Source organism: Mucilaginibacter glaciei, from assembly GCF_014773245.1.
In the GTDB taxonomy this organism is placed as follows: Bacteria; Bacteroidota; Bacteroidia; order Sphingobacteriales; family Sphingobacteriaceae; genus Mucilaginibacter; species Mucilaginibacter glaciei.
This window is the reverse complement of sequence record NZ_JACWMX010000010.1, coordinates 1-57671: the sequence shown is the minus strand read 5'-3', so window position 1 is coordinate 57671 and position 57671 is coordinate 1. Positions and strand designations below refer to the sequence as shown.

The window sequence follows — 57671 nt, the reverse complement described above, 5'->3', positions numbered from 1 at the left end:
CCATTTGATATAGCTGCTTAAATGCGTACATGCCGTCTTGTAACGGGTCAAAGTAGCCGGTGCGAATTCTTGGCCGGTTAAAGCTTTCATCTGCCTGTTGTGCTCCTGGAATGCTTCCAGAATAAAGTGCTTCTTTTCTCCTTTGCCTGTAAGAACGTCTTTAATATTTTCAGCCGTGACTTGCTTACCGTCCTCGACCAGATTTCTTTGTATCTGATGGACCTTGTTGGAAATGGTATCCAGATACCGGTTCAATTCGATGGCCTCTTCGTTGATTTCCGCTGCTCTTCCTGTTTTTGAATTCCATCGGCCGAGAGTCCATTGCCGTTTAATGGATACTTCGCGGCGCTCGCTGGCTACTGTGATACGCAGATATACATACCATCTTTGTTCTTTCTGATTTTTTGCCTGCTTTAAATAATAAAACAAACCGAAGCTTCTTTCTAACATAATAATTTTAAATGTCGCTAAAGCTATAAGCGATATTTTTAAATCAAAATAAATATGTCGTTAAAAAGGGCGCATGTTTAAAGAATACCACCTCATAACTTATTGATTATCAATGGATAATAGATTATTTTATAAAAAGAATGTTAAAAACAATAAACAGTTCATTTTCAACAAGTTATGACGAAAAAAGCGTCTTTTTTCGAAAAAAAAGACGCAATGAAAGACGCAATAGAATTTTGCGATTTCTTGACAATTTCGATAAAGCCAAAGTTTAAAAACAGCTTAATTTCGCAAATTAGGGGGTTTTTGAATTTAAAAGGGTAAGGTTCGTGTCTTTTGCAGACAATAAAAAAGAGCCTGTAAATAGTTGATTTACAGGCTCTTACAAAGAGAAGCGGAATGGACGGGACTCGAACCCGCGACCTCCTGCGTGACAGGCAGGCATTCTAACCAGCTGAACTACCACTCCGTTTGGGACTGCAAATATACGCCTCTTTTTCTTTTACACAAGTCGTTTTAAAAAAAAATTCAAATATTTAGTTTTTGCCATTATTTGAGCTGTTTAACAGCTTTTTCAAAAAATACCTTAAATTCGTTGCCAAACCCCCTGTTATAAACCGGTTGATAATCTTTTAACGTACAAAATATGCTGCTGTTAGGCATTGATATAGGCACTTCATCCGTAAAAGTATGCGTTGTTGACGCTCAAAATCAAGAGGTTATTGCATCTGCGCAATACCCCGAACAAGAGTCGCCCATTATTTCACTGCAAACAGGCTGGGCAGAGCAGTCGCCAGAGATGTGGTGGCAGCAAACCGGACATGCTATCGCTTTATGCCATAAAAAAGGCGGGTACGACCCCAAAAATATTTCGGCAATTGGGATAGCTTATCAAATGCACGGGCTTGTTCTGGTTGATAAAAACCAAAAAGTTTTAAGAAACAGCATTATTTGGTGCGATAGCCGCGCGGTTGAAATTGGTGACAAGGCCTTTGAAGATATCGGCTATGACACCTGTTTATCACACATGTTAAACTCACCGGGTAACTTTACGGCCTCAAAACTGGCCTGGGTAAAGCAAAACGAACCGGAGATATACGACCAGGTAGATAAAATTATGCTGCCCGGCGACTACATTGCCATGAAACTTACCGGCGAGATCACCACATCGGCATCGGCATTATCTGAAGGTATCTTTTTCGATTTTCAGTTTAACGGCTTATCAAAAGACATTACCGACTATTTTGGTTTTGACAATGAGTTGTTCCCAACGGTTAAGCCGGTATTCTCGTCGCATGGGCGTATTACTACCGAGGTGGCTAACGCGCTGCAATTAACTTCAGGCATCCCGGTAACTTACAAAGCCGGCGATCAGCCTAACAACGCCCTCTCTTTAAACGTACTTAACCCCGGCGAAGTTGCCGCTACGGCAGGCACATCTGGCGTGATATACGGCGTGAGCAACCAGCTGGCCTATGATCCGCAATCAAGGGTTAATACCTTTGCGCACGTTAACTATACTAATGAGCGTAAGCGCATGGGAGTGCTGCTTTGTATAAACGGCACAGGCAGTTTATACCGCTGGGTTAAAGATTCTTTCGGAAGCGACCTGAGTTACCAGCAGATGAATGAACTGGCAGCCAAAGCCCCTGCAGGCAGCGATGGTTTACGCACACTGCCCTTCGGCAACGGCGCCGAGCGGATGCTGAACAACCAACAGGTAGGCGCACATCTGCAAAATATCGATCTGAACTTACATACCCGCGGGCATATATTCCGGGCGGCAAACGAGGGCATTGCCTGCGCTTTCAGGTACGGCTTGGATATTATGCGCGAAAACGGGATGTACCCAACCGTTATACGTGCCGGGCGTACCAATATGTTTTTGAGCGAATTATTTGCCGAAACCTTTGTGAATGCCACAGGCGTACCCGTCGAACTTTATAATAATGATGGCAGCAAAGGGGCCGCATTAGGCGCGGGCATCGGTTCGGAATTATTTGCTTCTGCTGCCGAAGCATTTAGCAACAGCAAACCAATAGCTTACATAGAACCTACAGCCACCAAAGCCTTCGATGAAGTTTATCAAAGCTGGAAGGCTGTGCTTGAACAGCATCTTAATCAATAATACATAAATCTACAAACTACCATTATGAGTGTAATCACAGGCGAGAAAGAATTTTTCAAGAACATAGGACAAGTTCAATACGAGGGACAGGGATCAGACAACCCACTGGCATTTCGTTGGTACGATGCCGGTAAGATAGTAGCCGGCAAAACCATGCAAGACCATTTGCGCTTTGCCTGTTCATACTGGCACTCGTTCAATGGCACCGGGGCCGACCCCTTTGGCGGCGGTACCCATGTTTTCCCCTGGGATGCCAAGGCAGATGCCGTAGAACGCGCCAAAGATAAAATGGACGCCGCCTTTGAATTCATCACCAAAATGAATTTACCCTACTACTGCTTCCATGATATCGATGTGGTAGATTATACCAATGACGTAGCCGATAACGAACGCAGACTGCAAACGCTGGTGGAATACGCCAAACAAAAGCAGGCCGCCAGCGGTGTAAAACTGCTGTGGGGTACCGCCAACGTATTTAGCCATACCCGGTACATGAACGGCGCATCCACCAATCCCGACTTTAACGTACTGGCACATGCCGGCGCGCAGGTAAAGGCAGCCATAGATGCTACCATTGCCCTGGGTGGCGAGAATTACGTATTCTGGGGAGGGAGGGAAGGCTACATGACCCTGCTGAACACCAACATGAAACGAGAGCAGGAGCACCTGGCCAAATTCCTGCATACGGCAAAAGATTATGCCCGCAAACAAGGCTTTAAAGGCACGTTCTTTATCGAGCCGAAACCCTGCGAGCCAACCAAGCACCAGTATGATTACGATGCAGCAACAGTATTGGGCTTTTTGCAGAAATACGACCTGCTGGGCGACTTTAAACTAAACCTGGAAGTGAACCATGCCACCCTGGCGGGCCACACCTTTCAGCATGAATTGCAGGTAGCTGCCGATGCAGGTTTGTTAGGATCGATGGATGCCAACCGCGGCGATTACCAGAACGGCTGGGACACCGACCAGTTTCCGAATGACATTACGGAGGTAACCGAATATATGCTGATCATTCTGCAGGCAGGTGGCTTCGCCGGCGGCGGGATCAACTTTGATGCAAAGATCCGCAGGAACTCGACCGACCCTGCCGACCTGTTCTATGCGCATGTAGGCGGTATGGACATATTTGCAAGGGCTTTGATCATTGCAGACAACATCCTGCAAAAGTCCGACTATAAAAAGATTCGCAGCGAGCGTTACGCGTCATTTGACAGTGGCAAGGGCAAAGAATTTGAAGCAGGCAGCCTGTCGTTAGAAGACCTGCGCAATTATGCCGCCACCAACGGCGAACCGGCTACGATCAGCGGCAAACAAGAGTACTTGGAGAATTTGATTAACCGATATATATAATATTCAAACCTAATTATTGCACCAATTTTAATACCTACAAGCTAAATGAGCACCTTATCAAACGGCGATTACGTTGTATTCGTAATTTATTTCATTATCGTATCCTGCTATGGTTTTTGGATCTACAAGCGAAAACATAATGCGGACGCGACCTCGAAAGATTACTTCCTCGCCGAAGGCTCCTTAACCTGGTGGGCTATTGGTGCATCATTGATCGCCTCCAACATCTCTGCCGAGCAATTCATCGGTACCAGCGGTTCGGCGTTTAAAATGGGTTTGGCTATCTCTACTTATGAGTGGATGGCCGCGGCTACCTTAATTATCGTCGCGATTTTTTTCATCCCCATCTATCTTAAAAATAAGATCTTCACTATGCCGCAGTTCCTGCATCAGCGGTATAACGGTACGGTAGCAATGGTCATGGCTATTTTCTGGCTGTTATTGTATATCATCGTTAACTTAATGTCTATCCTTTATCTGGGCGCTTTGGCTATCCACGGGATATCCGGGTTAGATATCAGGCTATGCATCTCGTTGCTGGCTATTTTTGCTGTGGTCATCACCCTTGGTGGTATGAAGGTTATTGGCTATACCGATGTGATACAGGTAGCTGTACTGATATTGGGTGGTTTAGCAGCTACTTACATAGGGTTAGGCGAACTCACAAAAAATGCTTCGGACCATTCCATATTGGCCGGGTTGAAGACACTGCACGCGGAAGCTACAGATCACTTCCATATGATCTTAAAAAAGGATAATAATAGTTACCTCGATCTTCCGGGGATATCAGTATTAATTGGTGGTATGTGGATAGTGAACCTGAATTATTGGGGATGCAACCAGTATATTACCCAGCGCGCTTTAGGTGCCGATTTAAAAACCGCACGCGCGGGTTTGCTATTCGCCGCTTTCTTGAAATTGTTAATGCCTATTATAGTGGTGTTGCCGGGTATAGCGGCTTATGTATTATACCAACGTGGCATGTTCCACCAGGAGATGCTTAGTTCAAAAGGTATCATAGACTATAATAAAGCCTATCCAACGCTTTTAAACCTGTTGCCTACCTATTTAAAGGGTCTTTCATTTGCTGCACTCACAGCGGCAATTGTGGCATCGTTGGCGGGTAAGGCAAATAGTATCGCTACCATTTTTACTTTGGACATTTACAAAAAAGCCATCAACCCACAGGCCACCGATAAAAAACTGGTGACGCTGGGTAAATGGTCGGTTGTTGTGGCCATGGCTTTGGGGGTAATTATGTCACTGCTCATAGGCGAGCAGCTAATGGGCGAGGGTAAGCAGGGTTTCCAATATATCCAGGAGTATACGGGCTTCGTATCGCCGGGTATCTTTGCCATGTTCATCTTAGGCTTTTTCTGGAAAAAGGCTACCTCCAACGCGGCGTTATTCGCTACCATTGGCGGCTTTGTGTTCTCTGTAATATTTAAGTTTTTACCTTATTACGCCAACCTGGCCTTTATGGCACCTTATGGTTTCTCTAAAATGAATGATAAGGGCGTTTACGAAATTCCTTTCATAGACAGGATGGGCTTTGTGTTCCTTATCTGCGTTATCGGCATGTTTATTATATCTAAAATAGACGGTGCTAAAGGTGTTAAGACCAACGGGCTGGAGATCGATTCATCGATGTTTAAAACATCACGCGCGTTTACAGCGGGTGCGTTGTTAGTAGGCGGGATAATCGTAGCATTATATTCTTTCTTCTGGTAACAGAGTAGATGCTGGCGGATAAAGACACATTGCAATAAATAGAAAGAGCGCAGGGTTTTATCTCCCTGCGCTCTTTCTGTATGTATCGGAAAATATCTCTCCTTCGCTTTACCTAATTAAAATAAGTGTTAGATACCCTTTACCGCCAGGCTCTCGTAATAAGCCGTTATTTTCAAAATGGCCTGTTCCGGATCGCCCTTAAATTTGATCTGGTTATTGCTGATGTACTGCATCAGCTCTTTCTTTTTATCCTTAAATACTTCCAGAAGGTCGCCTTGGCTATTAACGTTGGTATAAGTACCGCCTTTTTTTATAAAGATTTCTTTTTTAACACTAAAGTACGCCTGTACAGACGGGTTACTGTCTGATAAGTTAACAATGCTTTTTGAATGCCTGGCCAATATCTGGCATTTGCCATTATAAAGCTCATCATAAAAGCCGGCGTTAATACCTTTGCCTTTGGCTAAAGTATCCGTATCTACATAAACAAAGTGGTGCCCCACCCAGTCAAAGCTTTGTACACGTTTGCTAACCAAGCTTACACCGGCAGATTTATGAGGTAATTGCATTACCACCAAATCCTTATAAACATCATACAGTACGGGCACACTTTTGTAGGTAAAACCATCATATTCAATATTGCCGGGTGCAAAGTCACTTACATTAGCATAATAGGCGTTTCCCTTAATGTTGGCATCATAAAAACGGTATTCGGCCCCGCTGTACAGGCGTGCATCGTCACCGGCGGCTGCAGTTAAGTAAGTAGATATCGTGTTATCAAAAACAACTTGTCGCTGGTCGGTATCTGCTTGCAGGTTTTGCCCCCTGGCTACTAAAGCCGCGCAGGCAAACAACAGGCAAGCCGGCAGCTTTTTAAAAAAAGTACAGTTCATTTATCGGTCAGAAATAATTGGCGGTATAAAAGTAGTTGCTTTTAGTTAAAAATCAAGCATTTAATTCAATATAATAGCTCGTAACCTAACTGATATTTAACCGTTAAACATAATAGGAATATAACCCTGCAACAAACAGTATGGCTTTAACCTTGTTGAATAATAAACAGTTACCATGAATAAGGCTAATGAAAGCATACCCGAGCAAACAGAAGGGCAGCAAATAGATGTTATTGAATTTTTTGATGCGGCAAACACTGCCGAAGCCCATCATGTTTTTTTAGCGGTTAAAAGCAGGTTAAAGGATGTAACAAAATGGCACGAATATGCCGGGCTCTTATCCGCTAACTTTGCGCTTACTGACAGCATGGGTAACGAAGTATACAAATTTGCCGAAGTTGGCGACCTGATACGGATAGATTTGCCGGGGCCAGGTTCTGCAGCCGGGGGCGGCTATGAGTGGGTACGCATTGAAGCAATGGACGATAACACAGATGAATTTACAGAAACGGAATACATCACCATGACCGCAAGGCCGGTAGCCAATCCAAAAAACCCGGACAAGGCCATAGCCCATTTTTTCGGCCACCATTCTACGGTTACGTTTGTGATAGAGCGCTATTTAAATCATATAAGTGCGGCCGCGCGTGGGCGCAACGAGGTTGCCAACACTACTAACACCGGCCTGTTTGATACAGTGCGTAACACCATTATAGCCTTATCTGCCCGGGAAGGCTTGTCGTTACCGCAGTGGAAAGCATTGATGAATGGTTTATTAGGAAAATAAGTTGATTTCACCCGCTTGCAAATCATTGGCTTTATCAACTAAAATATTAACTTGCAATTATATAATTCTCTTGTAAGCAAATGTATGTAGCCGGTCAGCCAAATATTCAGGATAATTACCAAACCGGTTATTGGGAATGGGATATGACAGGGCAGGTGCCTTTCAGCAATCCTGCTTTATTGCGTGCGCTGGGATATTCAGAAACCGAACTCGCTACAGATCCCGATTGGCAGGTGAAAGTGCCCGATAGCGACAAACAGCAATTCCTCATCAGTTTGCAAAACCATGTTAAAAGCCGCGGCCAGGTTGTATTTGCCCAAGAGGTGCGCTTTTTAAACCTGCACGGCAAAACAGAATATTTTTTATTTACCGGAAAGGTGATCAAGTGGAACGTTTATAACGAGCCGCTATCCATGCGGATCATCTACATCAATATAACCGCCCAAAAAGAAGCGGAGAAAGAAATACTCCGGCTAAAGGATTTTTTGGACAAAACTACGCAGGTGGCTATGGTTGGGGGCTGGGAACTGGATATGGCTACCGAACAGGTTACATGGTCGGGTGTTACCCGGCAAATATTTGGTGTGCCGGAAAGTTTTGTGCCTGAACGTACAAGCGCAACAACATTTTTTAAGGAAGGCTTCGATAGGGATAGCCTGAAACAAGCTTTTGTAGAGGCTGTTACGGAGGGTAAAACATATGATTTAGAACTGCGGATAATAAATACCCGCGGCGAGGAGAGATGGACCCGTACAATTGGCCAGCCCGAGTTTAAAAACGGTAAATGCGTACGCCTGAACGGAATCTTTCAGGATATTACCAATCATAAGCAGGATCAGGAACGCCTGGCAACAAAGAACCAGCAACTCGAAAAATTTATAAACGCAGCACCGGTATCAATAGCCATGTTTGACAGGGAAATGCGCTACATGGCGGCCAGCCACATTTGGATGGCCTCCTACAAACTGGATGTAACCACCATCATCGGTAAAAGCCATTACGACGTTTTTTTTGAGATACCCGATGTTTGGCGCGAATACTTGAAACGCGGCCTTGCCGGTGAAGTGATCAAAATAGAAGAGGATAGTTTTATACGCCGCGATGGTAAGCAGGAGTGGCTGCGATGGGAAATTCGCCCGTGGTTTGAAGCCCCCGGCGTTGTTGGTGGCATTATTATGTTTACCGAATTAATTACCGAGCGTAAACTGGTAAAAGAGGAATTGATAAGGGCCCGTGACCTGGCCGAAGAGGCGGTTTTAGCTAAGTCCAGGTTCCTGTCGGTTATGAGCCACGAGATCCGTACGCCGATGAATGCCGTGATAGGTTTTACCAATTTGTTGCTGAACGACCCGCGGCCCGATCAATTAGAATATCTGAAACCGTTAAAATTTTCGGCAGATAACCTGATGGTTATCATCAATGATATTTTAAGCCTGAGCAAAGCCGAGGAAGGCAAAATTGAACTGGAGAACGTGGCTTTTGACCTGGGCGAACTTATTCAGAACATCTATGCTACAAACAAGCCATTCACAAATGATAAGCGGCTTTCATTTATTGTAAACTACGATAGCAGAGTGCCGGGATTGATCATTGGCGACCCGGTACGGCTTGGGCAAATAATTACTAACCTGGTTAATAATGCCATTAAGTTTACTGCCACCGGTAAAATAACTATCGTTGTAAAAGTATTGCGCGAAGATTCGGGAATGGTCGAACTGAACTTTGCTGTTAAGGATAGCGGGATAGGCATTCCCGGGGATAAACAGGCTTATATTTTTCAACTTTTTACCCAGGCCAGTTCAGAAACCACGCGGCAATATGGGGGCACTGGTTTAGGGTTGGCTATTTGCCAGCGCCTTGCCGAGTTAATGGGAGGCAAAATTACAGTACAAAGCGAACCAGGCGAGGGTTCTGTATTTTCTTTCACGCTCATGTTCCCAAAAGGCCGCCCCGCGATGGCCAAAGAAACAGCGGTGGATGCAAAGAAACTGACAGGCACATTAAAGGGACTAAGCATTTTGATAACCGAAGACAACCCCTTAAATGTGATGCTGCTAAAACGTTACTTGCAACAATGGGGAGCCGAGTGCGATGTTGCAGAAAATGGAGAGATAGCCTTAACCATGGTTAAATTAAAAAACTACAACCTGGTATTGATGGATGTACAAATGCCGGTAATGGATGGATATGAAACAACACGGGCTATTCGTAACCTGCCCGAGCAGCGTTACGCCGACATGCCCATTATTGCCCTTACGGCCAACGTACTTGCTGATGTACGAGAAACTATTTTAGCCAGTGGCATGAACGACGGTCTGAGTAAACCTTTCAATGTTAACGAGTTGTATGAAATGATTAACCGGATAAAGAACCGGATCTTCTAAGTGATGCCTCATTAGATGATATATCTAATGCTGATACGCTATTATAGAAAGAGCAGGTTCCTTGTCGGGAGCCTGCTCTTTTTATCTATAATATTAACCTTTTGTTATGGGCGGCCGTGGCCTCTTTTATCGTCTTTACGGTCTTGGCGGTTATCTTTCCTGTCGTCGCGCAGGTCTTTTCTGTCTTGGCGCACTTCTCTCTTGTCATCACGTACTTCCCTGCGGTCGTTACGGATCTCTCTACGGTCGTTACCATTTCCGTTACCAGTCCAGTGGTTACGGTATTTTACATCGCGGCTGTCGCGGATTACGGTTTGACCGGTGCGTCCCTTATAACCGGCATATTTAGTACGGTAAACATTGTTACGTAACCAGGGGCTCCGTTCGTTTACCACTACTTTGTAACCATTATACAGGTTGTAATTACTGTAGCGTGGCGGCAATGACGCCCGGCGTACCCAGTTGTTGTTTTCTAAATATACATACTGATGTGCGGGCACATCATAATAGGTATCTATATCGGGCATGTAATAATAATCTGCATGATCATAACCTACGGGGCCCCAAGCCGGCTGGCTGCCTATATTAAGGCTAAAGCTTATTTGTGCATTGGCCTGTTTAACTGTTAAAAGGCTAACGAATATGGCGGCGGTAATTAATATCTTTTTCATAATTGTGTTGTTTGGTAGGTATGACAATCATTATCGGTTAAAGTTTAACCAAACGCTGGTGTAGCAGTGATGTTACACGTGAAGAGGCACAAATTAAGATGATGAGAATCAGGAAACAAGACCAAGTGGGGATAAAAATAAAAGTCTTCTATATTAACTTTAGTGCCCCTACAAGCTTACTCGTCTGCAGTGTCTTTAGGTTCTTTTTTACCGGCCATTGCCAGTACGGGCTTGCCAATGGTTTTAAAGTTACCTTCACCTTTTAATATCGATGCCAGTTGCGGCTTGTCTTGCATGGTTTTAATAGCCTGGGCAAGCTCTTTATCGTATTTAAAGTTAGTTTCGTAACGCCCTTTTTCATAAAAATAACGCGAAGCTATTTCATTCTCTAAAACCTGTTTTATCTCCTCTTTATGTAGTTGTAGGTCGTTGCGTTTTGTGGCAGCCAGTTTTGTTTTTAATGCGTCATATTCGGCCTGTATCTCGGCATACTGTTTTTCGCGGGTAGCTTCTGTCTTTAAGGTGGTCAGCAGTTTTTCGGTAACGGTGCTATAGGTGTAGTTTTTACCTGCAAGGTATTTTACAAAATCGTTATACTCCGCATCTGTTAGGATTATCTGTTTTGGCTCAATCGGTTTTGGGTGGGTATTGCGGTACTGGGTGGCATAGTCAAATATCAACAGCTTACTTACCAGCGTTTGAGTTACGTTGGCAAAGCGCTCCTGCTTCACAAAAATATCGGGGTATATGCCGCTGCCGTCATAAACCGAACGACCATTTTTGGTTTTGTACTCATGTATCAGCGAATCGGCTACTTTAATAACGCTCCCGTCATCTTTACGGTGCGTATAATCCAGCGCCTGCACACAACGGCCCGACGGCACGTAATATTTGGCAACTGTAATTTTAACCAGGCTATTATAAGGCAGGTTAAAGGTTTGCTGCACCAGCCCCTTGCCATAACTGCGCTGCCCAATAACAATCGCGCGGTCAAGGTCCTGCAATGCACCTGCAACAATCTCTGATGCCGAAGCCGAGCGGCTGTTTACCAACACCACCAATGGCAGGGTAGGTTCTACAGGGGTACTCACCGTGTTATAGGTGAAATTCTTTTCTTTTATTTTACCCTTTTGCGATACAACGGTAACGTCTTTACCTACAAACAGGTTAACAATTTTTACAGCTTCCTGCAAAATACCGCCGCCGTTGGACCGGAGATCCAATATGATCCCGTTGGGGTTATTTTTTTTCAATGCAATAAGCGAATTGGTAACTTCATCGGCCGAGTTTTCTAAAAACTTATTCAGTTTTATGTAACCCATATTGCCATCAACCATGCCCGAGTATACCACATTGGGTTGTTTGATCTCGTCGCGCACCAGGTTCTTCTCTATTGGTGCTTCATTGTCACGCTTCATTAAAAGCTTGATGCCTGCGCCTTTAGATCCCTTTAAAAGGGCACTCACCTGGTCGTTATTTTTACCGGCCAGTTCAATATTGTTTATTTTGACCAATTGATCACCCTGGCGGATATCGGCCTTTTGCGCGGGGAAGCCTGTTGCTACGTCAGAAATAAACACCTTGCCATCTCGGGCAAATATGCTTGCGCCTATTCCGCCGTACTGTGTGCTTACGTAGTGCAGCTTATATTCTTCAATTTCAGATTCGGGTACAAACTCTGTATAAGGGTCAAGTCCGTCAAGCATCGCATCAACCCCTGTTTTGACCAGTTTGGCCGAATTGATATCATCAACGTAGTTAATGTTAACCTCTTTGTAAACCGAGGCGAAAACATCCAGGTTTTTGGATATCTGGAACAGATCGTCGCTAAAACCCCAGGTAACGGTAGCCAATACCAGCATGCCTGCAACTATAGCCGGTTTCCTGTAATTCTTACCAATCTTGCTATCCTTTAACATCCTTACACCCATTGAATTATAAAACTACAAAAAGCCTTTAAGCTTTTATAGTCTTTAAACTGATTTTAAAGGCGGTTATTATCTATATTAACCAAAGCTTTTTTAAGGGTAAACACCACGTATTCGCGGTTACGGTTCACCAGCTCCATTATCCGGGCAATCAGGTTATCTTCCTGCCCTTCGGTATATTGTAGCTGTTCATCGGTAAGATGGTTATATTTACGCTGAACCTTAATTTTTATACGCTCCCAATCTTTATTGCTGATAGTGATCTCTGCCATAGAACAAATTATTTAAACAAAAATATAAAAAATACAGCGCAGGTTACGTTTTATATGCGGCTTGCATTAAACTTTTAAAATACAGCCCTGTTAACCGTTGTATTATTAGCCAACTAAACCAATAACCTCATGAAAAACATATTTTTAAGCTTAGCCATTGTATTGGCTGCAATAACCGGCGCAAATGCGCAATCATTGGGTATTAAAGGGGCGGTCAATTTCTCGAGGATCAACACCGATAACCTGAAAGAATCGTCAGTTACGGGGTACCAGGCGGGTATATTTGCCCGGTTCGGCCACAGCATTTATTTACAGCCCGAAGTTTACCTGGGCGGCAGCGGCGGTAAATTCGATTTCCAAAATAGTAACGGCACAAGTACCGAAGGCAAGGTAAAGTTCACTACGCTTAATGTACCCTTACTGATAGGAAAAGGCTTTGGCGGCGACAACCTTAACGTGCGGATAATGGCCGGGCCGGTTTACAGCTATGTCTTAGATAAAAACCAAAGCTTTAGTGATAATGTAAGCGGAGCGTATAATGATTTTGGGAGTTACCGAAAAAGCACCTTAGGATTCCAGGCAGGTGCGGGGATTGATGTAGGCCATATCACCATCGATTACCGTTACGAAGGCGGCCTAACCAAAATAAACGAAAATTATGGCCAGCGCCAGCGGTTATGGACGCTGGGTGTGGGTTATAAGTTTAATTAGAATTTCACTCCTCAAACAATCTTAACTGATCCGACGCGCCCTTTACCTTAACCTCAATAGGTGTGAAGTTAGAAAGCGTTATCCCCAGCAGCCGCACTTTGCTGTTATCCGGGTCGGTGGCGGCCAGTAAGGTTTTAGCGGTGGCTGCAATGGTTTCTTCATCGTCAATAAAATAGCTGAACGATTGGCTGCGGGTGACCTGCCTAAAATCGCTGTATTTTATTTTAAGCGTAACGGTGCGTCCCTTTAACTGGTTTTTTATTAGACCGGCATTTACCAATACGGCAATTTTATCCAGTTCAGCTTCCATTTCTTCGGCGGTTGTGAGGTCGTAGGAGAAAGTGTCTTCGGCCCCTACCGATTTCGTTTCGCGGTGCGGCTGCACGGGGCGGTCGTCAATCCCCCGCACTATCCGGTAGTAAAAACCGCCGGCCTTGCCGAAGTTTCGTCTCATTTCGTCCTCGTTCAGCTTTTTTAAATCTGCACCGGTAAACAGGCCCATGCGTTTCATCTTATCAGAAGTAACGCGGCCAACACCATAAAATTTCTCAACCGGCAAGTTCTCAATAAAACTTTCAATAGCCGAGGGGCCGATGAACGTCAACCCGTCGGGCTTTTGCATATCTGACGCTACCTTGGCCACAAACTTATTTACCGATACCCCTGCAGATGCCGTAAGGTTAAGCTCGTCTTTAATGGCTTGCTTAATTTCTTTAGCGATGTCAATCGCCGAGCCGATGTTGCGCTTATCTTCGGTGACATCCAGGTAGGCTTCGTCTAACGAGAGAGGCTCTATCAGGTCGGTGTAGCGGCTAAAGATCTCGCGGATATGCTGCGATACTTCTTTGTAAGCGGCAAAACGTGGCCGCACAAACAAAGCATGTGGGCAAAGTTTTAGCGCCTGTTTAGAAGGCATAGCCGAGCGGATGCCAAACTTACGCGCTTCGTAACTTGCAGTAGCTACTACGCCGCCACGCCCTTCGGGCAGGCCGCCCACAATTAGGGGCTTGCCGCGGTACTCCGGGAAATCACGCTGCTCTACCGATGCGTAAAAGGCATCCATATCAATATGGATAATTTTTCGGCGAATGGGGGCTGCTTGTTCTTCCACGGATAATTACATACAAATATTAAGCTATTTATTAAGTTTACCTTTGAATAAAGATAAATCTATAATTGATAGTATGTCGTCCCACCACATTGTACGCGAAAAACAGGAACCCGCCTTGCTGGTGCTCGGCCTTGATCATTTTGACGACGAGTTGCTGGGCCAATTGCTGGAGTGGAGCCCGACCGTTATCACCACACCGTTAACTGCCGAGCAAATCAATTCGCAAGGTATTAAAGTGGATCTCATCATCGCCGATGAGCCGGATGCCTCGATGCAATCTGACGTTAGGCTGATCTCCGCAGGGGATAACAATGTTGAAGCGGCTATGCAGTTTTTGCTCACCAGCGATTACCAGGCGGTAAACATCGTTACAGACCAGTTACCGTTAGCAGAACTTGCCCCTTTTGCAACACAAATAAACCTGGTGATATTTTCGGGCCGGCAAAAGATCTATCCGGTAACGTCCGGCTTCAGCAAGTGGAAACCGGTGGGCGAAAGCGTTCATATTTTATCGGCAACCAAAGATCTGCAAATCACTGGGCTGGAAAGTGCAGGCAATGGTTATTATGTAACTACCGCCGATGGTTTTTTCACCCTGACCTTTAATGAGGAGTTTTTATTTATAGCAGAAGATATTTAGTGCTAAATACCCACCCATTACATCGCTATTTGTCATCCCAAAAACACTAAAGTGTTAAATTGATATCATGGCTGATTTTTTGTTAAAATAATATTACGCCAGGTTAAACCGTTGATGTATTTCTTAGTCTATAACTACATCAGCAACAACAAACTGAGCTATTATAATCTTCAACATGAAAAGTGCATATAAAAAATTCTTAACATTAGCATTTACAGGCCTTTTAGGTGTGTTTTTAGCTGTACCTGCCAGTGCGCAAAGAGGCGCCCGTGGCGGAGGCGGAGGTGGCGGCGGTCGTTCATCCGGCGGTGGTGGTTTTGGGGGCGGCAGTGGCCGTTCGTCAGGTGGCGGTGGTTTTTCACGCCCATCCGGTGGCGGTGGATTTAGTCGCCCGCAAGGCAACGTAGGTATTGCCCGCCCACAAGGTGGTGGTTTTGGCAACAGGCCATCTGCATCGTCAATTGCACCGCAAGGTGGGTTTAACCGTGGTGCACGCCCTGGTTATGGCGGCACAACTAACGGTTTCCAAAACAGAGGTTCATTTGGCCGCCCGGGCTTTAATAACAGCATAGCCCGCGGTGGTAGCTTTGGCAACCGCTCTGCATTTGGTTACCGTGGTGGTAACTACGGCCGCAATTATGGCCGTGGCGGTGTGTATGGCCGCGGTGGCTATGGAGGCGCTTACAGGCCACGTTACTACGGTTCACGTTATTTTGGCTATGGCTTTTATAACAACCGTGGTTACTATAACTCTTACTATTTACCAAGAATAGGCTTTAGTATAGGCGTGTTGCCTTTTGGTTATTATCCGTTTTACTACGGTGATTACCAGTATTACTACAGCGATGGTTTATACTATCAGCAAAATGATAACCAATACACCGTTGTCGAGCCACCGGTTGGCGCCGAAGTAAATGCGTTGCCTTCAAAAGCTGAAGCGATTACCATTAACGGCGAACAATATTACGAATCTAACGGTGTTTACTACCGCGCGGTTACCAAAGATAATGGCACAGTGGTTTATGAAGTTGCGGGTAAAGATGGTGAACTGAATACTGATGGCGGCGGTGGTAACTATACCAACGACGGCGGCAGTGTGGGAACCTCGAACACCAATGGCGCTTATGACGAGTCGCAGTTGCAGGTAGGCGATATTGTAAAGGTTTTGCCTGACGACAGCCGCAAGATAAAAGTGAATGGCGAAAAATTATTTGTTTCTCCGGAAGGCACTTACTTCCAGGAACAGAAAGATGCCAATGACAATAAGGTTTATAAAGTAGTTGGTTTAGCTGGCGACGAGCCGGATGATAATCAGCAAAAATAATTTGAGTGAGTTTTCAAAAAAGGGGTGGTTCCGAAAGGTTACCACCCCTTTTGTATGCTAAAGTTTTTTACTTTTATTCTGATGAAAAACCTGCTGACAATCCTGACCGTACTACTTATGTTTAATGCAAGGGCAAAAGATATGCCCGTATTATACAAGGCTGATAACCCTAACTTTAAATACGTGGGCCGGGTTGATTTCGCTAACCCGCAGCTGCCTAAATTCTGGTCGCCGGGGGTGTATATTGTTGCATCATTTAAAGGTACATCTTGCGAGTTGCTGATCAATGACGAAGAATTATATGGCAAAACCCATAACTACATTGAAGTGGTTATTGACGGGAAGGCATCGCGCATACAAACTACGGGCAAAACAAACGCCATCACAATAGCCAACAACCTGCCTGATGCAAAGCATACCGTACTGATCTGTAAGGATACCGAAAGCGGTATGGGCTACCTGCAATTTGTGGGATTAAAATGCGCCCAACTATTGCCGCCCGCGCCACTGCCGAAACGCAAAATTGAGTACATCGGCGATTCGATAACGGCAGCGCAGGGGATAGATGAGTCTGTTATACCATGCGGCAAGGGCCAATGGTATGATCAGCACAACGCGTATGAGGGATACGCCGCCCGCACTTCGCGTGCATTAAACGCGCAATGGCAGGTAACTGCGGTGGCCGGTATAGGTTTGATCCATAGCTGCTGCAATATGGATATTTTAATGCCGCAGGTTTACGATAAAACATCCCTACGCCAGGATAGCGTCCCGTATAACTTTAACTATCAACCTGATGTGGTAACCATTTGCCTGGGGCAGAACGATGGCAAGCAGGATTCTACCTCATTTTGCAGCGCCTACGTAAAGTTGATCAGTACCATCCGCAGTAAGTACCCGCAAGCGGATGTTGTTTGCCTAACCAGCCCAATGGCCGATGCATCACTTACCAAAACGCTTAAAAGCTATCTAACCGGTATTGTGCAAGCAGCGAATGCTGCAGGTTATAAAAATGTGAGTAAATATTTCTTCTCCCGCAGTTATAACAGCGGCTGCAGTAGTCACCCCGATATGAAGGAACATGCCTTGATAGCACAGGAGTTGACCGGCTACATCAGGCAGTTAAAACATTGGTAGCCTTAAATTTATTGAAACTTTTTGAGTGAGAATTCATTGTTAAGTTAACCAATAACAAGGACGATGGAAAATCATGATCATACCGCTATACTGCAAAAGTTGCTGGCCTGTGTGGCTGCCTGCGAAAGCTGCGCCACCGACTGCCTGAATGAAGATGATGTTAAGCCAATGGTGCGCTGCGTGAGCCTTGACCGCGATTGCGCAGACATCTGCTCGTTAACCGCGCGCCTTTTGCAGCGCAGTTCAGAAATTGCCCACCAGTTTTTAGTGCTTTGCGAAGAAATTTGCATCATGTGCGCCAAAGAATGCGACATGCATGAGCATGACCATTGCCAGGCTTGCGCCGAGGCTTGCCGCCAATGCGCCGAAGCTTGCCACAAACATCATCAATCCATTACCCAGGTTTAATTAACGCTGATGAAAGCCCTTGTATTAAACTGCACCCTAAAACCCTCGCCGCACCGCTCCAATACTGAAGAGCTTGCCAACGAATTTGTCAAGGCATTGGAAGCCGACGGGGTTGAAACTACGATGGTACGGGTGGCCGATCATAACGTGATGCCGGGCAGTTGGTCGGACATGGGCGAGGGCGATTACTGGCCCGAGATACTAAAGCAGCTTTTAGACGCCGAGATCCTTATCATTGCATCTCCCACCTGGATGGGCACCCTAAGCAGCATGGCCCTAAAAGTACTGGAACGGATGAACGGCCTTTACCCCGAGCGTGACAGGTATAACCGCCCCGTTACTTTTAACAAAGTAGCCGGCTTTGTGGTTACAGGTGCCGAAGATGGCGCCCGGCACGTAGTAAGTGAAATTGCAGGCGCGTTAATGGATCTGGGCTTTACCATCCCTCCGCAATCATACACCTATTGGAACAATGGCCCCGGCCCGGGCGTAAACTACCTGGAATCGGAAAGGCGAAAGGATTGGTCGATAGCAACCGGTAAAGCTGCGGCAGCTAACATTGTGGCGGTTGCCAAAGCTTTGAAAAAGACACCTATCCCGGCCAATAAGTAAGTAAACTCTCCTCGTCCCTCACTTTGTGCCGATATTATTACCTTTGCTGCATGATTGATGTTGTATTAAAAAAGGGAAAAGAAAAAGCGGTATTGCACAGGCACCCCTGGGTATTTTCGGGCGCTATCGAGCCGGTTAAGGGTAAACCCGCCAATGGCGAGATCATCCGCCTGCTCAATGCTAAAAAGGAATTCCTGGCTTATGGTTTTTACAACGATCAATCGCGCGTGGCAGTACGCTTGTTAGAGTGGGACGAAAATACACCTGTTGATGATAATTGGTTTCGCGACAAGGTACGTACCGCAGTTGCGGGGCGCGCACATATTTTAGCTGATGGCCGTACCGATACCTGCCGTTTGATCTTCAGCGAGTCTGACTATCTGCCGGGGCTTATTGTAGATAAATATGCAGGCCACCTGGCGGTTCAGGTACTTACATCGGGTATGCAGGCTGCTATGCCGGTGATCATTGATGAGTTGAACACCTTGCTTAAATCCGAAAGTATTTTTGATAAGAGCGATGCCACATCACGTGCGCATGAGGGTTTGGAAACTACCAATGTTTTATTAGCCGGTAACCAACCCCCAGAACTGGTAATGGTAAAAGAGAATGGTATTGCTTATGGTATCAACATAGCCGAGGGGCAAAAATCAGGCTTTTATTGTGATCAGCGTGAAAACCGTTTAACGCTGGCTAATTATGCCAGAGGCAAAAAAGTACTGGACTGCTTTAGTTATACAGGAGGCTTTACCCTAAACAGTTTACAAAACGGTGCCGTGCAGGTAACCAGTGTAGACAGTTCGGCCCTGGCATTAGAAACTCTACAGGAAAATATCCGCCTGAATGGCTTTGAAGATACAAAGCACGACGCCATTAAATCTGATGTGAACGTGCAGTTACGCAAGTTTAGGGATGAGGGCGAAAAGTTTGACATCATTGTGCTCGATCCGCCAAAATATGCGCCGTCACGGTCCGCGTTAGACCGGGCATCACGGGCCTATAAAGACCTGAACCGGTTAGGCATGCAGTTGCTGAACAGCGGCGGCTTGCTGGCTACGTTCTCTTGCTCGGGTGCTATGGATATGGAAACTTTTAAACAGGTATTGGCCTGGGCTGCTTTAGACGCAGGCAAACAGGTGCAATTTGTGCATCAGTTTCACCAACCCGAAGACCATCCTGTGCGCGCATCATTCCCCGAGGGCGAATATTTAAAAGGGTTGCTTTGCAGGGTATGGTAATGGAAAGGTGTTAAAGCAGCCTTTCGTTACAGCTCCTTCCGCATCACATAATCATTCATCCAGTACGGGCCGATAGCAATATCCTCTTCATAAGCGATGGTGAAACCCATGCGCTCGTAAAAGTCTTTGGCTTTATTAAAGCGGTTAACATTTAAATCGAGCGTGTGCTTCCCCGCTTGTTTAGTTTTTTCCGCAACCGCATTGATCAATATCTTACCATAACCTTTGCCCTGTGTTTTGGGCAGGCAGTAAAGCTTGTGCAGCTTGTAAATTTCCGCATTTTCTTCCCTTGGCGAGTAAGCCGCAAAAGCCACCGGTTCCTCATCTTCTAAAAGCAACAGAAAGGTTTGCTCACCATTGCTTACCTGGTTCATAATCTTGTCCGGCGAATAGATCGTATTAAGCATGTAAGTAACCTGCTCTTTACCTAATAGGGGTTCGTAAGTGGGCCACCAGGTTTGCTCGGCTATTTGTAAAATAGCGGCAACGTCGGCTATAGTCGCTTCTCTGATGGTATACATGTGCCGCTATTAATGGTTCTCTTCTTTATCTACCCCGTCATATGAAGCAATTTGCCCCACGCCAAAATACTCTTCCAGTTCTGATAAGGTTGATGAACTTGTTGCGATATCCTTAATGATCTTTCCTTTCTCCATCAGCAAAATGCGCTCGCAAACATCTGTTACGTGGTTCAGATCATGGCTGGACACAATAGTTGTAACGCCATGTTTCTTATTCTGCTCTTTCAGGATATTTTTTAACCGGAACTGGGTACTCGGGTCAATGTTAGCGAAAGGCTCATCCAGCATCAGCAATTGTGGTTTTTGCAGCAGGCAGGCACCCACGCCAACCTTACACTGGTTACCCTTGCTTAAATCACGGATGTATTTTCCCTTCCGCAGGATCTCGCCGTTAAAAAAATCGGTCAGCCCTAAAAGCGCCTCGTCTACCTGCGGTTTGTTTTGCTCGTGTAGGCCGCCAATAAAGTATAGATATTCTTCGGGTGTTAAATAATCTATCAGAAAGCCCTCGTCCAGGTAAGATGCGGTGTAGTTTTTCCAGTCCTCGCCGCCGGCCACTTTATTGCCGTTAGAAAGAACTTCGCCACTTTCCGGGCGTATCAGATCCAATATCATGCGGAAAAGCGTAGTCTTGCCCGCGCCGTTATTACCCACCAGGCCAATACTTTCGCCAGCCTTTATTTTTAACTGCGGCACGTTCACCACGGTAACACCGTTGTAAACTTTCTTAAGGTCGTTTATCTGTATCATGGTTACTTATTTCTAAAGCCTTCGGCTATTTTAAATCGTTTGGTGTAAAAATCGGCTTCTAACTTTTTTATCCAGAAGCTACGGGTAATGATGAACAGGATGCCTATCACTGCTAAAACAGCTAACCCCACGTCGGGCATTTTCAAGTATTTAAACGGGAGGTAAAACACATAAGGAAACAAGATGAGCGGGAAAGACAACAGCAGTTGCGTCGCACCTACACCCTCCCAGTTAAACGAGGCCCCCTTACTCAGGTCGATGCGTTTATAGTTGCGGTTGGCAAAAAATAGTACAATGGTGGTGTTAACGCCCAAATTCCACAAGTACATGATAAAGTGGATCAGTACCACCTTCCAGCCGAAATAGACATAAGGGACCGTTAGTATGAATGCTACGGTTGATACGATGGTGAACAGCAAGTATTTCCCTTTCAGGAAATCGGTAAAGCTGATCTTGCTCACCAGCAATCCATCAAAATGCGAAGCCTGCCAGCTAAACATGAACTGGCCGTAGTTAATGATAAAGATCCCTGTCATAAACATTCCTACAAATACTTTAAAGCCCTCGCCGTAAACAGATTGGGTGTAAAATATTAAACCGTAAAACATAAACACCAGCCCCATAATCAGCGATGAGCGTGACCGTTTATTGCGCAGGATGAGTTTGATCTCGTTGGCCACCAGATCGCCCACACTTCCAAACTTGTTTAAGAACGGGATCTCGGTGCTGCTTTTGTAAGCTTCTTTTTTTGAGCTCAACTCTTCCAGGTACAGGTTGCTTTTGAGATATAAAAAATTGACGTAATACATCGCCACCGCTAATAGCAATGGGGCAAGCATCAAGGCCGGGGCAGTAATTAGGTGGCCGAAGAATGCGTACGAAATATTCCGCAAGGAGTATACGTGCCAGAGGTAATCCCCGCAGGTAATTAATACTAACACCGCTGTTGCTACCAAAAACACCCAGCCGTTTAAGTTGGCTTTGCGCTTAATGTACATGGCCAGATAGTTGTTGAAAATGGCCAGCGATAAAATGGACACAAAAAACGCTAAGGCAATTAACCCGCCCGAAGCAGGCAAAATAACTTTAAGTACAAACGGGCCAAAAATAACGATTGGCCACAGGTTAAAAAACGACATTAATGCCGTTAATGCCAGGTAACTTACTACGCTGTTCCGTTTAACCGGCAGGTGTAAATAGGGCTGTACCTTTAGGGTGGGTAACTCCTGCAGTTGCATGCGCGAGATAAGATCAAACAGATAATACACCAGCAGGATGCCGCAAAAGGCGATGGTTTGGTTTTGGCCTTTAAATACTGCGCCTAAAATTTTATCCAGAAACAGGCCCAGGGCCAGCACATACAGAAACAGGATGAAGATAAGTACCCCCATCACTATTTTGATGGCTACACTTTTACCTGTATTGGTTGACCGCCAAAAGGATTTTAATTCGTGACTGAAAAAGGTTGATATCATTGAGGTTTAGTTAAAAAATGTGGGATGTTTTTTGCGGTAATGGCGGTTTATCCAAATCGAAAAAAATGGTATTAACAAAAATGCCGCGTAAGCAAGATAAAGGTTAATAAATGACACCAGCGCAGCAAACATGAAAACAAGCGGTGCAATCATTGACCGCTGTTGGTAAAACCTAACCTTCGTACGGTCAGTTAAGCCTGTACTTAAGTTATATTTGGGGTTACTAACTACTTTTAGCAACCTGAAGTTCATAAAACCCGTGAAACAAATATTAAGCACATAAAAGATCAGTGGGATGCGCAACCCGGCAATGTAGTACTCGCTAAAAAAGGCCGAACTGAACGGCATTAATACGATAGATAACAGGAACCACAAATTAACCCAAAGCAACTTGCCGTTATAGTTGGTAAGATATCCAAACAAGCGGTGGTGAAAGATCCAATACCGCCCTATCACAAAAAAACTAACGATAAGCCCGATAAACTTGCCAATAAGCATACCCAAAGCATCCAACATTTTCGCGTCGCTAAATGGTGGATGTATATCCGGTATTTTGATCTCGATGATGAGCAGGGTTATGGCAATAGCAAAAACCGCATCACTAAACAGCGCGATGCGATCTAATTGAAACCGTTGGTGATGCGTATCCGTTTTGATCATGGTAAGCTTTTCCTGAACGGAAAATAGCCTTTTTAAACCAAGCGGGCAAGTATTAGTTAAAATATATCCCGTGGGTTAATATTTATACCGGTCGCCCCAAAGTTTCTTTAGCTTTTCTTTTGATTCATTTTCGCGGGCATTGTTACCGGGATTATAAATTTTTGTTCCGCGGATCTTTTCAGGAAGGAAATCCAGATCGGCAAAGTTTCCCTCAAAGCTATGGGCGTACTTATAGTTTTTACCATAGCCGATGTTCTTCATCAGTTTGGTTGGCGCATTGCGTAAATGCAGGGGTACGGGCAGGTCGCCGGTTTCCCTTACCAAAGCAATAGCCGCGCCAATGGCTGTAGTAGCCGAATTGCTTTTTGGCGATGTAGCCATGTATATAACGGTTTGCGATAGTATCAGTTGCGACTCGGGCATGCCAATTTTGTTAACCGACTCAAAACACGCCTGGGCCAGCAGTAAAGCGTTAGGGTTAGCGTTGCCAATATCTTCTGATGCCAGGATCAATATGCGACGGGCGATGAACAACGGGTCTTCGCCGCCTACGATCATGCGGGCCAGCCAGTAAACGGCACCGTTAGGATCGCTGCCCCGCATAGATTTAATGAAGGCCGAAATAATATCATAATGTTGCTCGCCGGTTTTATCATACAGCGCCATGTTTTGCTGTACATGCTCCAGCACCACATCATTGGTCAGTGTTATCTTTTTACTATCGAAAGCGTTTACCAACAGCTCGAAAATATTGAGCAACTTACGGGCATCGCCGCCGCTCAGGCGCAACAGGGCTTCGTGTTCTTTGATAACGATGTTCTTTTGCTTCAGCACCACATCTTCGTTCATCGCTTTATCCAGCAAGTCTAACAGGTCCTGCTCGGCTAAATGCTGTAAAATATAGACCTGGCAGCGCGAAAGTAACGCCGAAATCACCTCGAATGATGGGTTTTCGGTAGTAGCACCTATCAGCGTAACAATGCCCCGCTCAACAGCACCCAACAGGGAATCCTGCTGCGATTTTGAGAAACGATGGATCTCATCAATAAACAATATAGGTAGTATCTCGCCCTGCTCTTTTAACTGCGAAGCTTTTTCAATTACATCGCGCACATCCTTCACGCCCGAGTTAATGGCGCTTAACGAAAAGAATGGGCGGTATAACGATTGCGATATGATGTAAGCCAGTGTGGTTTTACCCACCCCCGGCGGCCCCCAGAACAACATGGATGGCAAACTGTCGCTCTCAATGGCCTTTCGCAACACCGCACCCGGGCCCACCAGATGTTTTTGCCCCACATAATCATTGAGTGATTTGGGGCGCATGCGTTCGGCTAATGGCGGCAGGTTATTCATAATGTAAAAATGAGGAATTAAACGCGATATTTTAAAATAGGTGGTATATTGGGTTGATATTACTCAAATGAAAAGTAAGTATTTAAAATTTTGTTTCACTTTTTTAGTAGTCTCGTTTTTCCTAACGCTAATGACGGCTTTAAATATATTCGGCGGTTGGCCCAACATCGCTCACAAATTCAATTTAGCAGCAATATTATCATGTCTATTTTCATTATGGTATTTGATACAGGCATGGCGGGATGAATTTAAACTCAAAATGGTTGTTTTTTTCGTTGTGATTTTGTTAATGTTGGGCTTTCAATCCATATTTATTATTTTAAAATATGGATATAACGGGCAGTACATAAGCATATTCACATTAAAGTCATAGTGTTTAATTATGTCCAAGCCTCTAATGCCCCAACAGTTCACCCCCGATAACTTTTACACTATCTGCGACCGCCTGGCCGAGATGGATGCCGATCTCGCCCACATCCTGCAAATGCATGGCTACCCGCCGATGTGGTCACGGCCTAATACTTTTGAAAGCCTGGTGCACATTATCCTGGAGCAGCAGGTATCGCTGGCATCAGCCCTGTCGGCGTTAAATAAACTGCGGGAGCGGGTGCAGGAAGTTACCCCGGCGAGGATCTTATTATTAACAGATGCCGAGCTGAAGGAGTGTTACTTCAGCAGGCAAAAGTCTTCTTATACGCGTTACCTGGCCGAAGCCATCATCAGCGGGCAAATTGACCTGGCAGTATTCGAGCATATGGAGGATGACGAGATCCGCCGGCACTTGACGGCCCTTAAAGGCATCGGCAACTGGACTACGGACGTGTATCTGATGTTCGCCCTCCAACGTGCCGATCACTTTCCGGTTGGCGACCTGGCCATAGTGAACGCCATCAAAGCCTTAAAATCTCTCCCGAAAGAAACGCCAAAAGAAGAACTGGTTTTAATTGCCCAACAATGGTCACCCTATCGCACCGTGGCCAGTATGATGCTCTGGCATTATTATTTGAGCAAGCCGAAAGGAAAGTAACCGTAGAGTTCTTTTACAAACCGATGAATGCTATCGGTGCATTATTCACTAATTTTGCAGCAGGTAAAAAATCAACATGTCTATATCTACCGAAAACGAAAGAATTGGGATGCAGCAAGCCAGCGATGCTGTGGCTGTAACCCTTAAAAGGATGCGGGAGTATGCTAAACCGGGCATCTCTACCAAAGAGCTTGATGATTATGGCGGCGAATTGTTGGCACAGATGGGTGCGAAATCTGCCCCTTTACTTACTTACAACTTTCCGGGTCATACATGTATCAGCGTGAACAACGAGGTTGCGCATGGCATCCCTTCGGCAGAGAAGATCCTTAAGGACGGCGACCTGGTGAATATTGATGTATCCGCCGAACTGAACGGCTATTGGGCAGATAACGGTGGTTCATTTGTAATTGGCGAGGATCTTCACGGGCATGGGAAATTGGTAAACGCCTCTAAAGAAATACTGAAAAAAGCGATCAGCAACATTAAGGGGGGTGTCAGGATTTCTGAGATTGGTAAACTGATCGAGACCGAAGCCAAAAAAGCCGGATACACCGTCATCAAAAACCTGACCGGCCACGGCGTGGGCCGCAGCCTGCACGAAGAACCACATGAAATTGCAAATTACTGCGATAAATATAATACCACCCGCTTCAAAAAGAATTCGGTTGTGGCGATAGAAACATTTATCTCAACCCGCTCAACCATTGCCGAAACCGAAGCCGACGGATGGACACTTACCGGCAATAAAGGCGGCTTTGTTGCCCAGCACGAGCACACCATTATGGTAACCGGTGGCCTGCCTGTGATATTTACTGCGCAGAATGGCATTTGGGAACTAAATTAAAATAGATAAGAATAGCAAAACGGCCTGCATTATTCATGCAGGCCGTTTTGCTATTTTAGAACCCTCTCCTTTGGAGAGGACAGGGTGAGGCTTATACGTTAAACAATCCGTTACGCTCCTGCTCCTGGTAGTTTTGTACTGTTTCTATGGCGTTGCTGATCACGTCACTCAGTGCCACAATAAACGCACCCGGTTTGGCCAGGCTCATGGCATGTTTAATGGCGTCTATCTCTTTAGGCACAATCTCGTAAGGGACATTGTTCCCATCTGAGGCGATACCGGCCTTCAGCAAGTCAAGGATGTTTTCTTCTGTACGGCCGCGCAGGTGTTTTTCCTGGCGGAGGATGATGTAGTCGAACATTTCGGCAGCTATCTTACCCAGTTCGATAATATCCTCGTCGCGTCGGTCGCCGGTGCCGGCTATGATGCCTATCTTCAATGGCGAGTCGATGTGGCTCAGGAACTGTTTGATGCCGTTAAACCCATCAGGATTGTGCGCAAAATCGATCATGAAACGGAAATCCTTAAACTCAAAGATGTTCATCCGGCCCGGTGTTTGCGCTGCAGACGGGATAAAGGTTTCCAGCGACATTTTGATATCCTCGGTTTTAAAACCATGCAGGAAGGTAGCCAGTGTTGCCGCCATTACGTTATCAATCATAAAGGCAACGGTACCGCCAAAAGTAAGCGGGATCTGGATAGTGCGCTGCACGCGAATCTTCCAGTCGCCTTTTTGAATGGTGATGTAGCCGTTTTCGCAAACGCAGGCTATTCCGCCCTTTTTACAATGGGCTACAATAACCGGGTTGCGCTCGTCGCGGCTAAAGTAGGCTACGTTGCAATCGGCTTTTTTGCCAATTTCTACACAATATTTATTATCGGCGTTCAATACCGCCCAGCCGTCTTTCTTCACAGAATTGATTACCACGCCTTTTACGCGGGCCAGGTCATCCAGTGTGTGGATGTCCGATAAACCCAGGTGATCTTCCTGGATATTGGTCACCACGCCGATATCGCAAAAGCCAAAGCCCAAGCCGCTGCGCAGTATGCCGCCACGGGCGGTTTCTAACACGGCAAAATCAACCGTTGGATCTTTCAAGATGAATTCGCTGCTTACCGGGCCGGTGGTATCGCCCTTAAGCATCATGGTGTTTTGTACATAAATACCATCGCTGGTCGTAAAACCAACACGGTGGCCATTATTTTTAACAATATGTGCAATTAAACGCGTCGTAGTAGTTTTGCCGTTGGTGCCGGTAATGGCAATGATAGGGATCCTGGCCGATTTGCCCGTTGGGTACAACATATCCAGCACATGGCCCGCTACGTTGCGCGCCAAACCTTCACTCGGGGCAATATGCATCCTAAAACCCGGGGCTGCGTTTACTTCTAAAATCACGCCGCCATTTTCGGTCAATGGCTCAGTTAGGTTCTTGGCCATAATATCGATGCCACAAATGTCCAAACCGATGATCTTGGAAATGCGCTCGCAGATAAAAATATTCTGCGGGTGCACATGGTCGGTCACATCTATCGAGGTGCCGCCGGTACTTAAGTTAGCGGTCGACTTTACAAATACCTTTTCGCCGGCGGCGGGTACGGTATCTAATGTGTAACTCTTCTTTTCGAGCAGGTCAAGCGTATCGCGGTCAATATCAATCAGCGTCAAAACATTTTCGTGCCCGTAGCCACGGCGGGGGTCGGTATTTTCTTTATCGATGAGTTGCTGAATGGTCAGTTCACCATCACCTTTCACGTGGGCCGGGTCGCGCAGGGCGGCGGCAACCATTTTATTATCTATCACCAGCACACGGAAATCATACCCGGTTATAAAACGCTCAACAATTACCCTGCGGGAGATCTTTGCGGCAAATTCATAAGCTGCAATGGCATCTTCAATACTGCGGATGTTGATGCTAATGCCGCGGCCGTGGTTGCCGTCAAGCGGTTTAAACACTAAAGGGAATCCCACTTTTTCTATCGCCTCAACTACCTGCTCCACACTGCTAATGGTCATTCCTTTGGCAACGGGGATGGCCTGCTCCTGTAACAGGCGCTTGGTCTCGTCTTTATTACTGGCAATATCTACGGCGATGCTGCTTGTCTTCTCCGTCATAGTAGCGCGGAAACGTACCTGGTTCTTGCCATAACCCAGTTGCACCAGCGACTGGTTATTTAATCTGATCCAGGGGATATCCCTTGCAATAGCTTCTTCTACTATCGAGCCGGTGCTTGGGCCCAGGCGGGTATTCTCGCGGATCTCCCGCATCTTTTGGATGTCGGCCTCTATATCATAATCCGTACCGGCAATTAAAGCTTCGGCAATGCACACGGCGGCCTCTGCTGCGTAAACGCCCACCTTTTCTTCCAAGTAAGCGAATACCACATTGTAAGTGCCCGGGGTTTTGGTTTCGCGGGTGCGGCCAAAGCCTGTGGCCATACCGGCAAGGGTTTGTATCTCTAAGGCGATGTGTTCTATTACATGGCCCATCCACGTGCCCGCAACAACCCGTTCAAAAAAACCGCCTGGTACACCCGGCGAGCAACGGTGCGAATGCAGGCTAGGTATGAGCTCTTTCATCCGCTCGTAAAACCCCTCTATGGTATTGGTGGGGCGTTGTTCCATCTCCTGCAGATCTAACCGCATCTGGATTAATTTTTTGCGGTTAATGCTCCATAAGTTGGGCCCGCGTAGTACCTGTATATTTTCAATCTTCATAAATGCGCTTCAAGATCAGTTGTAGAAATTGTTTTTAAATCTAAATAACTTATCAAGTTAATAAAAAGTTTCGACCAAAAAATGCATTATTATTAATTAAATCATTCGTTTTTAATCAATTTTATTTTAATTTGTATAAACTGATACAAAAATTATGATTGCCCCAAAAGGAAAACTCGTTATAATTGGTGGTGCTGTTGATATGGGCAGTAATGTAAGTGTAACCGAGCATATAATGCAGCCGCACTACATCAAGTTCTTCGAAAAAGGCATCCTGCGCCGTATTATTAATGAGTCGGCCAAGCAGGAAGGCTCTATCGTTGAGGTAATTACCACCGCATCGCAAATACCCGAATTGGTAGGCAACGAATACATTAAAGCCTTTAACCAGTTAAGTGTTACGCATGTGAACGTAATGCATATCAAAAGCCGTGAAGATGCATCCAATCACGATATTTTAGAGCGCATCCGCAAAGCGGATGTGGTAATGTTTAGCGGTGGCGATCAATTGCGTTTAACAGCTATATTTGGCGGTACGCAGTTTTTACAGATCCTGAAAAAACGTTACAACGACGATTACCTGGTTATTGCAGGTACTTCTGCAGGCGCAGCGGCAGCATCAACCCATATGATCTATCGCGGGCAAAGCAACGAAGCCCTGATCAAAGGCGAAGTGCAGATAACGGCAGGCCTGGGCTTTATTGATTCTGTTATTGTTGATACCCATTTTGTGCAGCGCGGTCGTATTGGCCGTTTATTGTATGCTGTGGCTACTAACCCGGGTATACTGGGCATTGGCCTGGGCGAAGATGCAGGTTTATTGATCACCGAAGGCAGTACGATGGAGGCCATTGGCTCGGGATTAATAATGCTGGTAGATGGTACTAATATTGTGGAAACCAACGTTTATGATGTAGAAATAGGCGACCCTGTTTCTATCGAGAATTTAAAGGTTCATGTAATGTCGTTATTTGATAAGTACGACCTGCAGTTGCAACGCATGATCATCAAAAAGGCCATAAAAGTAGAGGACGACGTTTATATAGCGGCGGCACAGGATAGTAACGATCTCATACAATGAAACTGATCATACACGGCGGGTTCTTTAGCGAATCAAACACCAATCAGGAAGTTAAAAAAGCCAAACAGGATGCCCTGCGCGAGATAGTGACGCTTGGGCATAAATATCTGGAAAGCCATACTGCCCTGCAAACCGTGGTTTATACGGTGCGTTTGCTGGAAGATTGCGACCTGTTTAACGCCGGTACCGGCTCACAGATCCAGAGCGATGGCAAGATCCGTTTAAGTGCCGCGCTGATGGACGGCAAAACACAAAAGTTTAGCGGCGTTATCAATATTGAGGATATTAAAAACCCGATCTGCCTGGCCGAAAAGCTGATGGAGTACGACGACCGCGTTTTAAGCGGAAAGGGTGCCAATGATTTTGCCGCTAACAATGGCTTTGACTATTATAACCCCGAGATACCACAACGCCGCAAAGAGTATGAAAAGAAACTAAGCGACTCTATTCGCCTGGGTACGGTTGGCTGTGTGGCTTTAGATATTTATGGCGATATAGCGGCTGCAACCTCTACAGGTGGCAAAGGCTTTGAAATTCCAGGCCGGGTGAGCGACTCTGCAACTACAGCCGGTAATTACGCCAACGCCTTTGCGGGAATTTCCTGTACTGGGGTAGGTGAGGATATTACCAGCGGATCTGTAGCCACAAAAATTGTTACCCGGGTTACCGATGGCATGCCACTATCCATCGCGACAGCCAAAACATTGGATGAAATGAAACCCTATGATGGCTTTGCCGGCATTATTGGCATTACCGGAAACGGCGACATTTACCACGCCGATACGCACCCCTACATGGTTTGGGCCCTGCATGACGGTGAGGTGGAAGTGTTTGAATAAACGCAGATAACTCACCCGCGGCACTTCGTGCGCGACCCTCTCTTCGCCTTCGGCGGAAAGAGGGTGTAGCTGCTTTTTCCTTTCTTTTCCTTTACCCTCTTTACGCGTAGCGTAGAGAGGGTCGACCAGCGTAGCGTAGTCGGGGTGAGTTGCTTTTCCGCTCCTCAACTTTATTCATTATATTAGGCCAACCAACCGCTTGTGTAATGAAAAAACTTTTACTTTTTGGCCTTTCGTTTTTGTCTATAGCCGTTTCGGCACAAACTACTTCAAAAGCTGTTGTAAGCAAAAAAGCCGACGCGCTGGAGAAACAAATAATAGCCTGGCGACGCGATTTTCACGAACACCCCGAACTGGGTAACCGCGAGGTGCGTACTGCGGGCATCATTGCCGCGTATTTGAAATCTTTAGGCATCGAGGTGCAAACCGGCGTGGCAACTACTGGGGTGGTTGGTATTTTAAAGGGCGGCAAACCTGGTCCGGTGGTGGCGCTGCGGGCAGATATTGATGCCCTGCCCGTTACCGAGCGGGTAGACATCCCCTTTGCATCAAAAGTAAAAACTCAATATAACGGGCAGGAAGTTGGCGTAATGCATGCCTGCGGTCACGATTCGCATATATCTATCCTGATGGGGGTGGCAAACATCTTGTCTTCTATGAAGGCCGACCTGCGCGGCACGGTAAAATTCATCTTTCAACCGGCTGAAGAGGGTGTGCCTTTAGGTGAAAAAGGCGGTGCGGAAGAAATGGTGAAACAAGGCGTTTTAGAGAACCCGAAGGTCGATGCTATTTTTGGTTTGCATATTAATTCACAAACCCCGGTTGGTAAAATTGTGTACCGCCCGGGTGGCACAATGGCCGGTGTGAGCGACCTCCAGATCATCGTTAAGGGCCGGTCTGCACATGGTGCATATCCCTGGAGCAGTATAGACCCGGTGGTGGTTTCGGCGCAGATCATCAGCAGCCTGCAGAGCGTTGTTAGCCGTAATGTGAACGTTACCGAAAACCCTGCCGTGGTTACCATTGGTGTGATACAGGGCGGTACACGCTTCAATATCATCCCCGAAACGGTTAAAATGCAAGGCACCTTACGCTATTTTACTGCCGATGATGAGAAACTGGTAATAGGTAATGTAAAACGCATAGCCACCAAAACCGCCGAAGCGTATGGTGCTACTGCCGAGGTGCTGGCCCCCTACAGTAACCATTACCCGGTTACCTTTAATGATGTTGCCCTAACCGAAAAAATGCTGCCCACCTTACAAGCTACCGCCGGCCGTGAAAATGTTTTACTGCGCCCGCCGGTTACCGGTGCCGAAGACTTTAGCTTTTACCAGCAAAAGGTACCCGGCATTTTCTTTTTTTTAGGCGGCATGCCAAAAGATGGCAACCCGATCACCGCACCATCGCACCACACCCCCGATTTTTACCTGGACGAAAGCGGGTTTACGCTTGGTGTCAAAGCCTTATGTAATTTGACTTTGGATTATATGGCGATGGGGAAAGGGAAGTAGAGGGATGGATACAAGTATAGAAACTGAGTTTAATCAACAACGGCTATTTTACTCAAGAAAATTTAGGCTAACTAAGGATGGTTTCCGTGTAAGATCTAAAACGCTGTTTAAGCAACACGAATATGAACTTAATTATGAAGAGGTGGGCTCAAAGATTATAACAACCAAAGATGGAAAGAATGGATGGCTCATATCATCCTCAATATTAATCCTTCTGGCTGCTATATTATTAATTGTCCGATTGTCCGGCGGTGATGTAGAAAAGGGGGCAGAAGTATTGTATGGTTCCTTTGGTGTTGTTTGCGGAATTATGTATGCATTTACCTTTAAAAACTCGATTTATCTGGTAAAGTCGAATAACCAAAATGCTATTGAGTTTTTAAATAATAACCCATCAAAAGAAAAGTTAGAAAAATTTATCTCTATTATCAAGTCAAAAAGGAAAGATTATTTAATTAATCGTTATGGTACTATAAGGAAAAGTATAGGCTACGAGCAACAGTGTAACGAATTATCCTGGCTTTATGATAATAATGTAATTGACGAATTGGAGTATAAAGATAAAATAAGAGAGCTTGAATCGATAGTTTTAAACCCTGTCAAAGTTGTAGGTTTTACTTCGGGGTCTAATGATTAGCGAGCAAAATAGATAAGCTCTATCACTGGTCGAAGTATTAAACTTCGACCTAAAATAGGTTAAGCTTTCAGCTTGACGGAATTGAAATACAAGAGATATTCAATCTTTAAAAGCCTGTACTGACAATAACGTGTCAGTGTGGTAAAAATCAACTAATTGATTATCAGATGTTCATGGTTCGTTCACGGCGTTCAAGGTGTTCACGTGAACACCATGAACATTTATCCTCATTAGATCAACAAATCTTTTTTGCAGTTACTGTACCTTCTTAAAATCGTACGGGTCCATCTCTACAAAATTGGCCACCTTAACCCTTAACCCGGTAACATTGCCATTCTGTACAAAAAACGGGAACACTCCTTTGCCATAGGTAGGATCGGAGAATGTGGCGTAGAACCGGTTGCCGCCTAATGCCTGCAAGCGGGCAAACATTTTGGGGTGGTGCTCAAAACGGATCTCCAGCTGGTTATTTTCCCCTTCGGTTATGGTTAGGCTGCCATAAAAATCGTTCACGTATTTACCCTGGTACTTAGCCAATGAAAGCATTGGTTTGGGGAGGGTGGCAATGGTATCGCGCTTTTTCTGATCCGCTGCAAGCTGACTGTTTACCTGATTCTTATTAATATTCAGGTAAGCATCGCTGTAATTCATGTATTTCATTTTAAAATACGCGTCCATAATTTCCCAGCGGAGGGCGTCATAAAGGCTGTTTTGATCGGTATTGGTGAGTATCACTATGCCCAGGTTATCTTTAGGCACCAGCGTAACCGACGAAACGTAACCATTCACGCCTCCATCATGCATTATCAGCCGGTGGCCTGCATAATCTTGTATAAACCAGCCTAACCCGTAAAGCTGGTAATTAGTTTCGCCGTTTAGGTGTTGTACGTTGCCTACAATATCCTGCGCCTGGCGGGTAGCGTTTATAGCTGCCAGCGGGATTACCTGGCGGTTACCAACTTTACCATCATTCAGTAAAGCCATAACCCATTTACTCATATCACTTATCGATGAACTGATAGACCCGGCCGGGGCCAGCCCATCCAGGTTAGCATAGGGGATGGCCGTCAGTCGCCCGTCTACCAGTGTATGCGCTACCGTTCTGTTTAATGCTTTTGGCATATCGGCGCTTAAGGCAAGCGTATTATTCATGCCAAGGGGGGCAAAAAGGTTCTCTTTCAAATAAATTTCCCAGGGCTTACCGGTAACCCGCGGGATAATCTCGCCCGCTGTTAAAAATGCCGAATTGGTGTAACCCCATGTAGTACGGAACGGATAAATCGCTTTCATTTGCCCCAGCTTAGCAATCACATCATGGCGGGCAAGGTTGGTATTGTAAAAGGTAAAGTCGCCCTCAAAGGTGCGGAAACCCAGGCGGTGGCTTAGCAGGTCCTTTACTATCGCCTGCTCGCCGGCCAGTTTATTATCCAGCTTAAATTCGGGGATGTATTTGGTGACTTTTTCATCCAATGAGATCTTTTTTTCGGCCTGTAACATAGCCAGCGCCGTTGCTGTAAAGGCCTTGGTATTGCTGCCGATCATAAACAGCGTGTTCTCGTCAACTTTGCTCATAATACCCAGCTCTTTTGTACCGTACCCCTTCATCAGTACAATTTTGCCATCTTTAACAATACAAACGGCCGCACCCGGGATACGCCAATTTGTTATAGCGCGATTGATGTACATATCGAGGCTGTCTTTAATAAACTTACTCCTGTCGATAGTTTGTGCATGAGCGGCTGTAAGGGCTAAAAGACTAAAAATAAACAGGTATACTTTTTTCATAGGTGTAATTGTATCCGAGAGCATTAAAATGCTAATTTAACGCAAAATTTAGCATCACATTATTTATTAATTAAAAACAGCCCCAATATTAAAATTTGAATTCAATGAATAATAAACATTATCGGTTTGGTTTATTTACCATCGCCCTTGGCATTTTTATGCTGGCGCAAAACACCTTAAAAGCCCAGATACCATCTACCCATTGGGCAAAAGATGGTTACCAGTACTATAAAGTTCAAAGCGGCGAAATTGTTGTGCTTGATGCACGCGATGCCGCAAAAAAAACGATCCTGTTAAGCAAAGCGCAGCTAACCCCCGAGGGTAAAAGTGCCATTATTCCCCGTAACTTTTATCTTTCCGAAGACGGGCAGAAGGTTTTGATCTACACTAACTCAAAAAAAGTATGGCGCTACAATACCCGCGGCGATTACTGGGTGTATGACCTGACCGCAAAAAGCCTTAAAAAGCTAGGGGCAAACTTACCGGCATCATCACTAATGTTTGCGAAATTTTCGCCCGATGGCAGCAAGGTGGCTTATGTATGTGGTCATAATATTTACACCGAAACATTGGCCGGAAACAGCATCAAACAATTGACTACCGATGGTACCGATAAGCTCATAAACGGCACGTTCGACTGGGTTTATGAGGAAGAGTTTTTCTGTCGCGACGGGTTTCGCTGGAGCCCGGACAGCAAACAGATAGCCTACTGGCAGATAGATGCCAGTAAGACCAAAAACTACCTGATGCTGAACACAACCGATTCTATTTACCCCTACGTAAAACCGGTCGAGTACCCGGTGGCTGGCGAGCCGCCCTCTCCGTTTAAAATTGGAGTGGTTAGTACAACCGGTGGTACAACCAAATGGATGGACATACCGACGGACCCAGTGCTGCAATCATACGTGCCAAGAATGGAGTGGGCCGCTAACAACACTGAATTAATTATTGAGCACCTGAACCGCGCCCAGAATGAAACCGACGTAATGATATGCAACATAGCTACAGGGAGATCCAGATCTGTTTACCATGAAAAGGATAATGCCTGGATAGATATTTTACCCGAATGGGAAGAGCATTATTACTACGGTGGCTGGGATTGGTTTAAAAAGGGAGCCGAGTTTTTGTGGGCAAGTGAAAAAGACGGATGGCGGCACTTGTACCGTGTTAGCCGTGATGGTAAAAAGGAAACACTGATAACCAAAGGCAATTACGATGTAATGCAGATAAACGCTGTTGATGAAACATCGGGTTACGTTTACTTTTCCGCTTCACCGGATAACGCGACGCAGAAATATCTTTATCGTACTAAATTAGATGGCAGCGGCAAAGCAGAACGCCTGACACCGGCAACCGAACCGGGCACGCATGAATATGATGTATCGCCAAACGGAAAGGCCGCTACCCATAACTTCTCTAATTATTATACCGCACGCACCAGCGAAGTGGTGTCGTTACCCGAACATAAAACCTTTAGTGGTGCCGAGCAGGTGGCAAAGGCCGTATCGGGGTCGGCAGAGATAAAGGCCAAATCAAACATTGAATTTTTAAAGGTAAAAACCGAAGATAATGTGGTAATGGATGGCTGGATGGTAAAGCCTGATAATTTTGACCCAACCAAAAAATACCCGGTTGTGCTTTACGTGTACGGCGAACCCTGGGGGCAAAATGTAAAGGATGAGAACGGGGCAAGTAACAACTTCCTGTATGCGGGCAACATGGCGCAGGATGGCTATATCTACCTGTCGATAGATAACCGCGGCACGCCAGTACCCAAGGGACGGGAATGGCGCAAATCTATCTACAAAGGCATCGGCACACTCAACATCCGTGACCTGGCCATGGGCACCAAGCAATTGCTAAAGGAGCGTACCTACCTGGATACAACACGTGTGGCAGTTTGGGGCTGGAGCGGGGGAGGTTCATCAACCTTAAACCTGATGTTCCAATACCCCGAGATCTTTAAAACGGGCATCGCGATAGCAGCAGTGGGTAACCAACTGTCTTACGATAATATTTACCAGGAACGGTATACTGGCGTACCTATTGATGAAGCGAGCCGTGCTGTTTTCCTGAAGGGATCGCCTATAACTTACGCTAAAAATTTGCGGGGCAACCTCCTGTATATACATGGTACCGGCGATGATAATGTACATTACCAAAATGCCGAACTGCTAATCAACGAGCTTATAAAATATAACAGGCAGTTTCAGTTAATGAGTTACCCTAACCGTACACACAGTATATCTGAAGGGCCGGGCACATTTCAACACCTGAGCACTTTATATACCAATTATTTAAAGGAACACTGCGCGCCGGGTGCACGATAAGTAAAAACAAAAAGCCCTCCTGATGAAAATCAGGAGGGCTTTATTAATATTTCAGCTTACTGTATTCCTAAAATACCATATCGCCTGAATCTCCATCTAAATCGGTTGATTTGACCACTTGTCTGGAGCCATTATCATTTTCAAAATCTGTTTTGCGGCCCAGCATCGTAAAGTTCTCGGCAACAACCTCTGTGGTATATTTTTTTATTCCTTCTTTATCTTCAAACGAGCGGGTGCGCAATTTACCTTCAATGTAAACCAGTTTGCCTTTTTGTAAAAACTTTGATGCTACGTCTGCCAAACCGCGCCACATTACTATATTGTGCCATTCTGTTTGTTCAACTTTACGGCCATCTTTATTAAAAGTTTCTGATGTTGCTAATGGGAAACTTGCTACGGCTACACCGCCTTCTAAATGCCTAACTTCAGGGTCTTTTCCAAGATGCCCAACCAGTATTACTTTGTTAATTCCAGACATGCCATAAATTAACGGAGAATTATTTAGAAATTAAAAAACTTTTTTATAAATATAAAAACACGTTGCGGCATAGCTAAATTTTCCAAATCTGCAACATCTTTTAAAACCCAGCTATCCTGTAAATTTACGGGGAAATTTGTCAACACCAGGAATTGAATATATAAATGCTGATGCGTTAATATGTGCTTAATCACGGCTGATCTGTCTTGAATAATTATATCGCTGCCAAAAACTTTCATTTGGGGCAATCTGATTAAAGCTTCAGGTGCTATCAGATCTTCGGTTTCAATCAATGGCAGGTCATACATATTTGCCCAGATATCTTTTTCGTCCCGCTTGTTCATCAGTATTTTTTTACCGTCGGTTATTAACATATAGTTAAAAAATCTATTACGTATTTTAACTTTATTAAGTTTTACCGGTAAATATGTTGTGGCATTCGTTTTAAAAGCAACGCAGCTAATGCGTACGGGGCAAATGCCGCATGCCGGGTTTTTAGGTTTGCAAAGCATCGCCCCAAACTCCATTATGGCCTGGTTATGCATTGCAGGGTTTCCCTTATCTAAAACATCGTCTGCAATGCCTTGAAAAAGCTTTTTGCCTTTGGGGGAATTTATAGGTTCATCTACACAAAAAATGCGCGCCAATACACGGTAAACATTCCCGTCAACCACAGCGCGGGCCTCATTTGCTGCAAAAGACGATATGGCGGCAGCCGTATATTCCCCCACCCCCTTCAGCTTTAAAAGTTGCAAATAACTGGTAGGGAAAGTGCCGCTAAATTCCTGCTGTACCTGAATTGCCGTCTTTAACATATTACGGCCACGCGAATAATAACCCAAACCCTGCCATAACCTTAAAATATCATCCTCCGTGGCGGCTGCAAAATCGGCAACTGTTGGGTAGCGCTCTGTAAAGCGGTTAAAGTAAGGCAGTCCCTGCTCTACCCGGGTTTGTTGCAGTATAATTTCTGATAACCATATAATATAGGCATCGGTAGTGTGCCGCCATGGCAGGTCGCGTTTATTATCGTTATACCACGCAACTAATTCCCCTGATAGATTCATGCTTTGCAAAGTAACATCATATCATTGCCGTATCATAATCTATACCGAAAAATGCCCTTTACCCACCGTCCGAAAAAAAATCTGCTATTTATTTTAATCTTTAATTTTAAAGCGATACTTTTGCAACCCCAAAACAGTTAAGTATTTATACATTTAAATAAAAGAAAACAGGATATGACCAAGGCAGAAATTATAGCTGAAATCTCATCTAAAACAGGAATAGAAAAAGTTGATGTGCAGGAAACTGTTGAGGCGTTTTTCAAGGTGGTAAAAACATCAATGGTTGGTGGCGAAAACGTGTATGTTAGAGGGTTCGGTAGCTTTGTAGTAAAAAAGAGAGCTAAAAAAACTGCCCGTAACATTTCAAAGAATACCGCCATCATTATCCCTGAGCATTTTGTACCAAGTTTTAAACCGGCCAAAACTTTTGTTGAAAAAGTGCGCTCAGGTAATAAAACCGCAAAAGCAACTAAATAATCATGAATAAAAAACAAATAGTTGTTGGCGTGGCAGTTATTGCCATTATGGGCTATTTGTATTCGTTGCCCGTAAAAGGGTTAACAAAATCAAAGGAAACGGGTACCCCCGGGGCAACTATGGTTGCAGCAGGGAAACCGGCAGTTAGCGTAACCGAAGCTTCGGTATCAGCTATAGCAAAACCAAATTTGGATGCTGCCCAGTTGCAGCAGGTAAATTCGTTAGAAGCGCAGATCAAAAGCGCATCTGGTGAGGCTAAACCCGCATTACAAAGGGCATTGGCCGCCATCTGGGATGCTGCTACACAACCGGCACCGGCGGCCTTCAATTATCAGGCAATTGCCCAAAAAAGCAACGATTTTGCCGATTGGGTAAACGCAGGCAACCGGTTTAACGAGGCTTACAAAGCATCGCAGGATACGGCTGCGCAAATGACCTTTAGCGCTAACGCGGTGGAGGCTTTTGAAAGTGCCATTAAATTAAAACCTGCAGACCTGGAGGCTAAAACAGGTTTGGGTGTTGCCATTGTTAACGGTGGCGGTGCGCCAATGAAAGGTATTGGCTTGTTGTTAGAAGTTGTTAAACAAGAACCTGATAACCATGCGGCTAACCTGAATTTAGGTATGTTCGCCATGAAATCGGGCCAGTTTGATAAGGCTGCTATCCGTTTTAAAAGAATGACTGAGGTAAAGGAAGAGGTTGAACCTTATTTTTACCTAGCCGAAGCTTACAAACAGCTGGGGCAAAAGAAAGAAGCGATTGCAGCTTATGAAAAATGCAAAGAATTAATGGGCGACCCGGTTGCGGGCCAGCGTATTGACGAGTATATAAAGGAATTAAAAAAATAAATTTAACATTTAAACATTATTATCATGCCAAGCGGTAAAAAACGTAAGAGACATAAAATGGCTACCCATAAACGCAAAAAGCGTTTAAGAAAAAACAGACATAAGAAAAAATAAGCTATAATACAGCTTATCACCCCGGCTTGTCCGGGGTTTTTGTGTGTTTTTAATCCACGTAGTAACATGCGGCGCAATACTGCGCCGTTTAAGAAATGGAGTAGCAATTGATAAAAGAATTAATTATCGATTCATCCGCCAATGGGGCTACTATTGCATTATTACAGGACAAACAACTCGTAGAACTCCATAAAGAGCAAATCACTAACAACTATACAGTTGGAGATATTTACCTGGGCCGTATCAAAAAGATAATGCCCAGCCTAAATGCTGCTTTTGTGGATGTAGGTTACGAGAAGGACGCCTTTTTGCATTATCTTGATTTGGGGCCGCAGGTACAAAGCCTGCTTAAGCTTACCAAACAGGTACGTAGCGGGGGATACCAATCAAAGCTTTTAGATAACTTTAAGCTGGAAGCCGATATAAATAAAGGGGGAAAGATCTCTGATATTTTAGCGAAAGGCCAGCTTATACCCGTACAAATTGCCAAGGAGCCTATTTCAACAAAGGGCCCGCGTTTAAGTTCAGACCTGTCAATAGCAGGCCGGTATGTTGTGCTTGTACCTTTTTCTGAGGTGATATCCATCTCCAAAAAAATCAAGAGCAATACAGAGCGTAACCGCCTGCGTAAGGTGGTTGAGAGCATTAAGCCTAAACATTTCGGCGTAATTATACGTACCGTATCTGAAGGTAAGGGTGTGCAAGAGTTGCAAAAGGATCTGTTGGACCTGATATCGAAATGGGAAACCTTTATAACCAAATTGCCAGCGGTTGAGCCGGCTAAAAAGGTTTTAGGGGAAATAGGCCGTACGTCAACTATCCTGAGGGATATTTTGAACCCCGATTTCCAGCATATTTATGTGAATGAGCAGAGTATGTATGAAGAGGTACGTTCTTATATCCATGAGATATCGCCAGATCTGGAAGGGATCGTTCGGCTGCATAAACACAAGGAGCCCATTTTTGAGCACCACGGTGTAGATAAGCAGATCAAGAATACCTTTGGTAAAACAGTAAATTTAGCCGGTGGCGCCTACCTGGTTATTGAGCATACAGAAGCCCTGCACGTTATTGACGTAAACAGCGGTAACCGTACAGCCAATAAAGAAAACCAGGAAGAGAATGCTTACCAGGTAAACAAGGAGGCGGCTAAAGAAATTGCCCGCCAGCTGCGTTTGCGCGATATGGGCGGTATTGTTGTGGTCGATTTTATCGACATGCACAAACCAACTAACCGTAAAGAGCTGTTTGACTACCTGAAGGCCCAAATGGCCGATGACCGTGCTAAGCACACCATTTTGCCGCCAAGTAAATTCGGGTTGATCCAAATTACCCGCCAGCGCGTAAGGCCCGAAATGAATATCATTACCAGCGAGGTTTGCCCCGCCTGTAATGGTACAGGCACCATCAGGCCAACCATTTTGCTTTTAGACGATATTGAAAACAACTTCAATTACATTTTAGACGAGCAGAACGAGAAAGGCATTTCACTATGTGTGCACCCTTACATCGAGGCATACATTAAGAAAGGCATTTATAACCGCCAGATGAAATGGTTTGTAAAGTACAGTCAATGGATAAAGGTGATAAGCAACCCTGCTTATCAGATTACCGAGTTCCATTTCTTGTCGGCAAAAGGAGAAGAAATAAAGCTTTAAGATAGTAGCGCATTACGCGATGCGATGAACGGAAGAGCAGGTGCTATCAGATAGCATCTGCTCTTTTTATTTTACGGCCAGCTTATTGGCGCGGATTAATCCGTCATTATTTATCGTCAGGACATCTGTTTTCCCATCGCCAATTGCGGCCGAAAATTGATATGAAGATGCTGTAACTGATAGCGTGTTGGCCACTCCACTTACGTCAACTTTTGGCGACGACAAGCCCAGCTCGCTCAGGTTGGCTGTGTAAACTTGGTTTTGCCGATAATACTTTTGCTGGTTGTAATAGATCAGCCATAAATATTTCCTCTGCATATCTGTGTAAGGGATTTGAAACGCATCTTTATCCACAGCCGATTTTTTGCTGAATTGCAAGTACCCCCAGCGCTCCGGCGCGTGCATATTGATAATACCCTGCGGCGACCATACCCAATTGCGCTCGGGCAGGTTTTTACCTTTGGCATCTTTTAATTTAACGTACTTGCCATTTTTGATCTGCGTATCCCATTCAACCCGCGAGAAGTTGATGCGCCATATTGCACCTTCGGCAGGCGCGCCCTTGCCAAAACCCATTTTTATGGCACTAAAAGGGATTTTAAATTCCGCTGTCCAACCCGTATCTGTATCTTTTGGATTATTTAAAGTTCCCTGTAATTGAACGGCTGATTGCATCCCTGGTGCATCCCAGCTAATCAGTGCGTCGCCCCGGTCACGGTAGGGCTTTGGCAGGAAAAGGTCGAAGATTTTATTTCGTTGATTTACCTCTATTTCAAAATATTCGCGGGCATCGTTATCAGGGTCTATAAAAATCTCAAAGTCGTTATCATTAAAAATGATCTGATCATGTTTGGTTAGGTTTGCCCACAGGTGCGGCTCCTGCATTTGTACGGCTATAAAAAGGCAGCTATCGTTCCAAAGCATTTTTAATCGCGTATTTAAGTTGGGCTTTGGTTTTAAGTCGCCTTCAATATCAACAAAACTATCCGTCCAGGCGGCTTGTTGCCAAACGACATCATTTATGTTACCATCAATTTTAGGGGATTGGCCGGTGTAAGTAACCGTATAGTTTTTGGGCTGCGTAAAAAGATAAGGTATTGCCTTAAACGCATCCTGTGCCAAAGATTGCTGGGTAACTCCCCAAAGCGCGATTAAAAGCAGGCGATTTTTAATAAACATGTACTAAAGATAATAATCACATCATCAAATGGAGAGTTTGTTATTTTTTTGGCAAGAATTAGTTCAGGAATTGATATTTAATTCCTTTATCAAACAATGCAATAAATCCTAATATTATTAGCATTTTATCTGCTAAATAATTAGCTTTGGCGATCTGCACATTAAAACAATGGCTAAAACTAAGATCGCGTACTTCTGCCAGAGCTGTGGCTTCGAATCGGCTAAATGGTTGGGCAAATGCCCCAGCTGCCAGCAATGGAATACTTTTGTAGAAGAGATTTTAGAAAAACCCAACGCGTCCGTTCCAAACTGGAAAGCCAGCCCTTCACCTACACAACGCGCCAATAAGCCCGTGCAAGTAACAGATATAACTTTTAGTGAAGAGCACCGCCTGTTAACGCCTGACAAAGAGTTTAACCGGGTATTGGGCGGCGGTATCGTAGCGGGATCTTTAGTATTGATTGGCGGCGAGCCGGGGATAGGTAAATCTACCCTGATGCTGCAACTGGCACTGAACATGCCTAACATCAAAGTGTTGTACGTATCGGGCGAGGAAAGCGATAAACAGATAAAAATGCGGGCGGAACGCCTGGCCCCTCAGCCCGCTGCAGGTAAGGCAATAGGTGAGGGTTGTTTTATACTGACCGAAACTTCTACCCAAAATATCTTTAAGCAGATAGAAGAACTGGAACCCGATCTGGTGGTTGTAGATTCTATCCAAACCCTTCACTCGGCACATATCGAATCAACCCCGGGCAGTGTATCACAAGTGCGGGAATGTACGGCCGAACTTTTGCGTTTTGCCAAAGAAAGCTCGACCCCGGTATTTTTGATAGGCCATATTACTAAGGATGGCATGATTGCCGGCCCAAAGATATTAGAGCACATGGTAGATACGGTACTGCAATTTGAAGGCGACCGACACCATGTGTACCGCATTTTGCGTACTATAAAAAACCGTTTTGGCTCGGCATCCGAGCTGGGGATCTATGAAATGCTGGGCGAGGGGTTACGCGAGGTGTCTAATCCATCAGAGATCTTACTCTCCCAGCGCGATGAGCCCTTGAGCGGCATCACCATATCTGCCACCTTAGAAGGCATGAGGCCTATGCTGATCGAAACCCAGGCATTGGTGAGCACATCAGCTTATGGCACGCCACAGCGTACCGCAACAGGTTTTGACACCAAGCGGATGAGTATGCTGTTGGCCGTTTTGGAAAAGCGCTGTGGTTTTAAGTTAGGTGCAAAAGATGTGTTCCTGAATATTACTGGCGGCATCCGGGTGGAAGATCCGGCTATCGACCTGGGCCTTGCGGCGGCCATCATTTCCTCGCATGAAGATATCCCGATTCCTTTTAAAACCTGTTTTGCAGGCGAGATCGGTTTATCGGGCGAGATCCGGGCGGTAAACCGGGTAGAACAGCGGATAGCCGAAGCACAAAAGCTGGGTTTTGAACAGATCTTTATCTCTAAGTATAATATGCCGACTGCCGCAAAAGATAAAAAACGGCTGGACCTGTCGCGCTATACTATCAATGTGATACCCGTTGGCCGGATAGAAGAAGTTTTTGGGTTACTGTTTGGATAGTCAATTTGGAAGGAAATATAGCGTTTGCGTGTTCACGTGAACATCATGAACATCATGAACACCGTGAACAAACGTGAACACCTCATTATCAGGACAATCAGAAACAGGGTTCTGACATTTTCTTGTCAGTACTCGCGACCGAACCCGGGTCGGTGCAGCAGATGGTTAAGGCAATTACGCCTGGTAAACCTTCACGAGATCCTCAATGTCAACAAGGTAATGTCATCAATGGGCTTGCCTTTTATCACGGTGTTAATGTGGTTCATCATAGCATCGTTAAAGTCGTCGGGTTTCATTTCGCCATTGGTTATTACAAATTCAAGCAGCTTTTCTTCGCTCCACGCCTTGTAGTTCTGCAATTCGTGATCCATCAAACCGTCGGTATAATTAAAAAACATGCTGTTAGGCTCAATATCCAACTCACCTTCATTTAAAAAGGGCAGCTCGTCAAACGCGCCTATCATCGTCGTACCCAGTTTTAGTGGTATCGCCTCGCCTTCGCTGTATAAAATTGTTGGGTTGTGCCCGGCGTTGATATAATTAAGCTTGCGGGTTTTTTGATTAAAGCGCGCCAGGAAAAGGGTAATGAAACGCTCTCCCTTAGTATTATTAATCACAATGCGGTTAAGGCGCTCAACTATAGTGGTCAGGTCGTCTTCAATCGCGGCCAACCCCTGCAGGCTTGCCTGGAAATTAGCCATCAGCAACGCTGCCGAGATCCCCTTGCCCGACACATCGGCAATGCACCACATAAACTCGTTCTCGTTCAGGCGGAAAAAGTCGAAATAATCGCCCCCTATGTTTTGATGCGGCAGATATTTTGATCCTACCTCTACACCGGGTTCTTTATGGATCTTTAACGGCACCAGCATATTTTGTACTTCTACAGCCAGTTCCATCTCCCGTTTAAAACGCTCGGCCTGGATCCTTTCTCTGAAAAGTTTCTTATTCTCCAGTGCCACCACAATTACATTGATCAATGTTTGAATAAACGTTAGGTCGTTACTCAGCATATCGCCGCTGGTTTTAAAATCGCCGATAAGGGCGAAAGCCAGCGCGCTGTTTTTGTGATAAATTGGGATAAAATAATCGTACCCGGCTAAAATTGTATCGGGATGCCCCGATAGCGGCTCGGGCGATTTGATCTTGCTTAAATGCGTCCAGGTACCATTAAGTACCGCCGGGCTTTCTATGGCCCCGCCGTATTTAGATATGCAACTGTAAAAATTGTCCTTCTCTATCAGGAAACGGAATTTGCCCACCTGCAAATAATTACGCATAATTACCTCCAGCATCTGTATTAAAACAGGTGTGGCCGTATTTTTATTAATAGCACGTGTTATTTCTAATAAGGAGTTCAATTCCGACTGACGCTTTAGCAGCAGCCTTATCAATTCTTCTTCACCAGAACCAGTCGTATTATTTTGCATTGTTTTTGTGGGCAGCCTAAAATAACGAATAATTATTTTTAAACAGATACGGTTGTGTGTATTTTATAGCTGAGAGAAGTAATAATGAAATTATCTAACGGTGCGGCCTTTCCACGAGTACTTGCTGGTGTTGCCAATTAGCCCCACATACACAAAATACACAATATGGATAGGAGCAAGTATGATCAACAGGCCTACCAATCCGGCCCGCTTAAAGAAACCGGTTATAGGGATCAGGAACACCGCCTCAAATAAAAACTTAAGTAGGAATTGCACCAGGAAGAGTCTAAAAAAGGAACTGTCATAAAATGATAACAAGGCATTAGCAATGAGCGAAAGGTTGAACAGCCAGATACAAACCGCCAGCGCCACTATTTTCTTATCCTTATACCGGGTAGATTTCGATGCCCACCTGCGCCGTTGCTGTAAAAACTCCTGCAAAGTATGCTTGGCATGGGTGTAAACAACGGCATCCTGGTTTTTAAAAAAACCGATCCGGTGCGGGTATACCACTGCCACCTTTTGCAATAGTAACTCATCATCACCTGATGCCAGATCGTCAATACCCTTAAAGCCACCTACCTCATAAAATACATCTTTGCGGTAAGCCAGGTTAGCGCCATTACAGGTGGATGCCCTCCCGTTGCCGATAAATGCTGCGCCAATACCAATCAGGTAAGAAAACTCAAGTGTTTGCAGCCGCTCAAATAACGACCGTTCTTCAAAATAAGTAACCGGCGACGAGATCATTACCTTATCATTCGTTTCGTAATAAGCTACTATTGACGATAACCATTTTGGGCCCATGCGGCAATCTGCATCGGTGGCTACCATTAAATCGCCTCCCGACCGTTCGATAGCTTCGGCAATTGCTTTTTTCTTGTAAGAATTTAATGGCCAGTCGGCCTGTAACTGAATCAGGGTAATCCCATCAGCCGCGTAACTGCGTATAATATCTGCGGTATTATCTGTACTGTGGTCGTCTACAATGATCACCTCGGTCAGGTGCCGGGGATAGTCCTGCGCAATAATATCTTCAATAGTATAACGGATGCGTTCTTCCTCGTCACGTGCCGCAATCAGGATAGTTACTTTGGTAGTAAGCGGCGCGCCCGTTATAGCGGGCTGCTTTAATGCCGCCCAGCCTTTGATCAGGTAAACTACAACCAGCAAGTACAAGCCGGTTAACAATAATGAAAGGATACTATGCAGTGCGATCAAAGAATTTGAGTTTTAAAACGAATACAGAACCCAGTATAGCAGGGATAATTAAGTTGATAAGCCATATGGCCGATACGGCTGCAATGATAGCTATTTGCTGGTTGGTTATATACAAAAATAAGTGGGCGGCAGTAAAACTGCGTACGCCGATATCCAGCAGATCTAATGAGGGCAGGGCAGATTGGATGAAAATGAAAACAACAACCGTTATGATCATTTCCACGGCATGAATATCGGGCAGTAAAAGATGAATAACCAGGTAATACTGAAACGTAAATACAAAGAACCGGGCCAGGCTGTAGCCTATAACCACCAGCAGTTCTTTAAAATTATACCGCCCCATAATATCGAAGAACCGGTGGTATTTTCGAAGAAATTTGACGCGGTTGAGTAACCCTACCAGCCATTTGATATTGAAGTAAAATACCATTAGCAGTAGCAGGAAGAAGAACGAAAGCACCGCTATGCCTAACACGATCCAATTATTTACAATGCTGAAGTAGTATAAAAACCAAACGGTGGCCAGAAGCCCCGTTAAATTGGTGATCACATTTTGTGCGAAAGAACCCACCGCCATGGCAAAAACGCCGTGTACGCGCTTACGGTTTGGCAAAAACATAACCCGGCCGCCGTATTCCCCCACGCGGTTGGGGGTAAAAATGGCCCATGTTAAGCCGCAAAATACCGCCTCGATGGCTTCCCAAACAGAAATGTTTGCAAGCCTGCGCGATAAGTACTGCCACTTTAAACTCTCCAGCAGCCAGTTAACGCCCATTAAAAGTATCACTACGGATAGGGTGATGATTACCTGGTTGCCGCTAATACGGCTAATTAAAACCTCAAACTGGTGCAGGTTTTGGTTCTTGTTTAGAAACTGATGATAAATGAAAGCGAACGCTAAAATAAGTATAGCCGCCTTAAGCAGGTAGGAGAATATTTTTTTGGCTGCAGCTGTCAATTCTAAATTTTGTGCAATATTACTAAAAAGCGAAGGCAAGCCGTAAGGAAGTTTTACTGTGATGCAGCGCTAAGGGTATTGCATATACAAAAACAGCGGGCTAATTGTTTGCCCGCCGTTTATAAAAACAGACGCTTACTTATCACTCAGCATGATGGGGTTGCCTTTACCATTGCCAATGATGATCACTTTAGCATTTGGCGACAGGGCTATTTCCTTTTGTGCTTTAATGGTTTCGTACTGCAATTGCTTATCAGATAAGCCGGTAGATAAGATCTTTTGATAATCGGCAATACCCTGCGCCTCTACCCTTTTACGGTCGGCTTCCTGGCGTTCCTTTTGTAACACGAACTGCATTTTCTGTGCTTCCTGTTCGGCATTGATCTTTGATTCGATACTCGCCCGAACTGATGCCGGGAGCGAAATATTCCGCACCAGGATCTGCTGCAGCTCCAAGCCACGTTTTGCAAAACTTAAAGCAATGGTCTTGTTAATCTTCTCCTGAAATTCCTGTCGTTTGGTAGAGTACAGATCAACCGCTGCATAATTCACCGCGTTATCTCTGATAGCAGTTCTTGATACCGTACGGACGATCTTATCGGTATAGTCCAAACCGATGTTTTGCAGAATATATGGAGCTTTTGCGGCATCTACTTTGTAAAGAACCGAAAGATCTACCATCACCTCCAAACCATCTGATGATAACACCCTGATCGCGTCATCACCCTGTACTTCGCCTTCGCTATGTACGGCGCTCATGGTATAATTTTGCGTTTGGATGCTAAATGTGGTTACATCAACCAACGGATTGACCACATGCAGGCCGCTTTCCAAAACATCATCCTGCACCTTGCCAAATAGTACCTGCACACCAACTTTACCGGGCTCTATCACTTTAAACATGGAGAATAGCAGCCCCAAAACAATAACAACAACCCCAATAATACGTATTGTACCGCCAAAGCGGCTTGCCGGCTCAGGTGAACGTTTAACCATTCCGCCTACAACAAGCAAAATGACCCCAATAATTGCGATGAACATTTTATTTAAGTTTAATATAAAGTTTAGAGTAGTTGAATAACAAATTGTTACGGCTAATGTAATGTACCGAAACGAAAGTTCAGAGGGTTGAAGATTCAGCTGTTATATTTAATACCACTTAGGGCTTCTGCATGCCTTTGATCTCTTTGATCAGCTTTATTTTAAGCGTGATTATAATACCGGCTAGGAAGGCACAGCCCAATACATATTCGTACCGGCCATGCTCTACTGCCTGGTAAATAACAATTACACATATAAATATAACAATGTTATATAATACGTTTAGTGCTACCTTTTTGCCCATTGCCTAATAAACGTTAAGGTTTGGGTCGATCTCTGCCTGCCAGGCTAAAATGCCGCCTTTAAGGTTGCTTAGGTTGGTGTAGCCTTGCGCCTCTAACTGCATAATAGCAGCCATACTGCGTTTGCCGCTGCGGCACATTACCACTACCGGTTTATCGTGGCTTACCTTATCGGCTTCTATTAAAATACCACCTAAAGGTATCAGCTCGCCGCCTATGTTTGATGTTTCGTATTCAAAGTCTTCACGAACGTCAATCAGTTGAAAATCTTCGCCGCTATCTAACTTTTTTTTTAGTTCCTGTACGCTTATTTCTTTCATGCTTAATGTATTTATAGGTCAAAGGTATGTTTTTTCTATCTCAAATATTTGCATACACACTGTAACAAACCGTACCCACGAGCGTTTCATATAAAGGTTTGTAAAATATTACAGATAAATAGCTTAAATGAAGAAAGTTACCCGGTTTTTCTGGTTCTGTTCGGGCGCACATATAGATACACTTAAAAAGTACCCTATCGAGCATAATAAGTATGTAGGTATTGGGGCAACTATATTTTTCACCGCTCTGTTTGCCGCACTATCTGGCGGTTATGCCATGTATTTTGTTTTTAGCGGTAATGCATTTGCGGTAGGCTTCGCCATATTGTTCGGCCTGCTTTGGGGCACGGCTATTTTTAATATGGATAGATATATCGTATCCAGCATTAATAAAGAGGGCAGCACCAACAGCCAGATCCTGCAGGCCTCGCCCAGGATCTTATTAGCTATTATGATAGGTATAGTGATCTCGCGCCCGCTGGAACTAAAGATCTTCGATAAAGAGATCCGCCAGAAACTGAAGACCGCTTATCTAAAAGGCCAGCACAGCAAAATAGATACGCTGCAGGCTACCTACAATCAAAAGTATGCACAGGAGCTGGGTAAGAATACCGACCTAAAGAAAGAAAAGGATTCTTTGGAGCGCGACATTAATCGCTCGCGCTTTGAGCTGAACCAGGAAGTGTTCGGCGATAAAACCAACCAAACATCTGGCATTACCGGCTATGGCACTTATGCCAAGCAAAAATCGCAGGTGTTACAGGAAAAGCAGGACAGGCTCAAAACCGTTACCGACAACCTTGGCCAGATGGATCAGTATTTAAGCCGGCGAAAAGAATTTGAAGGGGTAAATGGCTTACGCTTATTTAGCGAACACCAGCTGGATAGCCTTGCCAATGTGGCCGGCTTTGCCGATCGTAACTGGGCCCTGGGCCAGCTTTCTTACAATGAAAAAGGCACCCGCGATTTAGACACCTACCTGGCTATAGCTTTTATTGGTTACTTGTTTATTTTGTTTGAATGCTTGCCGGTATTTGTAAAGCTGATGTCGCCCAAGGGGCCTTATGATACCGCCATTGCCAAGTTGGGCGAGGCCAATATCTACTTTGCCGACAAGGATAAAGATCGCGATATGGCCGTTACCAACAGCACTTATGATCACAATTTGGACGAGGATATTATCCGTCGTAAAAAGATCATCTCCGCCCAATCTGAATATGACCTGGGCAGGCATAGTTACGATTAGAATTTTCAAGTCCCCTCTTAAGAAGGGCGGGGGTGTGTAAGGCATTTGGCACAGCGCACAGTAATAAAATTGATAGAAAACATTTACCGATTTTATAGTAATTTCATCGCCGTAATACTTCGCTATGAAAAAAAACCTACTCTTTATTACCGCAGCGTGCCTGCTTGCTTCAGCGTCAATCGCACAAACAGTGCAGCCTGCAAATAGTTACTCGGTTTCGTTCCCTAATGTGATGCACCACGAGGCCGAAATAGTAATGACCATACCACAAGTGCCTGCAGGTCCTTTGAAGGTACGGATGAGCCGCTCATCGCCGGGCCGCTACGCTACGCATGAGTTTGGCAAAAACGTCTACAACGTAAAAGCTACCGATGGTAATGGCAAAGCCCTGTTGTTAAACCAACTGGAAGGCGATGTTTATCAGGTGCCAATACACGGCGCTGTTGTTAAGATCAGCTACACCCTTTTCGGTAACTGGACAGATGGCACCTACACCAGTATCGAGCCGAGCCATGCGCACCTGATGATGCCTGCATCTTTTATGTGGGCTTACGGCATGGATAATCGGCCGGTTAAATTCACTTTTAATGATTTGGATAAGAATGGTTGGAAAGTAGCTACACAGTTAAAGCCGGAAGGTAAGAATATATACTATGCCCCAAACCTGCAATATATGATGGATAGCCCGGTTGAGCTGTCGGCTTATAAGGAAGAAAGCTGGACAGTGAAAAACCCGGATGGCAAGGAGCAAACTATAAAGATAAGCACGCACGCTGATGATGACCTTGCCGCACTTGAGCCTTTTACAGGCATGGTTAAAAAAGTAGTATTGGAAGAGCAAGCCGTTTTTGGCGAACTGCCTACTTACGATTATGGCACCTATGTTTTCCTGCATGATGTGCATCCAAGCACCGCCGGCGATGGTATGGAGCACCGCAACTCTACGGTTATAGTTCATCCTGCGCCGAAAGTTGCCGGTTTAGAGAAGAACCTGATAGGTACATTCTCTCATGAGTATTTTCACAGCTGGAATGTGGAGCGCATCCGTCCCAAAACCTTAGAACCCTTTAATTTTGAGCACGCCAACATGAGCAACGAGCTTTGGTGTGCCGAAGGTTTTACCCAATATTATGGCGACTTGGTGCTGACCCGCGCAGGGATAAAAACTATTGACGAGTACACCCGTACAGTTGCAGGTTTTGTAAACGCCATGTACAATACCCCCGGTGCTAAATATTTTACGCCGGTGCAAGCCAGTCGTTACGCCGTATTTGCCGATGCAGGCGTATCGGTAGATCAGCTGAACAGCGGTAACATCTTTACAAGCTACTATACTTATGGCGGTGCAACAGCGTTGGCGTTAGACTTGCGCCTGCGCAGCGAATTCAACCTAACGCTCGACGACTTCATGCGCCAGCTTTGGTTAACCCACGGCAAAACAGAAAAAGCTTATAACGTAGCCGATTTGCAGGCGGTATTGGCTAAAGTAACTAATCCGGTTTTCGCGGCAGATTTCTTTAAACGCTACATTAATGGTGTGGAAAAGAATGATTACCAGCAACTTTTAGCTAAAGCAGGTTTTATGTTGCGTAAAGCGCAGGCAGGTAAAGCCTGGGTAGGACGTATCGGTGCGGTACCCCGTCGTGGTTCATCTGGCGAGAGCAATGCTGCCGCAGGTGGTGGCATCCCTATTACGTCGCCAACTACTAAAGATACCCCACTGTATAAAGCGGGCTTAGATGCAGGCGACGTGATCCTGAAAGCCGACGGTAAAGACATTGATGCGGCAGGTTTGACAGCCGCCGTTGCTGCCAAAAACCCGGGCGATAAGATCGGTATCACCTATAAAAACCGCGCAGGCGAACATGAAACCACGCTCGTTTTAGAAGAGAACCCGGCTTTAGAGGTAGTAACCTTCGAAAAGGCCGGTCGCGAATTAACCAAACAACAACAAGATTTCCGCAACAGCTGGTTATCATCAAAAGTTAAATAATACTATGAGAATTAAATTATATGCAGCGCTTGCCGCCTTAGCAATTGCACCATCGCTTGTGTCGGCACAGGATGCCGGCTTTACCAAAAATGTAGATAAACTGATCAAATCTGACGATGTGGAACGCATCATCAAAACTTTGAGTGCCGATGATATGCAGGGCCGCGGTATCTTTACACCAGGGATAGATAAGGCAGCTACCTTTATCGAGGGCGAATTTAAACAGGCTGGGATAAAACCATTAACCGGCAATACCGGCTTCAGGCAAAACTTCAGTATGGTTCAAACAAAACCTGTAAGTGCTAAAGTAACGCTGAACGGCGCGGAGGTAGCAGCAGATAATATTGCTATAACGGCCGCTGCATCCTTTAAGTGGGAAAGTGCCGATGGTGTTACCGTGGTCAATATCCCGGCGGGTAAAAACTTTGCCAGCGAATATCAAACTCTGATGGCTACCGATAAAAAGACGTTGGTATTGTTAGATACCAGTTATTCTTCTTTTTTTAAACGTATTGTAGCACGTGCCAAACGCGGCGGCACATCGTTCAGCAAAGCGGGCGGGGTTGATTACCCTAAAGTATTTGTGATGGCACCTGTAGCCGATGTAAAATCACTTGAGGTAAGTTACGAGGTTACAGCGGTAGAAAAACCCTTGTTCAACGTAGCCGGTATGATTCCCGGTAAATCAAAACCTAATGAGTATGTGGTGTTCAGCGGTCATTATGATCATTTGGGTATTGTTAAGGCGATGAATGGCGATAGCATCGCCAACGGCGCAGATGATGATGCATCGGGTACTACGGCAGTGATCAGCCTGGCTAAGTTCTTTAAGAAGGCCGGCGGTAACGAGCGCACCCTCATCTTTGTAGCCTTTACAGCCGAGGAAAGCGGCGGTTACGGCTCGCAGTTTTTCTCTAAACAATTAAATGCCGACCAGGTGGTAGCCATGTTCAATATCGAGATGATTGGTAAGGATTCTAAGTTTGGCCCTAATACAGCATTTATTACCGGCTTTGAAAGGTCGGATTTTGGGCCTATCCTGCAAAAGAACCTGGAAGGTACCGCGTTTAAATTCTATCCCGACCCATACCCGCAGCAAAACCTTTTTTACCGTAGTGACAACGCCACCCTGGCACGTTTAGGCGTACCGGCGCACAGTATATCAACAGATCAAATCGATACCGATAAACTGTATCACTCCGTTGGCGATGAGTTTGCCAGCTTAGATACCAAGAACATTGTGGCGACGATAAAAGCTTTAGCGTTAGGTTCGCGCAGTATCGTTGCAGGTAAGGATACACCTACCAGAGTGGCAAAGCTGGACAGGTAAGTTTTAGCTGAAAGAAGTTAGAGAGGTTATAAAGGTTGGAAGCATTAAGGTTTCTAACCTTTATAACCTCTCTGTTTTCAAGCCTTTTAACTTTTCCAACTTTTCCAACCTTTCATACTATTTATAACCTCTCCCCAACTTTCCCAGACACCAAAACATTCTACGGGTCTTTACTGTTTAAGAGCTAAACTAAACAGGAATATTATGCAATGGATGGGCAGGCGCGAAAGCGGCAACACAGAAGAAGGCGGTAGTGGCGGTGGCGGCCGGGGTATCGCTTTTGGTGGCGGAATTATAGGTATTATAGCTGCTGCTATCTACTTTTTCACCGGTGTAGACCCATCCCAGATCCTGAACCAAAACCAGCAGGGAGGTTCTAATCAAACCGAACAGATAGATACCCGCCCCGGCGGAAGCAGCGGTGGTGAAGAGTCGCCGCAGAAGAAATTTGCTAAAGTAGTTTTGGCCGATACCGAAGATGTTTGGGGCAAGCTGTTTAGCGATATGGGTAAAAGCTACAGTAACCCTAAAATGGTATTCTTTCAACAGGGAATTACAACGGCTTGCGGTAATGCATCTTCTGCATCCGGCCCATTCTATTGCCCAGGCGACCAGAAGGTATATATCGACCTTTCCTTTTTTGATGAATTACAAAATAAGTTTCAGGCCGCGGGCGATTTTGCACAGGCTTATGTAATTGCCCATGAGGTTGGCCATCACGTGCAGGACCTGTTGGGCGTAACCGCAAAAATGGATCAGGCAAGGCAGCAATTAAGCCAGGAAGAATATAACAAGCTTTCAGTTAAATTAGAGTTACAGGCCGATTTTTATGCGGGCGTATGGGCTTACTACGAAAAGAATTTAAAGAATGTGCTGGATCCGGGTGATATAGAAGAGGCGTTAAACGCCGCACACCAAATTGGCGATGACCGCCTGCAGAAAGAATATCAGGGTGAAGTAACTCCCGATACCTTTACCCACGGCAGCAGTGCGCAGCGCATGTACTGGTTCAAGAAGGGTTACGAAACCGGGGATGTTAAACAAGGAAATACCTTTGCAGCTGCCGATCTGGAGTAAACACATGATGTCAATTGCAGTGGTGCAACCTGGGAGCGCCATCATTGCAATTGACATGATGTTTATCTAAACTACTTGCTGCGTCATTATCCTGATCTCTTTCGGATAATAATTATTGATCCTGTTGGGCAATAACTTTGCCCAGCCTAAAACCAAACCCTCATAGCTCATCAAACTCCAGCCTTTATTGGCAATTTGTATGTCGATGTTATCACGGCGCAGGTATTGTATTGCTTGTTCCTTATTTAGAGGGGTATCTAACACAACACTTTTATCAATGGCTAAACTCAGGGCCAGCTCATGATCGGGTATCAGGTCGTTACCGGCCAGTTTGCCAATCCTCACGCCCGACTTTTTGATATATAGGTGCCGGTGTAAAATATTCAGGCTCTCTTTATGCTCCCGGTTAATCGCCAGCCAATCGTCGGCTACTTTAAAAAAATAAAAGTCGTCCGGCTGGTTTAAATAACCTTTGACGATATCCATCTCTTTTGCCGGTAGTTTTTGCTGCCCATTGTTTTTATAGTTTGACAAGCCTCCGCTGCTGGCCTTTTTGCGCAGGCAGCTGGCAAACAAACCTTCGCCCTGTACCTTGCCCGGATAGAAGCGGTATCCCCAAGCTTTTTTTACGGGCGATTCCGTTTCAACGATTCCCCACCCCTTATATATAGGTATGCGCACAGTCTCCAGGTCAAATTCCGTGCATAGCCAATCCAAAATATCCTCGTTCTCCTGGTGCGAGTAAGAGCAAGTACTATATATAAGGTAGCCGTCTTCTTTTAAGGCAGGGTAAATATCTGCCAGAATGCGTTCCTGCCGCTGGTGGCACAGGTTAACGTTGCCTTCACTCCACTCGTTCATGGCGGCGGGGTCTTTACGGAACATACCCGAGCCGGAGCACGGGGCATCAACCAGTATCACATCAAAAAAACTGTGAATGCTGTTAAAATCCTTCGGGTCGTTATTAGTGATGATGGTGTTTGAGGTACCCCATCGGTTCAAATTATCACTTAATATAGGTACACGCGTTTTGATGATCTCGTTTGCAACCAGCAGGTCGGTGCTTTTAATGGCCGAATTAAGCAATGTGCTTTTGCCCCCGGGTGCTGCACAGAGATCCAAAACCCTGATCGGATCTTCTTGATCCGGCCTGATGGTGTGCATAATATGGTCAATAAACATCGACGTTGCTTCCTGTACATAGTATGCCCCGGCGTGAAATAGCGGGTCGAACGTAAAAGAAGGGCGCTCGTTTAAATAAAATCCCTGGGCGCACCAGGGTACTTGCGCATCTTTTTTGAGGGCTGAATGTTTAAAAGGGTTAATTCTGATAGATGTGAAAGCAGGTTCTGACTGATGTGCATCAATAAAATTTTGGCGGTCAAAGCCCTGTTCATGATCTAACGAGTCTAAAAAACGCGGCGGGAAAGTGTAATTATCCATATCTATTTCAAACTTACACAAAATTTTCAGGCTGTATTTTGGTAGTTATATGATAGGCCTGGAGGTATGTTAAGGGTAAATACATGTTTGTACCGCTAATGCTGATCGTAACTTAGTATTAGTTTTCAGCGAGTTAAGCAATTGTTTTAATTATTTGAAAATTTCTTTAGGCTGATAGGTGTTTTCTCCTTACATTTGTATCCGCTCAAATCAAAAGGGCGTCGTTTTTTGAAGGTTCAGCAAATAAAAAAAGAGTTAAAAAAGTGAAAATTTCACTTGACAAACGTTAAAATTATTTGCACCTTTGCACTCCGCAAATGAGGCAACAAAAATTGCGGAGAGTACATTGAAACCAAGCTTTAGAAATTAAAAAAATAAAGTTTGTAAATAAAGAAAAGGTTTTTACCTTTGCAATCCCAAAACGAGGGAGTCGAGAATCGGAAACGAGGGAGACAAAGAGTTGAGAGTTTGAAGCAATTTCAAACGATAAAAATTGAAAGTTGAGGTCGCAATGACCGACAACATAAAGCAGAGCCGCGAGGTGAAGCGCAAAGTTCTTAAAAGAGATAGAGAATAAATTAT

At 45.1% G+C, this 57671-nt stretch carries 50 protein-coding genes and 1 tRNA gene (1 of these 51 running past the window's edge); 27 read left to right on the top strand and 24 right to left on the bottom strand.

What is annotated here, in order from left to right; all coding sequences use genetic code 11:
- Positions 1–450: the 5' portion of a site-specific integrase gene (locus tag IDJ76_RS19195; RefSeq protein ID WP_191165671.1), read on the bottom strand. The gene continues 771 nt to the left of window position 1, outside the view; only the first 450 of its 1221 coding nucleotides appear in the window; its start codon is at positions 448–450; the stop codon falls past the left edge of the window.
- 395 nt (positions 451–845) lie between these two features.
- Positions 846–919, bottom strand: a tRNA-Asp gene (locus IDJ76_RS19190).
- 177 nt (positions 920–1096) lie between these two features.
- Here IDJ76_RS19190 and IDJ76_RS19185 point away from each other — a divergent pair.
- Genes IDJ76_RS19185 through IDJ76_RS19175 form a run of 3 tightly spaced genes read left to right on the top strand, consistent with a single transcriptional unit; the run spans position 1097 to position 5662 of the window.
- On the top strand, positions 1097–2578 hold the full coding sequence (locus IDJ76_RS19185; protein ID WP_191165669.1) for a xylulokinase: 1482 nt from the start codon (positions 1097–1099) through the stop codon (positions 2576–2578).
- A 24-nt stretch (positions 2579–2602) separates the two neighbouring features.
- Positions 2603–3931, top strand: coding sequence for a xylose isomerase (xylA, locus tag IDJ76_RS19180; RefSeq protein ID WP_191165667.1), 1329 nt, complete (start codon positions 2603–2605; stop codon positions 3929–3931).
- A 45-nt stretch (positions 3932–3976) separates the two neighbouring features.
- Positions 3977–5662: a sodium:solute symporter family transporter gene (locus IDJ76_RS19175; protein ID WP_191165665.1), complete on the top strand. Its 1686-nt coding sequence runs from the start codon at positions 3977–3979 to the stop codon at positions 5660–5662.
- Positions 5663–5790: 128 nt separating this feature from the next.
- Here IDJ76_RS19175 and IDJ76_RS19170 read toward each other — a convergent pair whose 3' ends face one another.
- Positions 5791–6555 (bottom strand): hypothetical protein, encoded by a 765-nt coding sequence (locus tag IDJ76_RS19170; RefSeq protein ID WP_191165663.1) that lies wholly within the window; start codon positions 6553–6555, stop codon positions 5791–5793.
- Positions 6556–6730: 175 nt separating this feature from the next.
- Between IDJ76_RS19170 and IDJ76_RS19165 the strand changes: the two genes are divergently transcribed.
- Together IDJ76_RS19165 and IDJ76_RS19160 are read left to right on the top strand one after the other, a co-directional pair.
- Positions 6731–7342: a hypothetical protein gene (locus tag IDJ76_RS19165; RefSeq protein WP_191165661.1), complete on the top strand. Its 612-nt coding sequence runs from the start codon at positions 6731–6733 to the stop codon at positions 7340–7342.
- 80 nt (positions 7343–7422) lie between these two features.
- Complete coding sequence (locus IDJ76_RS19160; RefSeq protein WP_191165659.1) at positions 7423–9726, top strand: ATP-binding protein; 2304 nt, start codon at positions 7423–7425, stop codon at positions 9724–9726.
- A gap of 104 nt (positions 9727–9830) precedes the next feature.
- Here IDJ76_RS19160 and IDJ76_RS19155 read toward each other — a convergent pair whose 3' ends face one another.
- The 3 genes from IDJ76_RS19155 to IDJ76_RS19145 all read right to left on the bottom strand — a co-directional run bounded on the left by IDJ76_RS19155 (position 9831) and on the right by IDJ76_RS19145 (position 12597).
- Positions 9831–10397, bottom strand: a complete 567-nt coding sequence (locus IDJ76_RS19155) for a hypothetical protein (protein WP_191165657.1) — start codon at positions 10395–10397, stop codon at positions 9831–9833.
- A gap of 176 nt (positions 10398–10573) precedes the next feature.
- Complete coding sequence (locus IDJ76_RS19150; RefSeq protein WP_224746414.1) at positions 10574–12328, bottom strand: S41 family peptidase; 1755 nt, start codon at positions 12326–12328, stop codon at positions 10574–10576.
- Between the two features lie 53 nt (positions 12329–12381).
- Positions 12382–12597 carry a CsbD family protein gene (locus tag IDJ76_RS19145; protein ID WP_191165655.1) on the bottom strand — a complete coding sequence of 72 codons (216 nt, stop codon included), beginning with the start codon at positions 12595–12597 and terminating at the stop codon, positions 12382–12384.
- 129 nt (positions 12598–12726) lie between these two features.
- On the opposite strand from IDJ76_RS19145, the gene IDJ76_RS19140 reads away from it, so the two are divergent.
- Complete coding sequence (locus IDJ76_RS19140; RefSeq protein WP_191165653.1) at positions 12727–13308, top strand: porin family protein; 582 nt, start codon at positions 12727–12729, stop codon at positions 13306–13308.
- A gap of 4 nt (positions 13309–13312) precedes the next feature.
- Here IDJ76_RS19140 and dinB read toward each other — a convergent pair whose 3' ends face one another.
- A complete protein-coding gene (dinB, locus tag IDJ76_RS19135; RefSeq protein WP_224746419.1) occupies positions 13313–14371 on the bottom strand; it encodes a DNA polymerase IV in 1059 nt (352 codons plus the stop codon).
- A gap of 91 nt (positions 14372–14462) precedes the next feature.
- Here dinB and IDJ76_RS19130 point away from each other — a divergent pair, with 91 nt between their 5' ends.
- The 6 genes from IDJ76_RS19130 to IDJ76_RS19105 all read left to right on the top strand — a co-directional run bounded on the left by IDJ76_RS19130 (position 14463) and on the right by IDJ76_RS19105 (position 19778).
- Positions 14463–15059 (top strand): thiamine diphosphokinase, encoded by a 597-nt coding sequence (locus tag IDJ76_RS19130; protein ID WP_191165649.1) that lies wholly within the window; start codon positions 14463–14465, stop codon positions 15057–15059.
- Between the two features lie 175 nt (positions 15060–15234).
- Entirely contained in the window at positions 15235–16383 is a 1149-nt protein-coding gene (locus IDJ76_RS21170) for a DUF6515 family protein (RefSeq protein ID WP_317173983.1), read from the top strand.
- Positions 16384–16464: 81 nt separating this feature from the next.
- Positions 16465–17520 (top strand): SGNH/GDSL hydrolase family protein, encoded by a 1056-nt coding sequence (locus tag IDJ76_RS19120; RefSeq protein WP_191165647.1) that lies wholly within the window; start codon positions 16465–16467, stop codon positions 17518–17520.
- Positions 17521–17583: 63 nt separating this feature from the next.
- Entirely contained in the window at positions 17584–17928 is a 345-nt protein-coding gene (locus tag IDJ76_RS19115) for a four-helix bundle copper-binding protein (protein WP_191165645.1), read from the top strand.
- Between the two features lie 9 nt (positions 17929–17937).
- On the top strand, positions 17938–18540 hold the full coding sequence (locus IDJ76_RS19110; protein ID WP_191165643.1) for a flavodoxin family protein: 603 nt from the start codon (positions 17938–17940) through the stop codon (positions 18538–18540).
- A 50-nt stretch (positions 18541–18590) separates the two neighbouring features.
- Positions 18591–19778 (top strand): class I SAM-dependent rRNA methyltransferase, encoded by a 1188-nt coding sequence (locus IDJ76_RS19105; protein ID WP_191165641.1) that lies wholly within the window; start codon positions 18591–18593, stop codon positions 19776–19778.
- Between the two features lie 26 nt (positions 19779–19804).
- On the opposite strand, the gene IDJ76_RS19100 is transcribed toward IDJ76_RS19105, so the two are convergent.
- The 5 genes from IDJ76_RS19100 to IDJ76_RS19080 all read right to left on the bottom strand — a co-directional run bounded on the left by IDJ76_RS19100 (position 19805) and on the right by IDJ76_RS19080 (position 24540).
- On the bottom strand, positions 19805–20299 hold the full coding sequence (locus IDJ76_RS19100) for a GNAT family N-acetyltransferase (protein ID WP_191165639.1): 495 nt from the start codon (positions 20297–20299) through the stop codon (positions 19805–19807).
- Between the two features lie 9 nt (positions 20300–20308).
- Positions 20309–21049: an ABC transporter ATP-binding protein gene (locus IDJ76_RS19095; RefSeq protein ID WP_191165636.1), complete on the bottom strand. Its 741-nt coding sequence runs from the start codon at positions 21047–21049 to the stop codon at positions 20309–20311.
- A 2-nt stretch (positions 21050–21051) separates the two neighbouring features.
- The gene (locus tag IDJ76_RS19090) at positions 21052–22524 is read right to left on the bottom strand and encodes a DUF5687 family protein (RefSeq protein WP_191165634.1); all 1473 of its coding nucleotides are present in this window, start codon (positions 22522–22524) and stop codon (positions 21052–21054) included.
- Positions 22525–22530: 6 nt separating this feature from the next.
- On the bottom strand, positions 22531–23184 hold the full coding sequence (locus IDJ76_RS19085; RefSeq protein ID WP_191165632.1) for a TMEM175 family protein: 654 nt from the start codon (positions 23182–23184) through the stop codon (positions 22531–22533).
- A gap of 75 nt (positions 23185–23259) precedes the next feature.
- Entirely contained in the window at positions 23260–24540 is a 1281-nt protein-coding gene (locus IDJ76_RS19080; RefSeq protein ID WP_191165631.1) for a replication-associated recombination protein A, read from the bottom strand.
- Positions 24541–24922: 382 nt separating this feature from the next.
- Here IDJ76_RS19080 and IDJ76_RS19075 point away from each other — a divergent pair, with 382 nt between their 5' ends.
- Positions 24923–25567 carry a DNA-3-methyladenine glycosylase family protein gene (locus IDJ76_RS19075; protein ID WP_224746413.1) on the top strand — a complete coding sequence of 215 codons (645 nt, stop codon included), beginning with the start codon at positions 24923–24925 and terminating at the stop codon, positions 25565–25567.
- A gap of 76 nt (positions 25568–25643) precedes the next feature.
- Positions 25644–26414 carry a type I methionyl aminopeptidase gene (map, locus tag IDJ76_RS19070; protein ID WP_191165629.1) on the top strand — a complete coding sequence of 257 codons (771 nt, stop codon included), beginning with the start codon at positions 25644–25646 and terminating at the stop codon, positions 26412–26414.
- A 91-nt stretch (positions 26415–26505) separates the two neighbouring features.
- Here map and cphA read toward each other — a convergent pair whose 3' ends face one another.
- A complete protein-coding gene (gene cphA / locus IDJ76_RS19065) occupies positions 26506–29133 on the bottom strand; it encodes a cyanophycin synthetase (protein WP_191165626.1) in 2628 nt (875 codons plus the stop codon).
- A 154-nt stretch (positions 29134–29287) separates the two neighbouring features.
- Here cphA and IDJ76_RS19060 point away from each other — a divergent pair, with 154 nt between their 5' ends.
- The 4 genes from IDJ76_RS19060 to IDJ76_RS19045 all read left to right on the top strand — a co-directional run bounded on the left by IDJ76_RS19060 (position 29288) and on the right by IDJ76_RS19045 (position 33204).
- Positions 29288–30214, top strand: a complete 927-nt coding sequence (locus IDJ76_RS19060) for a cyanophycinase (RefSeq protein WP_191165624.1) — start codon at positions 29288–29290, stop codon at positions 30212–30214.
- Positions 30211–31053, top strand: a complete 843-nt coding sequence (locus tag IDJ76_RS19055) for an isoaspartyl peptidase/L-asparaginase (RefSeq protein ID WP_191165622.1) — start codon at positions 30211–30213, stop codon at positions 31051–31053. Before IDJ76_RS19060 ends, IDJ76_RS19055 begins: the two co-directional genes overlap by 4 nt.
- 206 nt (positions 31054–31259) lie before the next feature.
- Positions 31260–32567 (top strand): amidohydrolase, encoded by a 1308-nt coding sequence (locus IDJ76_RS19050; RefSeq protein WP_191165620.1) that lies wholly within the window; start codon positions 31260–31262, stop codon positions 32565–32567.
- 4 nt (positions 32568–32571) lie between these two features.
- Positions 32572–33204 carry a hypothetical protein gene (locus IDJ76_RS19045; protein WP_191165618.1) on the top strand — a complete coding sequence of 211 codons (633 nt, stop codon included), beginning with the start codon at positions 32572–32574 and terminating at the stop codon, positions 33202–33204.
- A gap of 255 nt (positions 33205–33459) precedes the next feature.
- Here IDJ76_RS19045 and IDJ76_RS19040 read toward each other — a convergent pair whose 3' ends face one another.
- On the bottom strand, positions 33460–34989 hold the full coding sequence (locus IDJ76_RS19040) for a serine hydrolase (protein ID WP_191165616.1): 1530 nt from the start codon (positions 34987–34989) through the stop codon (positions 33460–33462).
- A gap of 104 nt (positions 34990–35093) precedes the next feature.
- Between IDJ76_RS19040 and IDJ76_RS19035 the strand changes: the two genes are divergently transcribed.
- The gene (locus tag IDJ76_RS19035) at positions 35094–37319 is read left to right on the top strand and encodes a S9 family peptidase (protein ID WP_191165614.1); all 2226 of its coding nucleotides are present in this window, start codon (positions 35094–35096) and stop codon (positions 37317–37319) included.
- A 67-nt stretch (positions 37320–37386) separates the two neighbouring features.
- On the opposite strand, the gene IDJ76_RS19030 is transcribed toward IDJ76_RS19035, so the two are convergent.
- On the bottom strand, positions 37387–37797 hold the full coding sequence (locus tag IDJ76_RS19030; RefSeq protein WP_191165612.1) for a single-stranded DNA-binding protein: 411 nt from the start codon (positions 37795–37797) through the stop codon (positions 37387–37389).
- Positions 37798–37820: 23 nt separating this feature from the next.
- The gene (gene mutY / locus IDJ76_RS19025) at positions 37821–38864 is read right to left on the bottom strand and encodes an A/G-specific adenine glycosylase (RefSeq protein WP_191165610.1); all 1044 of its coding nucleotides are present in this window, start codon (positions 38862–38864) and stop codon (positions 37821–37823) included.
- A 174-nt stretch (positions 38865–39038) separates the two neighbouring features.
- Between mutY and IDJ76_RS19020 the strand changes: the two genes are divergently transcribed.
- The 3 genes from IDJ76_RS19020 (at position 39039) to IDJ76_RS19010 (ending at position 41961) form a co-directional block, all read left to right on the top strand.
- The gene (locus IDJ76_RS19020) at positions 39039–39341 is read left to right on the top strand and encodes an HU family DNA-binding protein (RefSeq protein ID WP_191165608.1); all 303 of its coding nucleotides are present in this window, start codon (positions 39039–39041) and stop codon (positions 39339–39341) included.
- A 2-nt stretch (positions 39342–39343) separates the two neighbouring features.
- Entirely contained in the window at positions 39344–40189 is an 846-nt protein-coding gene (locus tag IDJ76_RS19015) for a tetratricopeptide repeat protein (RefSeq protein ID WP_191165605.1), read from the top strand.
- Positions 40190–40410: 221 nt separating this feature from the next.
- On the top strand, positions 40411–41961 hold the full coding sequence (locus IDJ76_RS19010; RefSeq protein WP_191165603.1) for an Rne/Rng family ribonuclease: 1551 nt from the start codon (positions 40411–40413) through the stop codon (positions 41959–41961).
- A 66-nt stretch (positions 41962–42027) separates the two neighbouring features.
- Here IDJ76_RS19010 and IDJ76_RS19005 read toward each other — a convergent pair whose 3' ends face one another.
- Positions 42028–43140: a carbohydrate-binding family 9-like protein gene (locus IDJ76_RS19005; RefSeq protein WP_191165601.1), complete on the bottom strand. Its 1113-nt coding sequence runs from the start codon at positions 43138–43140 to the stop codon at positions 42028–42030.
- Between the two features lie 169 nt (positions 43141–43309).
- Between IDJ76_RS19005 and radA the strand changes: the two genes are divergently transcribed.
- Positions 43310–44728 (top strand): DNA repair protein RadA, encoded by a 1419-nt coding sequence (gene radA, locus IDJ76_RS19000; protein WP_191165599.1) that lies wholly within the window; start codon positions 43310–43312, stop codon positions 44726–44728.
- A 191-nt stretch (positions 44729–44919) separates the two neighbouring features.
- Here radA and IDJ76_RS18995 read toward each other — a convergent pair whose 3' ends face one another.
- The 6 genes from IDJ76_RS18995 to IDJ76_RS18970 all read right to left on the bottom strand — a co-directional run bounded on the left by IDJ76_RS18995 (position 44920) and on the right by IDJ76_RS18970 (position 50000).
- The gene (locus tag IDJ76_RS18995; RefSeq protein ID WP_191165597.1) at positions 44920–46158 is read right to left on the bottom strand and encodes a PP2C family protein-serine/threonine phosphatase; all 1239 of its coding nucleotides are present in this window, start codon (positions 46156–46158) and stop codon (positions 44920–44922) included.
- Between the two features lie 90 nt (positions 46159–46248).
- Positions 46249–47379 carry a glycosyltransferase family 2 protein gene (locus IDJ76_RS18990; RefSeq protein WP_191165595.1) on the bottom strand — a complete coding sequence of 377 codons (1131 nt, stop codon included), beginning with the start codon at positions 47377–47379 and terminating at the stop codon, positions 46249–46251.
- The gene (locus IDJ76_RS18985; protein ID WP_224746412.1) at positions 47363–48376 is read right to left on the bottom strand and encodes a lysylphosphatidylglycerol synthase domain-containing protein; all 1014 of its coding nucleotides are present in this window, start codon (positions 48374–48376) and stop codon (positions 47363–47365) included. Before IDJ76_RS18985 ends, IDJ76_RS18990 begins: the two co-directional genes overlap by 17 nt.
- A gap of 96 nt (positions 48377–48472) precedes the next feature.
- Positions 48473–49378: a prohibitin family protein gene (locus IDJ76_RS18980; RefSeq protein ID WP_191165593.1), complete on the bottom strand. Its 906-nt coding sequence runs from the start codon at positions 49376–49378 to the stop codon at positions 48473–48475.
- 118 nt (positions 49379–49496) lie between these two features.
- Complete coding sequence (locus tag IDJ76_RS18975) at positions 49497–49682, bottom strand: DUF6358 family protein (protein ID WP_191165591.1); 186 nt, start codon at positions 49680–49682, stop codon at positions 49497–49499.
- Between the two features lie 3 nt (positions 49683–49685).
- Positions 49686–50000, bottom strand: a complete 315-nt coding sequence (locus tag IDJ76_RS18970; RefSeq protein ID WP_191165589.1) for a rhodanese-like domain-containing protein — start codon at positions 49998–50000, stop codon at positions 49686–49688.
- A 127-nt stretch (positions 50001–50127) separates the two neighbouring features.
- Here IDJ76_RS18970 and IDJ76_RS18965 point away from each other — a divergent pair, with 127 nt between their 5' ends.
- The 4 genes from IDJ76_RS18965 (at position 50128) to ypfJ (ending at position 55646) form a co-directional block, all read left to right on the top strand.
- Entirely contained in the window at positions 50128–51246 is a 1119-nt protein-coding gene (locus IDJ76_RS18965; RefSeq protein WP_191165587.1) for a DUF4407 domain-containing protein, read from the top strand.
- Between the two features lie 124 nt (positions 51247–51370).
- Entirely contained in the window at positions 51371–53239 is a 1869-nt protein-coding gene (locus tag IDJ76_RS18960) for a M61 family metallopeptidase (protein WP_191165585.1), read from the top strand.
- A 4-nt stretch (positions 53240–53243) separates the two neighbouring features.
- Entirely contained in the window at positions 53244–54569 is a 1326-nt protein-coding gene (locus tag IDJ76_RS18955) for a M20/M25/M40 family metallo-hydrolase (protein ID WP_191165583.1), read from the top strand.
- A 204-nt stretch (positions 54570–54773) separates the two neighbouring features.
- The gene (ypfJ, locus tag IDJ76_RS18950) at positions 54774–55646 is read left to right on the top strand and encodes a KPN_02809 family neutral zinc metallopeptidase (RefSeq protein ID WP_191165581.1); all 873 of its coding nucleotides are present in this window, start codon (positions 54774–54776) and stop codon (positions 55644–55646) included.
- Positions 55647–55712: 66 nt separating this feature from the next.
- Here the strand turns inward: ypfJ and IDJ76_RS18945 are convergent, their stop codons facing one another.
- Positions 55713–57089, bottom strand: a complete 1377-nt coding sequence (locus IDJ76_RS18945; RefSeq protein ID WP_191165579.1) for a methyltransferase RsmF C-terminal domain-like protein — start codon at positions 57087–57089, stop codon at positions 55713–55715.
- Positions 57090–57671: the final 582 nt, after the last annotated feature.

Coding starts and splice junctions, on each gene's coding strand:
- IDJ76_RS18970 (WP_191165589.1), bottom strand. CDS start 50,000: ATGAAAGAAATAAGCGTACAGGAACTAAAAAAAAAGTTAGATAGCGGC.
- IDJ76_RS19160 (WP_191165659.1), top strand. CDS start 7,423: ATGTATGTAGCCGGTCAGCCAAATATTCAGGATAATTACCAAACCGGT.
- IDJ76_RS19085 (WP_191165632.1), bottom strand. CDS start 23,184: ATGATCAAAACGGATACGCATCACCAACGGTTTCAATTAGATCGCATC.
- IDJ76_RS19040 (WP_191165616.1), bottom strand. CDS start 34,989: ATGAAAAAAGTATACCTGTTTATTTTTAGTCTTTTAGCCCTTACAGCC.
- IDJ76_RS19060 (WP_191165624.1), top strand. CDS start 29,288: ATGATTGCCCCAAAAGGAAAACTCGTTATAATTGGTGGTGCTGTTGAT.
- xylA (WP_191165667.1), top strand. CDS start 2,603: ATGAGTGTAATCACAGGCGAGAAAGAATTTTTCAAGAACATAGGACAA.
- dinB (WP_224746419.1), bottom strand. CDS start 14,371: ATGGATGCCTTTTACGCATCGGTAGAGCAGCGTGATTTCCCGGAGTAC.
- cphA (WP_191165626.1), bottom strand. CDS start 29,133: ATGAAGATTGAAAATATACAGGTACTACGCGGGCCCAACTTATGGAGC.
- IDJ76_RS19105 (WP_191165641.1), top strand. CDS start 18,591: ATGATTGATGTTGTATTAAAAAAGGGAAAAGAAAAAGCGGTATTGCAC.
- IDJ76_RS19080 (WP_191165631.1), bottom strand. CDS start 24,540: ATGAATAACCTGCCGCCATTAGCCGAACGCATGCGCCCCAAATCACTC.
- IDJ76_RS19075 (WP_224746413.1), top strand. CDS start 24,923: ATGTCCAAGCCTCTAATGCCCCAACAGTTCACCCCCGATAACTTTTAC.
- IDJ76_RS19115 (WP_191165645.1), top strand. CDS start 17,584: ATGGAAAATCATGATCATACCGCTATACTGCAAAAGTTGCTGGCCTGT.
- IDJ76_RS19165 (WP_191165661.1), top strand. CDS start 6,731: ATGAATAAGGCTAATGAAAGCATACCCGAGCAAACAGAAGGGCAGCAA.
- IDJ76_RS19005 (WP_191165601.1), bottom strand. CDS start 43,140: ATGTTTATTAAAAATCGCCTGCTTTTAATCGCGCTTTGGGGAGTTACC.
- IDJ76_RS19100 (WP_191165639.1), bottom strand. CDS start 20,299: ATGTATACCATCAGAGAAGCGACTATAGCCGACGTTGCCGCTATTTTA.
- IDJ76_RS18945 (WP_191165579.1), bottom strand. CDS start 57,089: ATGGATAATTACACTTTCCCGCCGCGTTTTTTAGACTCGTTAGATCAT.
- IDJ76_RS19175 (WP_191165665.1), top strand. CDS start 3,977: ATGAGCACCTTATCAAACGGCGATTACGTTGTATTCGTAATTTATTTC.
- ypfJ (WP_191165581.1), top strand. CDS start 54,774: ATGCAATGGATGGGCAGGCGCGAAAGCGGCAACACAGAAGAAGGCGGT.
- IDJ76_RS19015 (WP_191165605.1), top strand. CDS start 39,344: ATGAATAAAAAACAAATAGTTGTTGGCGTGGCAGTTATTGCCATTATG.
- IDJ76_RS18975 (WP_191165591.1), bottom strand. CDS start 49,682: ATGGGCAAAAAGGTAGCACTAAACGTATTATATAACATTGTTATATTT.
- IDJ76_RS18995 (WP_191165597.1), bottom strand. CDS start 46,158: ATGCAAAATAATACGACTGGTTCTGGTGAAGAAGAATTGATAAGGCTG.
- IDJ76_RS19030 (WP_191165612.1), bottom strand. CDS start 37,797: ATGTCTGGAATTAACAAAGTAATACTGGTTGGGCATCTTGGAAAAGAC.
- IDJ76_RS19020 (WP_191165608.1), top strand. CDS start 39,039: ATGACCAAGGCAGAAATTATAGCTGAAATCTCATCTAAAACAGGAATA.
- IDJ76_RS19035 (WP_191165614.1), top strand. CDS start 35,094: ATGAATAATAAACATTATCGGTTTGGTTTATTTACCATCGCCCTTGGC.
- IDJ76_RS19150 (WP_224746414.1), bottom strand. CDS start 12,328: ATGGGTGTAAGGATGTTAAAGGATAGCAAGATTGGTAAGAATTACAGG.
- IDJ76_RS19140 (WP_191165653.1), top strand. CDS start 12,727: ATGAAAAACATATTTTTAAGCTTAGCCATTGTATTGGCTGCAATAACC.
- map (WP_191165629.1), top strand. CDS start 25,644: ATGTCTATATCTACCGAAAACGAAAGAATTGGGATGCAGCAAGCCAGC.
- IDJ76_RS19095 (WP_191165636.1), bottom strand. CDS start 21,049: ATGATACAGATAAACGACCTTAAGAAAGTTTACAACGGTGTTACCGTG.
- radA (WP_191165599.1), top strand. CDS start 43,310: ATGGCTAAAACTAAGATCGCGTACTTCTGCCAGAGCTGTGGCTTCGAA.
- IDJ76_RS19120 (WP_191165647.1), top strand. CDS start 16,465: ATGAAAAACCTGCTGACAATCCTGACCGTACTACTTATGTTTAATGCA.
- IDJ76_RS19185 (WP_191165669.1), top strand. CDS start 1,097: ATGCTGCTGTTAGGCATTGATATAGGCACTTCATCCGTAAAAGTATGC.
- IDJ76_RS18965 (WP_191165587.1), top strand. CDS start 50,128: ATGAAGAAAGTTACCCGGTTTTTCTGGTTCTGTTCGGGCGCACATATA.
- IDJ76_RS21170 (WP_317173983.1), top strand. CDS start 15,235: ATGAAAAGTGCATATAAAAAATTCTTAACATTAGCATTTACAGGCCTT.
- mutY (WP_191165610.1), bottom strand. CDS start 38,864: ATGAATCTATCAGGGGAATTAGTTGCGTGGTATAACGATAATAAACGC.
- IDJ76_RS19170 (WP_191165663.1), bottom strand. CDS start 6,555: ATGAACTGTACTTTTTTTAAAAAGCTGCCGGCTTGCCTGTTGTTTGCC.
- IDJ76_RS18980 (WP_191165593.1), bottom strand. CDS start 49,378: ATGTTCATCGCAATTATTGGGGTCATTTTGCTTGTTGTAGGCGGAATG.
- IDJ76_RS19155 (WP_191165657.1), bottom strand. CDS start 10,397: ATGAAAAAGATATTAATTACCGCCGCCATATTCGTTAGCCTTTTAACA.
- IDJ76_RS19050 (WP_191165620.1), top strand. CDS start 31,260: ATGAAAAAACTTTTACTTTTTGGCCTTTCGTTTTTGTCTATAGCCGTT.
- IDJ76_RS19055 (WP_191165622.1), top strand. CDS start 30,211: ATGAAACTGATCATACACGGCGGGTTCTTTAGCGAATCAAACACCAAT.
- IDJ76_RS18960 (WP_191165585.1), top strand. CDS start 51,371: ATGAAAAAAAACCTACTCTTTATTACCGCAGCGTGCCTGCTTGCTTCA.
- IDJ76_RS19110 (WP_191165643.1), top strand. CDS start 17,938: ATGAAAGCCCTTGTATTAAACTGCACCCTAAAACCCTCGCCGCACCGC.
- IDJ76_RS19045 (WP_191165618.1), top strand. CDS start 32,572: ATGGATACAAGTATAGAAACTGAGTTTAATCAACAACGGCTATTTTAC.
- IDJ76_RS18955 (WP_191165583.1), top strand. CDS start 53,244: ATGAGAATTAAATTATATGCAGCGCTTGCCGCCTTAGCAATTGCACCA.
- IDJ76_RS19145 (WP_191165655.1), bottom strand. CDS start 12,597: ATGGCAGAGATCACTATCAGCAATAAAGATTGGGAGCGTATAAAAATT.
- IDJ76_RS19090 (WP_191165634.1), bottom strand. CDS start 22,524: ATGATATCAACCTTTTTCAGTCACGAATTAAAATCCTTTTGGCGGTCA.